The sequence below is a fragment of the Rhizobium sp. SEMIA4064 genome, assembly GCF_003025035.1.
Taxonomy (GTDB): domain Bacteria; phylum Pseudomonadota; class Alphaproteobacteria; order Rhizobiales; family Rhizobiaceae; genus Rhizobium; species Rhizobium paranaense.
In genome coordinates, this window is the sequence record NZ_PYJN01000016.1 from 398,412 (window position 1) to 453,359 (window position 54,948).

Below are 54,948 nucleotides of genomic sequence, written 5' to 3' on the forward strand. Positions count from 1 at the left end.
GCCAGGATGACCGCAACGATCCAGAAACGGACCACGACTTGGCTCTCCGTCCAGCCCTTCTTCTCGAAGTGATGGTGAATCGGCGCCATCAGAAAGACGCGGCGGCCGGTCATCTTGAAGAAGCCGACCTGGATGATGACCGAAAGCGCCTCCAGCACGAACAGGCCGCCGATGATCGCCATGACGATCTCATGCTTGGTGGCAACTGCCACCGAACCGATCATGCCGCCAAGTGCCAGAGAGCCGGTGTCACCCATGAAAATAGCCGCCGGAGGTGCATTGAACCAGAGGAAGCCGAGACCGGCACCGATGACAGCACCGAGCACCACAGCCAATTCACCGGTGCCGGGCACGAAGTTGATCGCCAGGTAATCGGCGAAGACAAAGTTGCCGGCGAGATAGGCGATGACGCCGAAAGAGGCGGCCGCAATCATGACCGGCACGATGGCAAGCCCATCAAGACCGTCGGTCAGGTTTACGGCATTACCCGCGGCGACGATAACGAAAGCGCCGAAGAGGACGAAAAACATGCCGAGATTGAGCATGAAACTCTTGAAGAAAGGGAACGCGATCGATGAACCGAAGGTCGACCCGGCGGTACCCGAGGAGAGCGCCGTGCTCATCATGAAGTAGACGGCAATGGCGGCGATGACGAATTCGATACCGAGGCGCGCGCGACCGGAAAAGCCTTTGTCGCTCTGCTTGGTGACCTTGAGATAGTCATCATAGAAGCCGATGGCGCCGAAGCCCAATGTAACCAGCAGCGTCGCGACCACGTAGACATTGGCAAGATCGGCCCACAGCATTGACGACACAACGATGCCGGCCAAAATCATCAGGCCGCCCATGGTCGGCGTGCCTGCCTTCTTGAAATGGGTCTGCGGACCATCGGCACGAATCGGCTGCCCCTTGCCCTGACGTACACGCAGGGAGGAGATGATTCGCGGCCCGAAGAGGAAGACGATCAACGCCGAAGTGAACAAAGCGCCGCCGGTGCGGAACGTGATGTATCTGAACAGATTGAGAAATCTGAAATGAGTACTGAAAAAATGAACGTGGTCCGACAGTTCGGCAAGCCAGATCAGCATAAGAGCCCTTTCTAAAGCCCCTGATGGGAGTGGGGCTCCGTGTCGGAAAATGCTGGAAACTTGTCAAGCAAAGCTGCCACGATCTTCCCGAATCCTATCCCCAACGACGATTTCACCATCAAAACGTCGCCAGGGGCGACCGAGTTGAGCACGAATTCCGAGAGCTCCTCCGTATTCTCACGGTATTCGACATGGACACTTTCCGGCAGCGCATCCCTCAACGCCGCCATCTCCGGACCTGCCAGCCAGACATGCTCGATGCCGGCGGCCAGTAGCGGACCAGCAAGATTGGCATGCACTCTCTGGGCATAATCCCCCATTTCCAACATGTCACCGAGAATGGCGACCCGCCTGCCCGCTCTCGCGCCGACATTGGCATCCGGCGAAGATGTCGCCAGCAGCGCAATGGCCGCGCGCATCGATGCGGGGTTGGCGTTGTAACTTTCGTCGATCAGCGTGAAGTAGCCATTAGCGATCGCGCGCTTGTGGCGCTGCCCCCTGCCCTTTTCCGCCTGCAGGGTCGCCAGCGCATCGACCGCCTTGTCGAGATCGGCCTCGACCAGCATCACCGCACCGAGGACCGCCAGCGCGTTTTCCGCGATATGCCGCCCGGGCGCACCAATCGCCACTTCCATCGTCTCGCCGCCGATCGTCAGCCAGAGCGTCGAATTCTCTTCCGACGCATTGAATTCCGCGAGCCGTACATCCGCCTTGGCATGCTGGCCGAAACTATGCACATGCTCGACGCCGGCGGCCAGTGCGGCGCGCTCCAGCAAATCGAACTGATCGTTGTCGCGGTTGAGGATGACATGACCGCCCGGCACGACGCCGTCGAAAATCTCCGCCTTGGCAGCGGCGATCTCGGTGATGTTCTTGAAATTGCCGAGATGCGCGGGCGCAATCGTGGTGATGATCGCCACATGCGGCTGCACCATCTTGGTCAGCGGACGGATCTCCTCCGGATGGTTCATGCCAATCTCGAAAACGCCGAAATCCGTATCCTGAGGCATGCGCGCCAAACTCAGCGGCACGCCCCAATGATTGTTGAACGAGGCGACGGAAGCATGCACCGTACCGGACGGCGAAAGCGTCCGGCGCAGCATCTCTTTTGTGGTGGTTTTGCCAACCGAACCTGTGACGGCGATGATGCGCGCCTGCGTGCGCTCGCGGGCGGCAACGCCGAGCCTGGCGAGCCCGGCCAAAACGTCATCGACGACGATCTTCGGCACGGTCAGCCGGCCCATAGCCGGCAGCCGCGCCTCGCTGATCACGATCAGCGCCGCACCGTTCGCCATCGCCAGGTTGGCATAATCATGGCCGTCGACGCGATCGCCCTTGATGGCGAAGAAAGCTTCGCCCGGCTTGATCGAACGGCTGTCGATAGAAATCCCCGTAACGCCCTCAGGCAGCGCTCCGAAGGAGCGGCCCGCAATGGCGGCGATCATGTCTTCAGTTGTCCATAGCCAGCTCAAGACTTTACCTCCTCCAGTGCTTTGCGCAGTTCAGCATGGTCGGAGAAGGGCAGCGTGACGCTGCCGATCGTCTGACCTTCCTCATGCCCCTTGCCCGCGACGATCAGCGTATCGCCGGATTTCAGCATGCCGACCGCCTCACAGATCGCCTTGGCACGATCGCCGATCTCGGTGGCGCAGGGTGCTGCGGCCATGATCTCGGCGCGGATCGCCGCCGGTTCTTCGGAGCGCGGATTGTCGTCGGTGACGACAACAACATCGGCCAGGCGGCAGGCGATTTCGCCCATGATCGGCCGCTTGCCGCGATCGCGGTCGCCGCCGCAACCGAAGACGACGATGACGCGGCCAGTGGTGAACGGCCGCACCGAATTCAGCACATTTTCCAAGGCATCCGGCTTATGCGCATAGTCCACATAGGCAAGTGCGCCGTCGTGGGTATGACCGACAAGCTCCAATCGCCCGGAAGCGCCAGCGAGCTTCTCTAACGCCGCCATGGCAACCGGCGCGGCAACGCCGGTAGAAATGGCAAGCCCTGCGGAAACGAGCGCATTGGCGACCTGAAAGTCGCCGGCGAGCGGAATATGGATTTCGAAAATATCGTCATCCACATGCACTTCCGCGATCTGCTTGTGACGGAAATGCTCGACACGCTTCAGCGCGAGGAAATCGCCCTTGCGGCCTACGGTGCGTATGTCATGACCGGCGTCGCGCGCAGCCGCGATCGCCTGTTCCGACCAAGGATCGTCGGCAAAGATCACCGCCGGCGAGCCTTTCGGCAGCAGGTCCCTGAACAGCCGCATCTTGGCGGCCATGTAATCCTCGACCGTCGGATGATAGTCCATATGGTCGCGGCCAAGATTGGTGAAGGCAGCAGCGGCAAGCCTGACACCATCGAGGCGGAATTGATCGAGGCCATGGCTGGAGGCTTCCATTGCCGCATGGGTGACGCCCTCGTCCGCAAGCTCGGCAAGCAACTGGTGCAGCGACACCGGATCGGGCGTCGTCAGCGAACCGTAGTCGTTGCGCGTCGGCGACATGACGCCGGTCGTTCCGATCATCGCCGCCGGATGGCCGGCATGCGCCCAAATCTGACGGGTAAAGGAAGCGACCGAGGTTTTGCCGGCGGTGCCGGTGACGGCGACCATCGTCTGAGGCTGCTTGCCATAAAAGCGCGAAGCAGCGACGGCGAGGAAACGGCGCGGCGCCGTTACGGTCAGCAGCGGCACGCCGGTTGCGACAGCGCCTTGGCCTGCGACAACGACAGACGCACCACGCGAAACGGCATCGGCAATGAAACTTGCGCCGTCAGCCTTGGTGCCGGCAACAGCTACGAAAGCCATACCGGGCGCAACCTTACGGCTATCAGCGGAAAGGCCTGTTATCTTAAGATCGCCAAGTGCCCCGCCGATTTGTTCGTTGAGTTCCGGAAACGCATTTCCGGCAATATCCCGCAAGTTCATCGAATATACTTTTCGTTCTTGATCAGTCCGCCCCTCGCGAATCGACCCGTGTATTCTTTCACGCTTAATAAGACACCAGCAAGGCGGAGTTACCGTTTCCGAAACTGGGTTGTATTCCAAGGATCGGCGCTGCCCGCGCGATGATATCGCGAGCGATCGGCGCCGCGGTGTATGCGGAGATCGTACCGCCATGTTCACCGGTCTTCGGCTCGTCGCAGAAGGTCATGATGACATATTGCGGATTGTCGATCGGGAAGGCAGCCAGGAAGGTGTTGAAGTTCAGCGTGTGCGAATAGTGACCATTGACGACCTTGTCGGCCGTGCCGGTTTTACTGCCGACGTCGTAGCCGGGGACGCGAGCGGCACGGCCCGATCCCTTGGAGCCGTTGAAATCGAGCAGGAAGCGGATATCGTCGCTGGTGCTCTTCTTGACGACAATCTTGGCGATCGCATCGGCCTGCTCGCGGGTGCGCGGCAGGAAGGTCGGCTCGATCAGCTTGCCGCCATTGACGAGAGCCGCGCCGGCGACTGCCGTCTGTAGCGGCGTGGTGGAGACACCGTGGCCGAAGGAGATGGTGATCGAATTGATCTTCTTCCACACACGCGGCTGCGTCGGCATCTTCACTTCCGGCAGCTCGGTGTTCAACTTGCTGAGCAGCCCCATCCGCGTCAGGAATTCCTTGTGCGCGTCGATACCGACTATGTCGGCGATCTTCGCCGTGCCGATGTTGGACGAATATTGGAAGATTTCCGGAACGGTCAGCACGCGATGCTGGCCGTGGAAGTCGTGAATGGTGAAGCCGCCGATGCGGATCGGATTGGTGGCGTCGAAGGCGTCGCGCAGCGTCACCTTGCCAGCATCGAGCGCCATCGCCATCGTGAAAGTCTTGAAGGTTGATCCCATTTCGAACGTGCCGTTCGTCATGCGGTTGAGCCAGCCTTCCGCAGCGCCTTCGTTCGGATAGTTCGGATCGAAGTCGGGTGCCGACGCCATGGCCAGCACTTCGCCGGTACGGGCGTCGAGCACAGCGGCACCTGCACCCTTTGCCTGGAAATTATTGACGGCATTGACGACCGCGTCATGAACGATGTCCTGCACGCGCAGATCGATCGACAGCTTCACCGGCTGCAGCGGCTGGTCCGTGGTCATGCCGGCAGCCGCGAGATCGGCGAGCCCCTGGTCGTCGATGTATTTCTCCATGCCGGTGACGCCGCGGTTGTCGATGTTGACGTAGCCGAGAATATGGGCGGCGGTCGAGCCGCCGGGATAGAAGCGGCGCTTTTCCGGACGGAAACCGATGCCGGGAATGCCGAGCGCCAGGATCTGGCTCTGCTGTTTCGGCGTCAACTGGCGGCGAAGCCAGGCGAAATGCGAGGTTTTGACGGCAAGCTTCTTATAAGTGCCCTTGGTGTCGAGATCGGGCAGCACAGTGCGCAATTGCTCGACCGCTTCATCGGGATCGATGATCTTGTTCGGCTCGGCGAACAGCGACACGGTGCGGATATCGGTTGCCAGCAGGGCGCCGTTGCGGTCGACGATATCGGGGCGCGATGCCATCAGCCGGTCCGGCGGCAGGATGCTCGACGTCGTATCCGGGGGCGTCATGGCGAACTGGGCAAGACGGCCACCGATGATGCAGTAGACGACGGTAAAGCTCGCGACCAACAGAACAACGCGGCTCTTGGCTTGATTGGACTTGCGCTTGCGGGCACCCTCGAAAGTCGAGCCGCCGAAACCGTCGTTCGGGCGGTTATTGCCGTCGGTGGAGAAATGCGCCTTGCTTTTCAAGACCATGATGCGCGAAAGAAAAGACATCACTCGTCCACCGATCCCGTTGCGATATTGTCGACTTCTTGTTTTTTGTGCTTCACCAGCGACGGCGCCTTGGCGACCGGACGCGGCGCAGGAGCGGCGGCGACATCGGCAATCGCCTTTCGGATTTGCGCGTCCGTCGTGTCGCCGCTCTTAGATGCCACGCTGGCGCTAGACTTCCCGCCGCCAGTCTTTGCGTTACCGGGCTTGGTGACATCCTTGGCATCGGCGACGGTTTCCGGAACCTGCGAGCGGAGCATCGGCAATTCGCTCGGCTGCACGATCGCAGTAGATAGCGTCGGCTGCAGCTTGAGTTCATTGCTGTAGTTGTTGACCAATCGCTCCAAGCGGTTTGGCTGCACCACCAGCGCCCAGTCCGCCTTCAGAAGTTCGATCGTGTCCGTTTCCAGCTTGATTTCCGATTCGAGGCGACGAACCTCCTCGAGCTTCAGCTCGGCCCGATGCTTGATCGTGTAGGTGACGGTGGCCATCGCTGTCATGACGCCAATCAGAATGATGTCAAAAGTCTTCAGCATATCAACCTCCGAGCTTTCCGAGACTGGCGAGATTGGGCAGATCGAAGATCGAGAGATCGGCAGCCTCGGCCGGCACTGCGGTACGAAGACCCGCACGCAGCTTGGCCGAACGCGCCCGCGGATTGGCTTCCGCCTCCGCATCGCCAGCGGAAATCATCGACTTACCAATCGGATCGAAGGTCGCCAGCCGCTCATGAACCATCGGCATATGGCGGGAACCGGCGGCGCGGCCGGAGCGATCGGCGAAGAACTTCTTGACGATCCGGTCTTCCAGCGAATGAAAGGTAACGACAACCAGGCGCCCGCCCGGCTTCAGCGCCCGCTCGGCAGCAAACAGCGCCTGCGCCAACTCGCCGAGCTCGTCGTTGACAAAGATGCGCAGCGCCTGGAAAACACGGGTCGCCGGATGGATCTTGTCCTTGGCCTTCCGCGGCGTGACGATTTCGATCAGTCCGGCGAGATCGCGGGTCGTGACGAATGGCGTTTCCGCCCGGCGCTTTTCGATCGCATGCGCAATGCGCGGCGCCTGCTTCTCCTCACCGAGGAAGGCGAAGATGCGAATGAGATCGGCCAGCTTGGCGCGATTGACGACATCGGCCGCAGACACGCCGCTTGCCGACATGCGCATGTCGAGCGGACCGTTCTTGTTGAACGAGAAGCCACGCTCGGCCTCATCGAGCTGCATGGACGAGACGCCAATATCGAGCACGACACCATCGAGCCCACCTTGCGGCGCGTGATCGGCAAGCTGCGAAAACTGCGAATGAATAAGAGAAAGATGACCCGTATGAGCGGCAACCATCGCTTGCCCTGCCGCGATCGCCGTCGGATCGCGGTCGAGCGCAATCACATCCGCGCCAGCAGCCAGAATAGCCGAAGTATAGCCGCCCGCACCGAACGTGCCATCCAGAATGAGTTTGCCGGGGGCCGGCGCCAATGCTTCGAGCACCTCCGCAAGAAGAACCGGAATGTGACGAACCGGTCCGCCACCGGCATCAGTCGAGCCTCCGCCAGGATTCGCCGCCATTCCGTTTCCCCGTTCTATTCCGAGCGCCGGCCCGCCAGCTTGCGCTCCTCTCGTGCCCGCGCCTGCAAGGCTTGAAAAGCCTCCGGCTGCCACAATTGAAAATGATCCGCTCGCCCGACGAAGGTCACCTCGTTGGCGATACCGGTGAAGCCGCGGATGAAATCCGTGACCATCAGCCGCCCTTCCGCATCGAGCTTCATGAAGACCCCGCCCCCGTGAATCAGGAGCGACATCTGGTTCGCCGCCGGCGAAAAAGGATCGTCCGCCGCAATCTGCCGCTCGAACCGATCGAGCAGATCGAGACCGCCGACGCTGATCGCCGGAAACACAAAATCCTGGAAACAATAAAGCTCCTGGATATTGCGCTCCGCGAGCACGGAACGAAACGCCGCCGGCACGGATACCCGGCCCTTGGCATCGATCCTGTTGGTCGCATTCGATAGGAAGCGGTTCATGACGCGAAACACCCGTTTCCCATGACATACGGGCGATCATTCGCCCGCAGACATAGCCAAAATCGGACACAGCTTCGCAAGCCGAAAGAGAGAATACTCTTCCGACACCCCTAGAAAAGGAGAGATCATGGCTTTGCGATGAACGGGCTCTGATTTGCCCTTGTGCAGTGTGCTTTTGGGATACCATGGGACCATATGGGCGTCAATGGGATGAGGCCACCGAGACGTGGCCACAGCCTGAATATTCATATCCCGTTAAGTTTAACGAAAGGTTATGATCACCGTGAACCGAGGCGCCAAAGCGGATTGTTTTCGCAGACGAAAACGCCTCTATCCGGCACGCTTGGAAGGCTGGAAACCAAGGCTTTTGACCGCCCGATAAATTGTTTCCACAGGGCCGAAAGAGGAGCACTGGGATTAGCGAGGGATAATTTGCCAGTTGGCCTGTAAGCCGGGTTCTGTATGGCTCCGGCCGAGGCCGGAACGTGGCAGCCATTCATCTGGGACGACGCTTGCGCGCCGCCTCGTGCAACCCACCCGGATGACAGGCCCGGAAACGGGCTGGACCGCTTTCGCGATCCGCGTCATCCCTATTCGGTTTTGCTCCCGGTGGGGTTTACCGTGCCGCCGCTGTTGCCAGAGGCGCGGTGGGCTCTTACCCCACCCTTTCACCCTTACCCGATCCGAAGACCCGGCGGTTTGCTTTCTGTGGCACTTTCCCTGAGGTTACCCCCGCCGGACGTTATCCGGCACCGTGTTTCCGTGGAGCCCGGACTTTCCTCACCCCACCGCCTTTCGGCATTGGTGAGGCGCGGCTGCCCGGCCAACTGGCAGGGCTCCATTAGCCGAGAGCGTCGGCAATTGCCATCGAAATATGCGGCTTTATTCCCGTTCGGGCCTAAGCACGGAAATGTGCAGAGAAATCCGTGCGGTAGCCGTCGTCCTTGATTCGGCCTTCGAGCAGCAGCTCAGCGCCGAGCCTGCCGATCTCGTCCGAACTCTTCGCCGCCGTGCCGCAGCCGCCAGTCAGCACCGCTACGCGCGGCGACGACGTGTAGCCGATCATGGGATATTTGGTCGGCGAGTAGGAAACAGCACAGGAATTGGTGAAGGCCGACGATCCTGTGACGCCCGGAACCAGTTCGTGGAAGACCCGAGTCAGATGATCGCGTGCCTTGTCGCGGCCGGCGGTTTGAAACCACCGACGCAGATCCGGCTCGCTTTCGAATTGGAGATCGTCCGGATCGCCGCCGATCTTGATGTAATATTTTCCGTCCGGATAGCGGATCGGCGGCAGCAGATAGATGCTGTCGGTATGATCAGGCCTCGAGGATATCAGCGACGGCATGGATGAAAGCACCTCGGCTTCCGCCTCGCCCACCTCGAAGAAAGTCACCGTGCGACCATAAACCTTCATCTCAACCGGCTGCGGCAAGAGACTCTCGGCAATGGAGAAACCGCCTGCGGCGAGCAGGACTTTCTCCGCCCGGAACGTCTCGCCTTCCGCCGTCTTGACGACCGCCAGACCACCCTCGTCTCGGATCGAGACAACCGTCTGTTTGATGATCCGAGCCCCGGCTTTCTCCGCCAGCAACGACTGCGCCTTCACCAGCCGCCGCGGGCTAATATGTCCGGCCCCATGCGGCTCGTAAACGCCCTCGCTGCCTTCGGCGAAAGAGAAGAAGGGAAATTTCGCCTTCAACCCAGCATCGTCCAGAAGCTCGGTCCGCACACCGAGCCGAGCTGCCGCATCGGCGACATCGCCGACATAGGCATCAGCGCCACCCCGTTTCGGCCCGACCACCAAGCAACCGACTGGAGCATAGAACTGAATGCCGCTGTCGCGCTCGATCTCGGCATAGCGGGCGATCGAGCGGTTGGCGAGCCGTGCCCAGTCAGCATCGGGATCGATGGTGCGGGTGATCCGGCCTTCGTCGTAATGACTGCCGAAAACGCCCTGATGCTTCGCACGATCCCCCGGCTCGTCCGGGCCAATGACGGCTATGCCGTCCACCTGTTTGGCGAGATGACGGGCGGCAGCCGCCCCCATCATTCCCCGACCGACGACGATGAACCGGAAATCCGCTGCCATGTTATGTCCCTCGCAAATGATCGCAAACTCGATAACATGGAAAGCGGCTCCGCCCTACCCGCAATCCTTATGAAGGCGGCGATTAATCAAGCAGGGCCAGCACCTTACCGCAATATTGCTGCGATACCGGATTCATGCGCGTCGCCGCATGACCGGCATTGTATTTGAGGATGGTGTTGCAGGTCGGCCCACCGCCAAGCTGCTGCGCCATGGCGAGGTACTTCATGCCGAACTTGATGTTCGTCTCGGGATCGTAAAGGCCCTTGGCACTGCCGGAATAGCCCATCAACTTCGCTGTCGTGGGCTTGATCTGCATCAGGCCGATCTCGCCGGCGCTACCGCGCCGTTTTGGATTGAAATTGCTTTCGATCTGAACGACCGCAGTCGCCAACTCGACCGGCACGCCGTTCTGCTTGGCATATTTTGCAATCAAGGCCGAATAGGGATTTTGTGTCGTGGAAGAATTTTCCGCATCATGCAATGCGGTAGGGACACCCGGCAGCGGATAGCCGGTCGTACGTGTGATGGTATGTAGAGGAATGGTCTGAGTTTTCCCGCCATGCGGGTCGGCAAAGGCGCAATCATATCCTGTCAGCAACACGCTCGCGCATGTTGCCGCCGCAACAATCAGATTTTTCATGTAGTCTTTTGTCTCCGGGCGCGGGATCGCGGACAGCACTAAGCCATCAGTCCGGCGGGAGGCAAAAAGAGCCGCCGGAGTGCACGGTCCCCGTTTAGTCTTTACGGCCGCGCGACACACAAACTAATTTGCGCGACCGCCGTTCAGCGAGCGTGGTTAGACCAGCGCAATGCGGAGATAATAGGGAAATGATGTGGCGTTGCAGCACGTTACGCATTTTGCGCGTAACGGTGTCTCGGCGGCCGCAAAATGAAGGTCCGCCTCCCCTTAGGAAAAGCGAGGCAGTGCGGAGAGCAAACGATGCAGCGTGTCGATGGTCGAAAAATCGGCGATTCCGTCCACCCGCTCCTGACGGAAATGACGCTGGAAAGCCTCGACGTCTCCCTCCAGTTTCGTGGAGAATTCACCTGTAATTTCCGTTCCATAACCGTAGAGCGACAGCATGGATTGCAAAGCCTCGATCGGCTGACCGACATCGCCCCTTTGAAAGAACCGCCCGCCGGTGATCGGTGCCGGTTCGACCCAGTGTCCGACGCCCGCAGCGGCCAGTCGTGCCCATGGGAATTTCTCGCCTGGATCGACCTTGCGAACAGGGGCGACATCGGAGTGTGCAAGCACACGCTCAGGTGAAACTGCCCAGCGTTGGCCGCAATCACGACACAGTTCGATGACCGCCTCGATCTGTGCATCGGGAAAATCCGGCAATCCGCCGGGATGGCCGGCATTGGCGATTTCGATGCCGATCGACTGCGAGTTGATGTCTGCCTCGTTGTGCCAGACGCTCTTGCCGGCATGCCAGGCACGACGTTCTTCCGGCACGAGCTGCATCACGCGCCCGTCCTCAAAGACGAAGTAATGGCTCGACACCTGGCTCTCGTCGCGACAGAGCCAATCAAGCGCGCCTTCGGCCGTGCCCATGCCAGTATAGTGCAGAAGGATCATGTCCGGCTTGCGCCCATCCCGCCGCTCGCCATGGTTCGGCGACGGCTGCACGATGGCGCCGGAAAAATCTGCCGCGAAGGAACTCATGCGGCGCGGCGTTCTTTCTCGATTTCGGCGTAGGCCGCGTTGAGCGCTGCCATGCGCTCATTGGCGATAAGATGGAATTCCTCCGGCACGCCGCGCGAAACGAGACGGTCGGGGTGATTCTCATAGACCAGGCCATGATAGCGCCGGCGGATGGTCGTGAAATCATCCTGAGGCGAGACGCCGAGCACCTTGTAAGGATCACGGCCGGCGCTGACATGCCGAGCCATGATCTGCTCGAACCGCTGCTCGCTCATATGGAATATCTGCGCAATGTGCTGCAGGAAGGCCATTTCCTTCTCGTGGATCAGGCCGTCTGCCTTGGCGATATGGAAGAGACCGTCAAGCACGTCTTCCAGCACCGGGCAATTCTTTGAACAAGTGACACAGAGCGACGACAGCTTCTCCGCATAGGCCTCGTAGCCGGCAACGTCCTGGCGTGCCAGATTATAAAGACGTGCAACGTTCTTTGCCTGATCCGGCGGAAATTCGAAGATCTCGCGGAAGGCATTGACCTCGTTCTCTGTCACGATGCCATCGGCCTTCGCCATCTTGGCGGAAAGCGCGATGATGGCGACGGAAAAGGCCACCTTGCGACGGGTCTCCGGATCGCCTTCGAAAAGCGTCCGGATGGCTTCGACCACCGCCGACAGGGCATTGCCAGCGGTGCCACCAACAGCATTCAGCAATTTTTCCCAAAACGACATGACGGTCTCAACTACCCCTTCTGAATAGGAAACACGTTGATCAAATAATGGTTGCGATTGCAAGGAGTCCATTGGTCGCACAGCCGAAAACACTTTTCACATTTTGGTAATGATGGCGTGTTTGAAACCGCCATTTGCGATGCCGCACAATCACGCCGCTCGCTGCCCGGATGAAAAGACAAGCGCGCATTTCTTAAATTCTTTACTTTACAGCCATGCCCGCCTGTCGCATCCATTCCGACGGCAATCACCGAAATGAAGCAGCCCTGCTGCAAGGAGGATCCCCATGGCCAAACAGAAAGTCGCAATGCTCACCGCCGGCGGATTGGCGCCCTGTCTCTCTTCTGCTGTCGGCGGCCTGATCCAGCGCTACAGCGACGTGGCGCCCGATCTCGACATTATAGCCTATCGTTCCGGCTATCAGGGCGTTCTATTGGCCGACCGCATCGAGGTGACCCCCAACATGCGTGAGCGCGCGCACCTATTGCACCGCTACGGCGGCTCACCGATCGGCAACAGCCGCGTCAAACTCACCAACGCCGCCGACTGCGTCAAGCGCGGCCTCGTCAAGGAAGGTGAAAATCCGCTGCGCGTCGCCGCCGAGCGCCTCGCCTCGGACGGCGTCACCATTCTCCACACGATCGGCGGCGACGACACCAACACGACAGCGGCCGATCTTGCCGCCTATCTCGGCGCCAACGGCTACAACCTGACCGTGGTCGGCCTGCCGAAGACCGTCGACAATGACGTCGTGCCGATCCGCCAGTCTCTCGGCGCCTGGACGGCCGCCGAAGTCGGCGCACATTTCTTCGACAATGTCAGTAACGAACAGACCGCCGCTCCGCGCACCCTCGTCATCCATGAAGTCATGGGCAGAAGCTGCGGCTGGCTGACGGCTGCGACGGCCCGCGCCTATATTCAGAAGACCAGTGCCAATGAATATGTCGACGGCTTCATGATGAATGCCGCCATGAAGAGCATCGACGGCCTCTATCTGCCGGAAATGGCGTTCGACATTGAAGCGGAAGCTGACCGCCTGAAGGCCATCATGGACAAGACCGGCCAGGTGACGCTGTTCGTTTCGGAAGGTGCTGCTCTCGAGGCCATCGTCGCCGAGCGCGAAGCTGCCGGCGAAACCATCAAGCGCGATGCCTTCGGTCATGTGAAGATCGACACTATCAATGTCGGCAACTGGTTCCAGAAGCAATTCGCGACCCTCCTCGGCGCTGAACGCTCGCTGGTGCAGAAGTCGGGCTACTTTGCCCGTTCGGCCGCCGCCAACGGCGATGACCTGCGCCTCATCCAAGGCATGGTCGATCTCGCGGTCGAAAGCGCCTTGAATAAGGTCTCCGGTGTCACCGGTCACGACGAAGGCCAGGGCGGCAAGCTGCGCACCATCGAATTCCCGCGCATCAAGGGCGGCAAGCCCTTCGATATGTCGTTGCCGTGGTTCGCCGAGGTCATGGATCACATCGGGCAAAAATACACGCAATCCTAATTGACGGATTGCAAATCCAATGTCTTTGCTGGCGGCGAATAGGAATAGAGGAGGATTCCATGTCCATCGAAACCTGGCTCGCTTTCGCCGCCGCATCCTGCATCATGCTGGCAATCCCCGGTCCGACCATTCTCCTTGTGATCTCATATGCACTTGGACATGGTCGTAAGACGGCGCTGGCGACGGTAACCGGCGTAACGCTTGGCGATTTCACGGCGATGACTGCCTCGCTCGCCGGTCTCGGCGCTCTTCTCGCCGCCTCGGCGACTCTATTCACGATTCTGAAGCTGATCGGCGCAGCCTACCTGATGTTTCTGGGAATCAAACTCTGGCGCGCTCCGATCGTGACCGGTCCGATGGGCGATAATGACAATCTTCCCGAGGAAAAACCGCTGAAGATTTTGCTGCACGCTTACGTTGTTACCGCCTTGAACCCGAAAAGCATCGTCTTCTTCATTGCCTTTGTGCCGCAGTTTCTCGACCTGTCGAAGCCCTTCCTTCAGCAAACCCTTATTCTGGAGGCGACTTTCCTCACTCTGGCGGCGCTGAACTCACTGCTCTACGTTTTCATTGCCGACATGGCGCGCGGCTTTATCCGCAAGGCAAGCGTGCAACGCGCTGTCAACCGGACGGGCGGAACCCTGTTGATAGCCGCCGGCGCCGTGACCGCCGGGTATCGCCGAATGGCCGCTTGATGCTGTCCAGGGTTGCGGGGCGATCACGGATAGGTTAATGGGGGATTCATAAATTTATCAACCCTGTGGCTGATTTGCGCCGCAGGGCGGTTTGGTTTTTTCGAAAGTGACAGAATGGTAGCGATCGGATTTCCCAGCCTAAAGCGCAGCGTTGCCTTTTCGGCAATGATGTGCGGCGTCCTTGCAGGGTGCGCAAGCACTCAGCAACAAACGTCCCAGGCAGAACTCCCGTCGGCACAAACCAACGTGCCGCATCCGAATACAAACCCGGCTACGGTCGGTGTTGCGTCGTCCGCAGGCGGCGTAGCTGTGGCTTCCACCACACCGGCAACAGGCCAGCAGGCTCAGCCGCAGCAGCAGGCAGTACTGATGAAATCGGACCGGGTTGTCGCCGGTTCGGTCGATCAGAATCAGATCCAGGCAGCCCAGAACCGTATGGGCGCTCCGGTGGCGACTGCGCCGAACGCGGCGAACCAGGGTACGGTCGCCATTGCGGCCGTGACCGGTGCGCCCGCGCCGAACACAACTGCGGCCGCCGCCTACGCAGCCTCCGACGAACCCGTGGTCCCCGCTGTCGTCGCCATCCCGATCCCGAACCCGGCCCGTCCGGGCGATACCGCGCTACTGCCGGTGTCAGGCTCCGTGGCCCAGGGTCAAGCGATCATTCCGATGACATCGGACGTGGCGGCCATTCAGTCCGTCGTTCCGACACCTCGTCCCGGCGAAGACGCGCCGATCATGGCGCCGGCCGAAGTCGCTTATGCTGCGCCCATGCCGATCGCCGGTATGACTTATGCGGACAACCGCATGCATTACGATTTCAACTTCGATTCCAGCGGCCCGACGGTCGTTTCGGCGGTGCTGACGCCTCAGAATTACGATTCCGATGTGCCGGCAGCCGAGAAGAGCTACGTTTCGAAGCTCATCGAGAAATATGCCAAGCTTTACCAAATTCCGGAATCTCTGATCCATCGCGTCGTTCATCGCGAAAGCCGTTACAATCCGAAGGCCTATAACCGGGCCGGTTATTTCGGGCTGATGCAGATCAGATATAACACGGCCAAGTCGATGGGTTACGACGGCCCGCCGACAGGCCTGCTCGATGCCGAGACCAACATCAAATATGCCGCAAAATATCTGCGCGGCGCCTGGATGGTGGCTGACAACAAGGCCGAGAACAAAGAAGTCAACGCCGTTCAGCTCTATGCGCGCGGCTATTATTATGATGCCAAGCGCAAGGGCCTGTCGGACGTCGCCCAAGGCAATTACTGATTATCCCAGATCAGTCCGCTAGCGCCGGTTGGGCCATCTCCTGACCGGTGCTGGTTATGTCCAGAATCTTCTTCAGCAGAATTTGCGGCTTGTAGTCCAGCCAACCTGGCGTCAGCCCCATGCGCACCAGCACGACATTGGCTGAGGGCACGATGGCAACGCTCTGGCCGTCGTGTCCAAGCATCCAGAATGTATCCGCCGGCAGGCCGAACTGCGCATTCGAGCCACCCGGACCGGCAAGCCAGGCTTGAACCTGCGTATAGATGCCTTCCGATGACTTCGTCGGGGTGCGCATTGCGCCGACAAAACCTTCCGGCAGCAGGCGCTGGCCCTTCCAGACACCATCCTGTAGCAGGAATTGCCCGAAGCGCGCCCAGTCGCGCGCCGTCGCATAAAGATAAGAGCTGCCGACAAAAGTGCCACGCTCATCGGCTTCCAATACGGCGCTGGACATGCCGAGCGGCCCGAACAGCGCTTCACGCGGATAGGAGATCGCGGTGGTCTCATTCGGAAGCTTGTTCATCCAAAGCCTTGAGAGCAGCGTCGCCGTGCCGCTGGAATAGTTGAATCTTTCGCCGACTGGAGCCTCTTGAGGTGCGTTGGCGGCAACCCTCGTCGAGTCAGGCTCGAGGTAGAGCATGCGCGTCACGTCGGAGACGGCACCATATCCTTCGTTGAAGGCCAGGCCGCTCTCCATGCCGAGGAGATCGCTGAGCTTGATGTTCTTGCGCGCATCATTGCTCCATTGCGGGAAAAGGTTCTGATCGTCGAAGGACATGCGGCCTGAAAGCATCAGACGGCCGATGATGGCCGCATTGACCGTTTTGGTCATCGACCAGCCGACCAATGGCGTGCCCTTGTCGAACCCGTCGCCATAGGCCTCCGCAACGATACGACCGTTCTTGACGACGACGATGGCGCGCATGGCGGGACCGGCAAAATCCTGATTGGCAAGGAGCTTCGAAAGCGCGAGCCCGGCTTCATCCTGGCCCTGCGCGACCTTATCGCCATCAGGCCAAAGAGAATCGTTTTTGGGCGCCCTCACCTTATTGAGGAATACCGCGCTGCGCGCCGCCGGCAGATCACCGTCCGGCACGGTCGTACAACCGAGCGCGCCACGGTAGAGCGCATAGTTTGGCGCAAACATGCCCAGGAAGCGGGCGGTGACCACGCCTTCCTCACGATTGACCGAAACCTGGACAAGCTTCAGCGCCGGATTACCGGGCGCCTGCACGTCATCCGTCATTATGCGTTCTGGATCGCGCTTGGCGATAAAGGTATTCGAGCAGACGATCTTGGCCGCGTAACCGTCGCCGACTCTAAGCAATTCCGGCGGCCAGACCCAAAGCCAAGCGGCACTGCCCGCGACAATGATCAGCAGCAAAAGAACAAGAGCCCCGATCACGCTCGATATCAAACGCATGTCACACACCCTCCGAAGGTTTGCGGAGACAATCAGGAAATGCAGCAATATGAAAGACCTATCGTCATCATAGCTTTGCAAATATCAGCGTGACGGTTCTATGGCCTGATCTGCCAACAGCCCACGTCATCAGACTGTAGCATTGCCGGGTTACACGCGCTGAACCTGACAAATCGGTGACAAGACTCAGATGACGGAATTTGCCCCGGAGGCCGGTCTCCACAAGAATCGGAAACTCAAAGACGCTCTGCTGCAACACAAGGCTCTGTCGAAAGCCGGCTTTTCCGAGCGTCTGTTCGGCATGCTGTTTTCCGGCCTCGTCTATCCGCAGATCTGGGAAGATCCGGATATCGACATGGAGGCGATGGAGCTTCAGCCGCACCACCGCATCGTCACCATCGGCTCGGGCGGCTGCAACATGCTCGCCTATCTTTCGCAGAACCCGGCTTCCATCGATGTCGTCGACCTCAATCGTCACCACATCGCGCTGAACAAGCTCAAGCTCGCCGCCTTCCGGCTGCTGCCAGGCCATACCGATCTGGTGCGCTTCTTCGGCACGCCCAACGTCGGCGCCAACAGCCAGGCATACGACCAGTTCATCGCGCCGCGCCTGGATCCGGCGACCGCCGCTTACTGGGATGGCCGCGACATGTATGGTCGCCGCCGCGTGACCGTCTTCAATCGCAACATCTACAAGACCGGCCTGCTCGGCCGCTTCATTGGCGCCGCCCATGTGCTGGCCCGCCTGCACGGCGTCCGCCTCGCCAAGATGACGGAAGCACGCACGGTTCGCGAACAGCGGCAGTTTTTCGACGACGAGATTGCGCCGATCTTCGACAAGCCGATGGTGCGCTGGCTGCTCGGCCGCAAGAGCTCGCTTTTCGGCCTCGGCATTCCGCCGCAGCAATATGATGAGCTTGCAAGCCTCGCCGGTGACGATTCCATATCGGGCGTCCTGAAGCATCGCCTGGAAAAGCTGGCATGCCACTTCCCGATGCGCGAGAACTATTTCGCCTGGCAGGCCTTCGCGCGGCGTTATGCTGGCCCGCATCAGGGTCCGCTGCCAACCTATCTGCGCCCCGAGCACTACGCCGCCATTCGCGCCAATGCCGACCGCGTCGACGTGCATCATGCCAACTTCACCGAACTTCTGGCCTCCAAGCCCGCCGCTTCGCGTGACCGCTATATCCTGCTCGATGCGCAGGATTGGATGACCGACGAACAGCTCAACGACCTCTGGGCGGAAATCACCCGCACGGCTCGCGAAGGCGCTCGCGTTATTTTCCGCACCGCTGCAGAAAAGAGCATCATCGAAGGCCGCCTCTCCCCCGCCATTCGCGAGCAGTGGGTCTACTTTGAAGAGCGCTCGCACGAGCTTAACGTCCGTGACCGCTCGGCGATCTACGGCGGCTTCCACATCTACGGGAAAAAAGCGTGAGCCAGGCGGATACAGGTCTCCAGACAAGCTCGAAGAACCATGCCGGACTGATGGACGGCATGTACCGCTACCAGCGGCACATCTACGACCTGACCCGCAAATATTATCTCTTCGGCCGCGACCGCACCATCATGCACCTCAACGTGCCTTTTGGCGGCTCGCTTCTCGAAGTCGGCTGTGGCACTGGCCGCAACATGTTGCTGGCCCATCGCCGCTTTCCGTCGGCCAAGCTCTATGGCCTCGACATCTCCCAGGAGATGCTGATCTCGGCTCGCAATAATTTTCGGGGCTTGAAACAGGTGCCGGACTTCCGCGTCGCCGATGCCACCGCCTTCTCGGCTGCGGATTTCGGTGCCGACGGTTTCGACCGCGTGATGATTTCCTACGCGCTGTCGATGATCCCGGACTGGAAGAGCGCGATCGATGCCTCGCTGGATGCGGTCATTCCCGGCGGCGAACTGCACATCGTCGATTTTGGCCAGCAAGAGCGCCTGCCAGGTTGGTTCCGCACCATGCTGAAGGGCTGGCTGAAAAAGTTCCACGTCACGCCGCGAGCCGACCTCCGCACAGCGATGGAAGAGCGGGTTCAGGCGCGTGGCGCGAAGCTGGTATTCGAAGAAATCGGGCGGGGTTACGCCTGGAGAGCCGTCGTTATTAAGCCGGCCGCCTAGCCAAAAGAGCGGAATTCGACATGAAATCCGTTCATACGGCATTCCAAGTATAAGAATTTACTTGAAGATAACGCATTTTTTACGTTGATATGGTTAAAAAGTGGCAAGGCCGGCTGACAACAGCTTGGTCCTTTGCCTCTTTTGGGATTTTTGGGGACCACATATCACGGAAGCCAAGTCTTGGGGCAGCAAGATTACTCGCGCCATAACAGGATATCCATGCGCAGGCTTCTGTCATGCTTACTGCCGCTCGCCCTTTTTCTGAATAGCTGCACCATGGGTTATGACAGCTTTCAGACCGCATCGATACCGAAGACACGTTTCAAGGATACCAAGCCGCAGGATTTCGGCCGCGACCATCCGGAGCGCCATCCCATCCATGGCATCGACATCTCGAAATGGCAGGGCGATATCAACTGGCAGTCGGTGAAGGGCTCAGGCATTGCCTTCGTCTTCATCAAGGCGACCGAAGGCAAGGATAGGATCGATGACCGCTTCAACGAATATTGGCGGGAAGCCAATACGGCCGGCATTCCCTACGCGCCCTATCACTTCTACTATTTCTGCTCGACGGCGGACGACCAGGCCGACTGGTTCATTCACAATGTCCCGAAGAATGCGATGATGCTGCCGCCGGTGCTCGACGTCGAATGGAACGCCGAATCCAAGACCTGCCGCACACGGCCCGATCCGCAGACGGTGCGCACCGAGATCAAGCGCTTCATGGACCGTCTGGAAGCCTATTACGGCAAGCGCCCGATCATCTACACGTCGGTCGACTTCCACCGCGATAATCTTGCCGGTTATTTCAAGGACTATCACTTCTGGGTCCGCTCGGTCGCCAAGCATCCGATGGTGACCTATGCCGACCGCCCCTGGGCCTTTTGGCAATACACCTCGACGGGTCTGATCCCGGGCATCAAGGGTCCAACGGACATCAATGTTTTTGCCGGTTCCGAACAGAATTGGCACAACTGGGTGGCGGCAGTAGAGAAGGAAGGAAATTCTTGAGATTGCCTGAACTTCTCTCTTGCTTCTGTCACAATCTTCTGTGAAAGCGACCCTATTCTATCAAAAAAGAGGATCGCCTATGGACCCCTACACCATTCGACGTAGCGCACTCGCGTTGGTCTTCGCTTCAGCCATGGCAAGTGTGGCAATGGCGCAGAACGCGACTCCAGCCGCGGCGCCGAATGCAGGTGGAACCAGCGCTCCACAGGCACCTTGCGGCGGGGACCTCTCGTCCTTTCTAGCCGGCGTCAAGGCCGAGGCGATCGCCGCTGGCGCCGACGCTGCGGCCGCGGACAAGACGCTCGCCGGTGCTCAGATCGACCAAAAGGTCCTCTCCATGGACCGCGGTCAGGGCGTTTTCCGCCAGACCTTCCTCGAATTCTCGCAGCGCACCGTCAGCCAGGCCCGCCTCGACATTGGCCGCCAGAAGATCAAGCAATATGCGGACGTCTTCGCCAAGGCCGAGCAGGACTACGGCGTGCCGCCCGGCGTCATCACTGCCTATTGGGCAATGGAAACTGATTTCGGCGCCGTCCAGGGCAATTTCAACACCCGCAATGCGCTTGTGACGCTCTCGCACGACTGCCGGCGCCCCGAGTTTTTCCGCCCGCGCCTGATCTCATACATTGAGATGGTACAGCACGGTGATGCCGACCCAGATACAACGACAGGCGCTTGGGCTGGCGAAATTGGCCAGACGCAGATGCTGCCGCCCTCGATCATCTCTTACGGTGTCGATGGCGATGGCGACGGCCACGTCAATTTGAAGACAAGCGCACCAGATGTCATTCTCACGACGGCACGATACATCCAAAGCCTGGGCTTCCAGCGAGGCCAGCCCTGGCTGCAGGAGGTCACACTGCCGGATAATCTGCCCTGGGAGAAATCCGGCATTGGGGGCACGCTCACGGCCGCCGACTGGTTCCAGCTCGGCGTCAAGCCGCGCGACGGTAATACAAATTTCGGTTCGCTGCCGGCCGCTCTCATCCTGCCGCAGGGTCGTAAAGGCCCGGCTTTCCTGACCTATCCGAACTACAACGCCTATCTCCAATGGAACCAGTCGTTTATTTACACGACGTCCGCGGCGTATTTCGCCACCCGTTTTGCTGGCGCCCCGACCTATAACAAGGGCACGCCGGAAGCGGGCCTGAACGATGTCGATATGAAAGCGCTTCAGACCAAGCTCACGGCACGCGGCTACGATGTCGGCAAGATCGACGGCATTCTCGGCTCAGGCACGCGCGTCGCTGTCCAAAAGGAACAGTTCCGCCTCGGCCTTCCTGCCGACGGTTGGGCGACGCAATCATTGCTGAACGCGCTTTAAGCGCTACTTGCCTGCTATAAAAGGCGGCCGTTGGCCGCCTTTTTCGTCTGTTCTTCCGGGCATCCGATCAAGGCTCGGCAAGAAACGGGTGGAAAGCGCCTCTCCTTTCGCCAAGATAGATCCCAAATGGCGGAGGCGCACCCGGTGAACACTACCAATCGCATGAACGCACTCACCTGGAGCCTGCTGCTGTTGCTCGGGTTGATCTGGGGCGGCTCCTTTTTCTTTGCGCGCATCGCCGTGCACTATGTACCACCATTTACGCTGGTCTTCCTACGCCTATCGCTGGCGGCGATAGCGCTGCATGTCTACATCGCCGGTCGCTTCAGGATCTATGATGTGCTGCGAGCACATTGGCGGCAGTTCCTGTTGCTGGGTCTGATCAACAACGCCGTGCCGCACGCGCTGATCTTCATCGGCCAAACCCAGATGGGTGCCGGGCTCGCCTCCATTCTGAACGCAACAACTCCGATCTGGACCGTGTTGATCGGCAACCACTTCACCACCGACGAGCGGCTGACATCCGCCAAACTTGCCGGCTGTCTGACGGGCCTTGTCGGCACGATCGTGCTGCTTGGCCCAAGCGTGACAAGCGGCGCTGAAGTTCCGCTCTGGGCGCTGCTGTTGCCGATCCTTGCTGCAGTCTCCTATGGCTTCGCTGCAATCTATGCCAAACGGTTCAAAGGCATGGCGTCGCCCGTTATTGCAGCGGGTCAATTGACCTGCTCCGCGGCCCTCATACTGCCGGTCGCCCTTTTGCTTGATCAACCCTGGACCCTAGCAACGCCGCCTATCAGCGCCCTCGTCGCCATTCTCGGCATGGCGCTGGTGTCGACCGCCTTCGCCTATATCCTCTATTTCCGCATCATGGCACTCGCCGGCGCCACCAACGCCTCGCTGGTCACCCTGCTCGTGCCGCCGAGCGCCATCCTGCTCGGCTTTCTCTTCCTCGGTGAACGACTGGGATTTACGGAAATTGCCGGCATGCTGCTGATCGGCACAGGCCTGCTTATTTTGGACGGACGTCTCTACGCACGCATGCGACCGAGTGCGGGAACGAGCGGTCTATAGCGACCCGATTCATGGCTCGGTAGAAGACATCCGCCTTAACCTTATTCACAGCTAAATTAACGATGCATTAAATTTCGTGAACGGCGCATCGTTTCATTTTAATTATCAAAAACAATAGCTTGCAGCGAGATTGCGATTCGAAACCTGCACAACCTACCGCGTCGCAGCATCGAATTTGCTTTCCAAACGACACATTTTTGACATAGGCTCTAACGGTTGACTAAGGAGGAAGACATGGGATTGACGCGATCCATCAACGTCCTAGTGGTCAGTGCAGCATTCCTATTCGTTGTGACGATGCTTTTCATCTGACGACATAGCGAACAGTGCAGGAAACCGAACTCCTGAAAGCTAACAAAACACTTAGTCCATTTAAAAAGCGCATGTCGCGACCGACATGCGCTTTTTCATGCCCGCTTCCCAGATATCACCCGGCCAAATCCCGTCAGGCAGCGGCGCCGGCGCGCGCATCCGTCTTGCGCGGAATGCCCAATCGGTCGAGAACGGCGCTGACGAGCGGAGAGCGGTTCATCGTATAGAGATGAAACTCATGGATGCCGCGACGAACCAGGTCTTCGATCTGCTCCGCGGCGACATCTGCAGCGACATCGGCGCGTTTATCGGCATCCTCGTCGAGGCCGTCGAAACGTTCGTCCAACCAGGAAGGGATGAGGGTGCCGCAGGCGCCGGCAAACCGCTTCAACTGCGTCAGATTCTGGATCGGCATGATACCCGGGACGACCGGAATCTTGATGCCGGCAGCACGCACACGGTCATGATAGCGTTCAAAGGCGTCATTATCGAAGAAGAACTGGGTGAGCGCCCTGTTAGCGCCATTGTCCGCTTTGCGCTTCAGCATATCGATATCGGCTGCGGTATCGCGGCTCTCCGGATGTTTTTCCGGATAGGCGGAAACGGAAATATCGAAATCGCCACGCTCGCGCAAAGCCGACACCAGTTCGGCCGCATTGGCATAGCCGCCGGGATGCGGCTGGTAAGCGGCGCCGACGCCGCCCGGCGGATCACCGCGCAGCGCTACGAAACGGCGGACGCCGGTCGAGAGCAAATCGTCGATAACCCGGTGCGTATCCTCGCGCGTTGCGCCTACGCATGTCAGATGCGAAGCGGTCGTGAACGGCGTCTCGTGGATCATCCGGCGCACGGCAGACAATGTCGGAGCTTTGGTCGAACCGCCGGCGCCATAGGTGACCGAGACGAAATCCGGCTCCCACTCGCTCAGGTCGGCCACCGTATTCCAAAGTTGCGTCTCGGCTTCCTCCGATTTCGGCGGGAAGAATTCGAAGGAAATACGGATGCCACGCTGGCCGTTTTCAGTCTTTGAAGACATATCAAGCTCTCCCGGCGAGAATGGGGGAGGATTGACGATCCTGCCCGGCGGCGATCAGCAGCCGCGGGTCGCGCGCCAGCCAGATCGTGACCGTGAGCGCTTGACCGCCTTCCCTCCCCGAATGAAGGTCCAGCACCTGCTCGACATCAAGTCCCGCCAATTTCAACCATTCCGATATGGCCTGATGCGAGAAACCGAGTCTCAGATGCGCATGTTCGTCGCGTAGATATTCCAGCCCGTGCGGGGCGAGATCGATGATCACCAGCCTGCCGCCGGGCCTCAGCATTCGCGCCGCCTCGTTGATGGCAATCTCCGGCTGATCCAGAAAATGCAGTACCTGATGGATGGTGATCAGATCGAAATCCTGCGCTTCGAGCGGCAGGTTGAAAATGTCGCCATGCCGCACCGAAGCGGCAGTAATGTTCGATCGATCGAGATTGGCGCGCGCGACGGCCAGCATGTCGCGGCTCGCATCGATGCCGACCGCGCGGCGATAGTGACCCGCCAGCAATTGCAGCATCCGGCCCGTACCAGTGCCGAGATCCAGGAAAGAGTCGATCTGCTGCGGACCGATCAACTCCATCAAGGCCTTGTCGACATCCTCATCGGCCACATGCAGGCGGCGCAGTTCATCCCACTCCGCGGCATTGCGGCTGAAATAGGCCTGTGCCCGTTCCGCGCGGATACGCTTGACGGCAGAAAGCCGCTCGCCATCACGCAGCAACACCGGATCGCTTTCAGCCGCATGCCGGAGAAGCGTGCGCACGAGAACGACCGCCTTGCCCTCCTGCTTCAAGCGGAAATAGGCCCAGGCGCCCTCCTGATAGCGGTCGATGAGGCCGGCCTCGCCGAGCAACTTCAGGTGGCGCGAAATACGCGGCTGCGATTGGCCGAGAATTTCGGTAAGATCGGTGACGGTGAGATCGCCAGCAGCAAGAAGCGCCAGCAGACGCAACCGCGTCGGCTCGCCTGCCGCCTTCAGCACGTCCACCAGATCATCCAAACCGAATTTTACGAAATCCGTCATTCGACACCCAATCAAGATATAAAGATATCTTTATGTGATTTGGATGCGCTCCGCAAGACCCAATTGCGGATTAAGCGAACTCGACGTCGGAAATCTGTTAGTTTTTGTCGGCTAGGGAATATGTGCCTCCTGCCCTACGGCAAAGAAAAACCCCGGACATGCCGGGGTTTTCCATGACGGAAAGACAGCAAACTTATCGTGTCAGGCGCTTGTGCGCCTGGCTGCCCGGATTGAGAGCATCGGGGCCGAGGCGGCGGATCTTGTCCTGCTCGTAATCTTCGAAATTGCCTTCGAACCATTCGACATGGCCTTCGCCTTCAAAGGCCAGGATATGCGTGGCCAGACGGTCGAGGAACATGCGATCATGGCTGATGATGATGGCGCAGCCGGCGAAGTTTTCGAGCGCGCTTTCCAGCGCCCCCAGCGTTTCCGTATCGAGGTCGTTGGTCGGTTCGTCGAGCAGAAGCACGTTGCCGCCAGCCTTCAGCATCTTGGCCAGGTGAACGCGGTTGCGCTGACCGCCGGAGAGATTGCCGACCTTCTGCTGCTGGTCGCCGCCCTTGAAGTTGAAGGCGCCGCAATAGGCGCGCGAGTTCATGTCGAACTTGCCGAGCTTGATGATTTCGGCGCCGCCGGAGATTTCCTCCCATACGGTCTTGTTGCCGTCAAGCGCGTCGCGGCTCTGGTCGACATAGCTGAGATGCACCGTCTCGCCGATGCGGATCGAGCCGGAATCCGGCTTTTCCCGCCCGGTGATCATCTTGAACAGGGTGGTCTTGCCGGCGCCGTTCGGGCCGATGATGCCGACGATGCCGCCCGGCGGCAGCTTGATCGACAGATCGTTGACCAGCGTGCGGCCTTCGAAGCCCTTGGTGATGCCCTCCATCTCGATCACCACCTGGCCAAGACGCTCGCTGACCGGAATGATGATCTGCGCATCACCGGGACGCTGATTTTCAGCAGCATCGACCAGTTGTTCGTAAGCGTTGATACGCGCCTTGGACTTGGCCTGACGGGCCTTGGGGCTGGAGGCAATCCATTCCTGTTCGCGGCTGATCGCCTTCTGGCGGCCGGCTTCTTCGCGGGCTTCCTGCAGCATGCGCTTGGCCTTGGCCTGCAGATAGGCGGAGTAGTTGCCTTCGTAAGGAATGCCACGGCCGCGGTCGAGTTCGAGAATCCAGCCGGTAACATTGTCGAGGAAGTAGCGGTCGTGGGTGATCATCATCACGGCACCCGGATAGTCGCGCAGGTGCTTTTCCAGCCAGGCGATGGTCTCGGCGTCGAGATGGTTGGTCGGTTCGTCGAGCAGCAGCAGGTCCGGCTGCGAGAGAAGCAGGCGGCAAAGCGCGATACGGCGGCGCTCACCGCCGGAAAGGCTGGTGACTTCGGCATCGCGCGGCGGGCAGCACAATGCTTCCATCGCCATCTCGACCTGGCTTTCCAGATCCCAGAGATTCTGGCTGTCGATGATGTCCTGGAGCCTGGCGCCCTCGTCCGCCGTCTCGTCGGAATAGTTCATCATCAATTCGTTGTAGCGATTGAGGATTTCGGTTTTCTTGGCAACGCCTTCCATGACGTTTTCGAACACCGTCTTGTTGGGATCGAGCTGAGGCTCCTGCGCCAGGTAGCCGATGGTGGCGCCTTCGGCCAACCAGGCTTCGCCGGTATATTCCTTGTCGAGGCCGGCCATGATGCGCAGCACGGTCGACTTACCGGCACCGTTCGGGCCGAGAATACCGATCTTGGCGTCGGGATAAAAAGAGAGATGAATATTTTCGAGAATCTTCTTGGCGCCATAGGCCTTATTCAGACCGGCCATATGATAGATGAACTGACGTGCCATAGCTTGGGTTACTCCACGGGCGGATAACATTGCGAATTGTGCCGCTATGTAGGCGAAACCCCGCCCTCGGGCAACGGCGAAACCTTGTCCGAGGGCATTTATCCGCGTCGAGCCACTTGCTGGATGTCAGAAACCTGCCGCGTCCACCACGCCTTGATCGCAGCCGAACGATGTTCTGCCGGCGCTCTGGATCAGTTGCTCAAGCCGCGGCTCGCCGTCTGGCGATGGCTGGATGGCGTCTTCCGAGAGGCCGATCGTCAGTTCCGAGATCACGCGCACCTTGCCGACCTGGCGGCAGCTCATCTTCACACGATCGCTGGCACCCGCGCCAAAGCTCTTGTCGAAAGCCGCCTTGATGGCGTCTGCACTGAGCGTCTTGCCGATATTCTGCGCGAAAAGATCGCGCACGGCGGAAGCATTGAGTTCGTTGATTAGGCCCACCGCAGTCCCGAAATAATCATCGGCGCTGAGCTTGGTGCAACTGCCGTGCTTGATCCACTCATGCCGCTCCAGACCGGATTGCGTGCCGGGCATGACTTTATCCAGCGATGCCTTGGTTTCTGCCGAAAGTTGAACAGCCGGCAGGTCTTTCCAATCGCTGCTGCGATCGGACTGCTTCAGATCATCGGAAACATCGCAATATTCCTGCCGCATCGGCCAGAGACCGTGGAGCGAAAAGTTCTTGGCGTCGAAATTATTCGATGATTGATTTCGGCATTCTGCCTTCTTTTGGTTCGTCGCACAGAACGCAGGTTCCCAACTTGCCGCCAGAATAAATCGCGTCCGCCCATGGCTATTTTCCTCGGCCACGGCACTCGTCGCCATCACCACCGCCGTCAGAACAGCAACTGCAAACCCTTGAAGCCAAGGCCTCATTTCATACCTCCAAAACAGAACAATATGAGAACAAATAAGCAGTTTGATCGGCGGCACGCAACCCTGAATCGCAAAGCCACGAAGATTTATTTCTGTGAGCTTCACTCGCCGCGCATTGCAATCGTGGTAGCTATGACCTTTCGTCCGCATGGGGAGGAAACGCGCATCATGTTTGCCGAAAAGAGGCGTCTGAATAGTCCGACGAGTGCGACGCTCGCCTATCATCATGTGCCGGCCGAGGGCAGCGCGCGTGGCGTGCTTCTCATCAGCCACGGCCTTGCCGAACATTCCCGTCGCTATGAACGCTTCGCTGGAGCAATGGCGGCGCACCGCTTTCACGTCTACGCTCACGATCATCGCGGACACGGCGAGACAACGGCTGCCGACGCGCCACTCGGCCGCTTCGCAAGGCGCAACGGCGTCGATGCAGTCATTGCCGATGTGCTGGCGATGCGCGAGCTTGCCGCCGCCGCCCATCCCGGCCTGCCAGTCATCCTCTTCGGCCACTCCATGGGTGGGTTGATCAGCCTCAACGCGGCGGTGACGCATCCCGATAAATTCGACGCCGTCACCGTTTGGAACTCGAATTTCAATGCCGGGCTTGCCGGGCGCGCGGCCCAGGTCATCCTGAAGGCGGAACGCATGCTAAAAGGTTCCGATGTCCCTAGTGGACTGTTGCCGAAGTTGACCTTCGGCGCCTGGGGCCAATCTGTCGCCAATCGCCGTACCGAATTCGACTGGCTGTCACGTATTCCGGAAGAGGTGGATAAGTACATTGCCGACCCGCTCTGCGGCTTCGATGCCTCGGTCTCGCTATGGCTGGATATTTTCGAACTGACCTTCCGTGCACCGCAAAAGGACCACCTCGATCGGCTTCGGCGCGACATGCCGATCCATCTCATCGGCGGCGGGCATGACCCCGCGACGAACAATGGAAAGGCGATTTCATGGCTGTCAAACCATTTGAAAAGAGCCGGATTCTCGCATATCACCACGACTATCTATCAGGACATGCGGCATGAGACTCTGAACGAAATCGGCGCAGCCGCCGCCATTTCGGATTTTGCGAACTGGTGTCAACAGGTGACCGCAAAAGCCTGATTCCCATAGGAATGTTCGAATGAGTGCCACCGACAGTTCCCCTGCCCCGTTTGCATCAATCGGAGCTGACATTCGGCCTGTTGATGATGTTCCTGTCGGTCGTCCTGTCACCGATCATCGACATCTTCTCGAAGCTTGCCGCAATCACCATTCCGCCAGCGGAGGTCCCGCCGCTTTTATATTCTCTGGCGCGAGCGCGCTTTGATTCCAAGCCCGTATCCGATACATCTGAGAGCACTTTCGCGCTCTAGCCGCCTATCTGGACCGACATGACCGATCATAGGACCAAGAAACCGCCCCTTTCCGGCATTCGCGTCATCGAGCTGGCCCGCGTTCTCGCCGGCCCCTGGGCGGGGCAGATGCTGGCCGATCTCGGCGCCGACGTCATCAAGGTCGAGAACCCGGAGGGAGGCGACGATACGCGCCAATGGGGTCCGCCTTTCGTCGAGGGCAAGGATGGGGAAAACCTTTCGGCCGCCTATTATCACTCCGCCAACCGCGGCAAACGGTCTGTTGTCGCCGATCTCAAGACGGAAGAGGGCCAGGCCCTTGTTCGGCGGCTGGTCATGACCGCCGATGTGCTGATCGAGAATTTCAAGCTGGGCGGCCTGGTCAAATATGGGCTCGACTACGAGAGCCTGAGGAAGATCAATCCCAAACTGGTTTATTGTTCGATCACCGGCTTCGGCCAGACCGGTCCCTATGCCGGCCTCGCAGGTTATGACTATATCGTCCAGGGGATGTCTGGCTTCATGTCGATCACCGGCGAGCCGGATGGCCAGCCGATGAAAGCAGGGGTCGCGATCGCGGATATCTTCACCGGCATCTACGCCGTCTCTGCGATAGAAGCGGCCCTGATCCACGCGCTGAAGACCGGCGAAGGCCAGCTTGTCGATATGGCGTTGCTCGACGTGCAATCCGCCGTGCTCGCCAATCAAAACATGAACTATCTGATTTCGGGCAAGGCTCCCACACGCCTCGGAAACGCTCATCCCAATATCTCGCCCTATGAGGTCGTCCCAACAGCGGACGGCTACCTGATCCTTGCCGTCGGCAATGACGGACAGTTTCGCCGTCTCTGCGCAATTCTCGGCATCGCGGCACATGCGGACGATGAGCGCTATGCTACCAACAAAGCCCGCGTTGCCCATCGCCATGACGTCCGCGCTTTCATCTCGGCGAAAACGCTTTCCTGGAAAAAGGCGGACCTGCTGAAGGCCTGCGAGGACAATGCCGTGCCGGCCGGCGCCATCAACACGATCGAAGACATGTTTGCCGACCCGCAGATCCAGGCTCGAGGCCTACGGATCGATCTCGAGGATGCCGCCGGCACCGTCATTCCGAGCGTGCGGACACCGGTCGTCCTGTCGGAAACGCCGCTGACGTATACGCGGCCTAGCCCGCGTCTTGGGGAGCATCAGGAGGAGGTTCTCGCCGAATTGGCGGAACTGGAGGAAGGAAAGGCAAAACCATGAAGCGCACCGGCGGCCAGCTTATCGTCGAAGCCCTGAAGGCAAACGGCGTTCAGCGCATCTCCTGCGTTCCCGGCGAAAGCTTTCTTGCCGTGCTCGATGCGCTGCATGACAGCGATATCGACGTGCTCGTCTGCCGCCAGGAGGGTGGTGCGGCGATGATGGCGGATGCCTGGGGCCGGCTGACGGGTGAGCCCGGCATCTGCATGGTCACCCGCGGTCCGGGTGCGACCAATGCCTCGGCCGGCCTGCATATTGCCCGGCAGGATTCAATCCCGATGATCCTCTTCATCGGCCAGGTGCAGCGCGACGCCCGCGAACGCGAAGCCTTCCAGGAGGTGGAATTCCGCCGCGCCTTCACCGAATTCGCCAAATGGGTCGGCGAGATCGACGATGCCGCCCGCATTCCGGAATTCGTCACCCGCGCCTTCACCGTGGCCACATCAGGCCGGCCCGGCCCAGTCGTGCTGACCCTGCCCGAAGACATGCTGCGCGATGAGGTGGAAGCTCCGCATGCCAAGCGCTACATGCCGGTGGCGGCCCATCCGAGCCGCAGCCAGATCGACGATCTCTATCTTCGTCTGATCGCCGCCGAACGACCAATGGTCATCCTCGGCGGCACACGCTGGGATGAGGATGCGGTCGCTGACATCAGACACTTCGCCGAAAGCTTCAAGCTCCCGGTCGGCTGCTCTTTCCGCCGGCAGATGCTGTTCGATCATCTGCACCCGAATTACGCCGGCGATGTCGGTATTGGCATCAATCCAGCATTGGCAAAAGAGGTCAAGGAAGCCGATCTGCTGATCCTGCTCGGCGGCCGCTTCTCGGAAATGCCGTCCTCCGGCTATACGCTGATGGACATCCCCTACCCGCAACAACAGCTCGTCCACATCCATCCCGATCCGTCCGAACTCGGCCGCGTCTATCGCCCCGATCTGGCAATCTGCGCCAGCCCCGCCGATTTCGTGGCGGCACTCGCCGATCTCGAAGCACCGGCAGAACCGCGTTGGGCCGAGCGGACGGCGCGCATGCATGCCGCTTATCTCGCCTGGTCGACGACGCCGGAGAAGAGCCCGGGCGCCCTGCATATGGGCCGGATCATGGACTGGATCGAGGCCAATACAGCACCTGATACGATCTTCACCAATGGTGCCGGCAATTATGCCACCTGGCTACATCGCTTCCATCGTTTTCGCCGCTTCAACACCCAGGCCGGCCCTGCCTCGGGTTCGATGGGCTATGGCTTGCCGGCGGCGGTTGCCGCCAAGCAGCTCTTTCCGGAGCGCGAGGTGATCTGCTTTGCCGGCGACGGTTGTTTCATGATGCACGGACAGGAATTCGCGACCGCCGTGCAATATCGCCTACCCTTGATCGCACTGGTCATCAACAACGGCATGTACGGCACTATCCGCATGCATCAGGAGCGAGAATATCCCGGCCGCGTCAGTGCAACGACGCTCAGCAATCCGGATTTCGCCGCCTTTGCCCGTGCCTATGGCGGCCATGGCGAGACGGTAAAGACGACGGAAGAATTCGGCCCTGCCTTTGAACGCGCACGCGCCAGCGGCAAGCCGGCGATCATCGAAATTGTGCTCGATCCCGAGGCGATTACGCCGTCCCGTACCTTGACCGAGATTTCGCAAACAAAAAGCCGGTGAGCCCTGAAGCATATTGGCCCTTCTCAAACTGGAGACGGACAATATGCTCCTGCTCACCGGCTTTTCAGAAACGCATCGAATTCAAATCAGTCGATCGCGGCGGTGACGATGAACTCGACCTTATACTTCGGGGCAGCGAGCTTGGCTTCGCTGGTGGCGCGGGCCGGCGTGTTGGCCGGATCGACCCAGGCTTCCCAGGCGGCGTTCATTTCAGCGAAATACGCGATGTCGGAGAGATAGATGATCGTCTGCAGGATCTTCGACTTGTTGCTGCCGGCTGCAGCGAGCAGACGATCAACTTCGGCCAGTGCCGACTTGCACTGATCGGTGACGCTTTCGCCTTCACCAACCTGGCCGGCGAGGTAGACGGTGTTGCCGTGGATGACAGCGCCGCTCATGCGGGCTCCGACGTCGATACGCTTGATGCTCATGCTTCTCTCCTGATGTTGTGCAGTGACGGGTAACAAACCGGGCGCTGCCCATCGGCAACGCCCTCAATCTCTCGCATATTTGGTCGCGGTCGCTCAGCCGCGAATATGGTGCGTCTTCTGATAGATCGCGGTCGAGCGTGCGCCGGAGCGGCAATAGCCGAGCATCGGCCGCGGGAATTCATCGAGCGCGTCGACCATGCCCTGCACGGCCTCTTCGGTCACGCCCATCGGCCCAACGGGCACATGCGCGATTTCGAGACCGAGCTCCTTGGCGCGGGCTTCGATGACGGAAAACGGCGTCTGATTCGGGCTCTCATTATCAGGGCGATGGCAGACGATCGAGTTGAAACCCATGGCCTTGATCTGATCGAGATCCTCCAGGGTGATCTGGCCGGAAACCGAGTATTCGTCATCGATCGGGCGGATATCCATGGTTCATTTCCTCTGTGAAACCGAGGGCCTTGGTCTACGCCGCGATAGAGCGAGCGTCAACCGATTCAAGCCTTTCAGACGAAGGCAAAGTTGAGTGCGAAACTCCTGGCTTCCCCGGGCTGAAGAATATTGAATTCACCGGCCTCCTCCAGCTCGCCGCGCGATGTCAAACGATGCGAAACGGGCTCGATGCCGAGGACATGTGCCGGCGCGCGTTGGTTGCGCCAGACCTGCATAAACGGCAGCGTATCCGTGCCGAACCGAACCCGCAGCGATTTACCGCCGATAGAAGCGATCGGCCCGAGACACACTTCGGACCAGTCCTCGCCCTTCGCCGTTGCCGGCGCGCAGAAAAGACCGCCCAATTCCTCGCCGAAGGTCCAGGGGAAACCGCCATTCTCGAGCATCTGGCCGGAGAGGCGAACGCCGTCATCGAACCATTTGCCGCCGACATTCATATGATACATCAGAAACACCGGCATCGCCTCAATGCTGGTATTGACGACACGGTCGTTAAGCGAAACCTCGCCTGTCGCGCCGTCGATACGCCAATGACGCTCCAGCCGCGCCGCGCGGCGTTCGGCGGTGATGATGTCGATATCGGCGCGGCACTCCGCATTGCCATTCTCGAACCGGGTCCACAGGACCTTCGCGGGATGTGAGGAGATCGAGCCGTGCAGCGGATAGCGCTTGCCCTCGAAAGCGCCTGACATGGGTTCCGGATGTCGGATATGATCCGGACCGCAGGTGAAGAGAAAGCCCTCCAGCGAATGATCGATGCGCGGGTCACCATCATCCGGAATGGCGCGTCCCGGCGCGAGATTGTTGCCGTCGACGATGCAGGCGCCGATGTCCAGCACAGAGCTTTCATCCAGCGTTAGTTTCGGTCCCTTGGCTGCGGCAAAATCCATCATCTCCTGCAATCCTCCCTTGTCGGCTTTCGATCGCCCGTCCCCCCTCAAAAATCGTTTCGAAATGAGACAGGACGAGAATTAGCGGTGGTTTGTCTTATTGAACGTTAATTTGACGCCTTGATCACACAAATTTTTATCTTTTATTCAGCATGATACATTCAAATTCCACACTGGCGTCAAATTTGCCATGTGTGTGTCGGCTCAGCCATCACCCGAGGATTCGACAGAAGTGAACCGGTTCCTGAAATTCAGCCTTACTCTGGCTCTGACAGCCGCGACATCTGCTCTCGCGTTGACCAATGCGCAGGCGCAATATTATCGCAGCGGGAACGATGTCGTCCTAGTGACCCCTGACGGGCGAATCCTCGATCAATATCCTGAACAAGGCGTCGTGACCGTCGCCCGCGACGGGCGCGGCCATCGCGTGTTGATCGACCGCTACGGCAACGTCGTCGCCACCGAGATGCGCGCCAGCACTTATTACCCCCGCGCGCCCCGTCGTGACGTCTCCAACGACGACGGCTCCGGCGACGGCAACCGCTATGGCGACACGAAGCTTCTTTCCAACAATGGCGGCTATCGCGACTATCGTCAGTATCGCAGCGACGATTACGGGAACAATGACGGCTATGTCGACAATGGCTATGGCCAGCAGCAGGATCGCGGCGTCATCACCAGCGGCATTCCGCGCGACGGCGAAATCCAGAGCCAGCCGCTAGACAACCAGCCGCTGCCGGACGCGAACGACCAATCCCAGAATCCGAGCGGCAACGACTACGCATCGATCGATCCACAGCAGCAGGCACCTGCCATCGAACGCAAGCCGCCGGCCGAGCCCGTCATCACACTGAAGGGCAAGTCGAAGATGGAGATCACGGCGCTTGAGGTCTTCCTCTCCCGCCAGGGCATTTCGCCGGGCGCGATCGATGGCCGCATGGGTGCCAATGTCACGAAGGCGATCTACGCCTACCAGCAGATGACCGGTCAGACGCTGAACCCGAACGACACGGATTCGATCCTCGAACAACTGCGTTTGTCGGGCGGCATGCCGATCATCAACTATACGATCACGCCCGCCGATGCCGCCGGTCCCTATGTCGCGTCGATCCCTGAAGACTATGCCGAAAAGGCGCTGATGCCCTCGCTCGGCTACACGTCGACCACGGAAATGCTGGCCGAACGCTTCCATATGGATGAGGGCTATCTGAAGGAGCTCAATCCCGGCGTCGACTTCACGGTCCCCGGCAGCACAATCAAAGTGGTCAACACCGGCTCAGGCAAGACCGGCGCCGTCGCCAAGATTCTGGCCGACAAAGGCCGTAAGCAGGTTTTCGCCTATGATGCCAGCGGCGCCCTGATTGCCGCCTATCCCGCCAGCATCGGTTCGACCGATACGCCGTCACCGTCCGGCACCGTCACTGTCGAGCGTGTCGCCTTCAATCCGGGCTATACGTACAATCCGAAGATTAACTTCAAGCAGGGTGCCAACGACAAGATCCTCGACATTCCGCCCGGCCCCAACGGTCCGGTTGGCGTTGTCTGGATGGCGCTCTCCAAGCCGACATACGGCATTCACGGCACCCCTGACCCGTCGAAGATCGGCAAGTCGCAGAGCCATGGCTGCGTGCGCCTGACCAACTGGGATGCCACCGAACTCGCCAAAATGGTCAAGCCCGGCGTGGTTGTTGAATTCGTCGATTAAAATCGCATTTGAGCAAATAAGAAAGGCCGCCGAATGGCTCATTCGGCGGCCTTTCTGTTGGGGAAGCGCTTAGGCCGCGTTGCGGATCGCTTCCAAGCCGGCGTTGCGGGCCGAAGCCGTCAGCCGCACCGGCAGGAGCCGTATCATTTCCTCGGCAAAGATGCGGGCATTTTCCTGGGCCTTGTCGAGATTGCTGACGCGGTTCGGATCCATAGTGTAGAGCGTGCCGCCGCAATCGAAGATATCACGGAAAGCCGAGCGTTCGATGATCGGCGTCTCGAGAACCGTGACACTCCGCTCGGACAGCAGCGCCTTCACCACCTGCAGCGCCCGGGTCGTCACCATCGAATTGACGCGTGTCAGCACGACGGAATGATTGATGCGAATGCCGGCTCTCTGTTCCAGATACTGCAGCAGCTCCAGCACCTGGGCCCCGCCCCGCGCATCCATCGCACAGCCCTGGATCGGAATGAGCACATGATCGGAGAGACCAAGCGCCGTTGCCAGCAGCGGCGTGCGAGCGCCGGGCAGATCGAGGATGAAATAGTCCGTCCCGCTGTTTTCGGAAAGATGCACGGGCAAGGATGCGCTGGTCACGAAATCGATGACCGAGATATTGGGAACACGGCTGCCGGAAATTTCGTACCAGTGCGAAATCCAATGTTGCGGATCAGCGTCGAGAATGGTGACGCGATAACCGCGTCGCGCCAGTTCGGTAGATAACAGCAAAACCGCCGTCGTCTTCCCCGCCCCACCCTTCGTATTTGCAAATGTGATAACTGGCATAGTCGGTCTCCGGCAAGATGGCGGTGAGCACGAACATCGCTCTTTTCAGCACCATCTGACTCATCGGTGCAGTTAACGTATTGTTTCGAGATATGGTTAACAAAGCCCTAACGGCGCTTGTCAGGCATTAAGATATCGCGTCGACGAAGCCCAACCGGCTGCGCCATTTGCCGGCGAAGATTGCGATCGCCAACCTGCGAGATCGGCATAAAAAAATCGTGCCGCAATCATCTCGCGGCACGATCGGAAGCTGAGGCAATATTCTTAGAAGCAGTCGCTGAACAGCGCCTTGGTGTTTTCCAGCGTCATCGCCACAGGATTGCCGCCGGCGCTCGGATCTTCGATCGCCATGGCCGAGAGCTCATCGATGCGATCGGGCGCAATGCCCATAGCCGAGAGGCTTTCGGGAACGCCGAGTTCGGCGCGCAGCTTCAGCACATAGTCATAGAAGCCGTCGAAACCGCCGGAGATGCCGAGATAGGCAGCGGCACGAGCGATCTTGTCTTCAATGGCCTTACGGTTGAAGCGCAGGACGGCCGGCATGACGACGGCATTGGTCATGCCGTGATGCGTGTTGTAAACGGCGCCGATCGGGTGCGACAGCGCATGAATGGCGCCCAAGCCCTTCTGGAAGGCGACGGCACCCATGGCGGCGGCGCTCATCATGTTGGCGCGGGCTTCGAGGTCGGTGCCTTCCCTATAGGCGCGCGGCAGGAATTCCTTGACGAGCCGCATGCCTTCCAGCGCGATACCGGCCGACATCGGGTGATAGAAGGGCGAGGAATAGGCTTCCAGGCAATGGGCGAAGGCATCCATGCCGGTGCCGGCGGTGATGATCTTCGGCATGCCGACGGTCAGCTCCGGATCGGCGATGACGACGCCCGGCAGGAACTTCGGGTGGAAGATGATCTTCTTCACATGCGTTGCGGAATTGGTGATGACGCTGGCGCGACCGACTTCGGAGCCCGTGCCGGCAGTCGTCGGCACGGCAACGATCGGAGCGATGCCCTCGACATTGGCACGGGTCCACCAGTCGCCGATATCCTCGAAATCCCAGACAGGCCGCGTCTGACCGGCCATGAAGGCAACGCATTTGCCAAGATCGAGGCCCGAGCCGCCGCCGAAGGCGACGACACCATCATGGCCACCATCCTTGAAGGCCTTCACGCCAGCTTCGAGGTTCTTCTCGTTCGGGTTTGGATCGACATCGGCGAAGATGGCGCGACCGAGGCCTGCATCTTCGAGAATATCCAGCGCCGTCTTGGTGATTGCCATCGAGGCAAGCCCGCGGTCGGTGATCAGAAGCGGCTTCTTGATCCCCAGGCTTTTGCAGGCATCCGCCAGTTCCGTGATCCGGCCGCGGCCGAGCTTGACGGCGGTGGGATAGCTCCAATTGGCTGAGATATTGCTCATGCTGTTACCTTCTTCAAATGGTAGGATTTGGGGCGCGTCAGGTTGTGAAAACCGATCACGGAGAGCGAGCCGCCACGGCCCGTTTCCTTGACACCGGTCCAGCACAATGCCGGATCGAGATAGTCGGCGCGGTTCATGAAGACGGTGCCGGTTTCGATGTCGCGGCCGATGCGCGAGGCACGCTCGACATCCTTGGTCCAGAGCGAGGCCGTCAGGCCATAAGGGCTGTCGTTCATCAGTTCCAATGCTTCCGCATCGCTCTTCACCTTCATGATACCGACGGCGGGGCCGAAGGTTTCTTCGCGCATGAAGGCCATGGAGTGATTGACGTCGACGAGGATCTGCGGCGCGAGATAGGCGCCGCCGTCATCGGCAGGGAAAAGCTTGGGATCGACCAGCGCCTTGGCGCCCTTGGCGACGGCATCGGCGATCTGCTCGCGCACCACCTTGGCAAAACGCTTGTTTGCCATCGGGCCAAGCGTGGTTTCCGGATCGAGCGGATTGCCGAGCTTGTAGTTCGACACCCAGGCAACCGACTTCTCGACGAAGGCATCATAGAGTGATTCATGCACATAGATGCGCTCGATGCCGCAGCAGCATTGGCCGGAATTGTAGGTGGCGCCGTCCATCAGCGTATCGACGGCAGCGTCGAGATCGGCATCTTCCATGACATAGCCCGGATCCTTGCCGCCAAGTTCGAGGCCAAGGTTGGTGAAGGTGCCTGCAGCAGCGCGTTCGATCGATCGCCCGCCTTGGACCGAGCCGGTGAAGTTGACGAAGTTGAAACTGCCGGCCGCGATCAGAGTCGACGTCGTATCATGATCGAGATAGACGTTCTGGAAGACGTCAGCGGGAACGCCGACCTCGACGAAGGCCTGAACCAGCCGCTCGCCGACCAGAAGCGTCTGGCTGGCATGTTTCAGAATGACAGTATTGCCGGCCATCAGCGCCGGAGCGACCGTGTTGATCGCGGTCATATAGGGATAGTTCCAGGGCGCGATGACGAACACGACGCCATGCGGTTCGCGCTCGATACGACGTGCGAAATTCGCGCTGTCTTCCACCACCATCGGCGACAGCGCATCTGCTGCGATCGAGGCCACATAATTTGAGCGCTCATTGAAGCCGCGATATTCGCCGCCGTATTTGATCGGGCGACCCATCTGCCATGCGAGTTCCGGCACGACGACATCAGCCATCTCGTTGAGACGCGCAGCCCCCTTCAATACGAGCTGAACGCGCTCTTCCAGCGGACGGCGCGCCCAATCCTTCTGCGCCTTGCGGGCGCGGGCCACCACGTCTTTGGCCGCATCCAGCGACAGCGCCGGACGCTCCGCATAAACCTCCCCGTTTACCGGGGACACGCATGTGATCATGGTCATGATCGAAATCCTGTTTCTATAGTCACGAATATAGTCTCGGCTGACGGCCGAGAGACTACCCCAAGAGCTTACGTCGCCGAAAGAAGCGATTTACCGCAGCCACCTTCCCTTGCCCGCGCCTGACGACGAAAATCAGGCAGGGAACAAAAAACACAGCAAGGCTTACGCTCTTTCGAATCCTCTCGCCACCTCCCAGTCGGTGATGCGGCGATCATATTCTTCCTGCTCCCATTCGGCAGCGCGGGTGTAGTGATCGATGACATCGTCGCCGAAGGCTGCGCGCAGCATCTCAGAGCGGTTCAGCGCCACCGCAGCGTCTCGCAGCGTGCGCGGAATTTCACGAACCTCGCGGGCACCATAGGCGTCTCCCACGAAAGGCGCCTCCAGTTCAAGCTTGTTCTCGATGCCGTCGAGACCGGCGGCGATCAGCGCCGCAAAGGCGAGATAGGGATTGAGGTCGGAGCCGCCGACGCGGCATTCGATGCGGATTCCCTTGGTTTCGGCACCGCAGAGACGATAGCCCGCCGTGCGGTTGTCGGTGCTCCAGATCGCCTTCGTCGGCGCGAAGGTGCCGGCCACGAAACGCTTGTAGGAATTGATGTAGGGCGCAAGGAAATAGGTGATCTCGCTGGCATGCGTCAAAAGGCCGGCGACATAATGCTTCATCAGCGGCGTCATGCCATGCTCTTGTTCCTTGTCGAAGAACAGCGGCGTCTTGCCGTCGGCGCTCCACAGCGACTGGTGGATATGCGACGAGCTGCCGGCGGCATTGTAGTTCCACTTCGCCAGGAAGGTGATGGCCTTGCCCTTCGACCAGGCGATCTCCTTGCAGCCGTTTTTGATGATCGTATGGCGGTCCGCCATGGTCAGCGCGTCTGCATAACGGACGTTGATTTCCTCCTGTCCCGCCGAAGCCTCGCCCTTGGAATTCTCGACCGGAATGTCGGCGCCCTGCAAGCCCTTGCGGATCGCCCGCATCACATCCTCTTCCTTGGTGGTCTGGAAGATGTGGTAGTCCTCATTGTAGCCACTGGCGAGATGCAGGTTGCGATAGCCGGACTCGCGGGCACTGTCATAGCTCTGGTCGAACAGGAAGAATTCCAGTTCGGAGGCCATGAAGGCCTTCATGCCCATCGCTTCAAGCCGCCTGATCTGCTTCTTGAGGATGGCACGCGGCGAATGCGCCACTTCTTCGTGAGTGTGATGATCGAGCACGTCGCAAAGCACCAGCGCCGTGCCCTCGAGCCAGGGAATGCGGCGAAGCGTGGCGAGATCGGGCTTCATCGTATAGTCGCCATAGCCCTTCTCCCAGCTCGTCGACTTGTAGCCGGAGACGGTCTCCATCTCGAGGTCGGTCGCCTGGAGATAGTTGCAGCTATGCGTTTCCTTCCAGGCACTTTCCACGAAGAATTCCGCCTGGAAGCGTTTGCCCATCAAGCGACCCTGCATGTCCACTTGACATGCCAGAACCGTATCGATGCGCCCTTCGGCCACATCTTTCTTGAGGTCGTCGAACGTATAGCTAGTGCTCATGAGTGATCCGCCTGAACAATGAATTGGGGTGTCGGAGAACAAACGGCGGCCTCATGGCTGCGAGCAACTCGACGCCGTGCCTTTCGCTTGTACCGGTGAAGGGGCCGCATGCAGGCGGCCCCGCCATGTGAGAAATGCAGCTCCGGTGCTTAGCCTTCGCCGACGGCCGCTTCTGCCGCTGCTATTTCAGCCTTGCGCTTGCTGATCGCATCGCCGATCGGCGGTCCCTTGAAGCGGCGCTTCTCGAAGCCGAACCAAACGATTGCGGTCAGGACAAGGAAGCCGACGGTGATGATGCCTGCCCAGTCATTCGGCGGCTGAATGCCGAGAACGAAAATCACGATCATCGAGATGATGCTCAGCACCGCAAAAAGCTTGAACAGACCCTCGCCGAGGTTCCACGGACCCATCTTGTCCCACTTCGACGTGCCCCAAGCGAAGAGGCCGAGCGTGATCGGGATCGCGAAGGAGAAGAAGAGGAAGATGACGGTGCACGACACGACGATGGTGTAAACCGGCGTATCGCCGATCGATACCAGCGACGACCCCCAGACGAACAGCACCGAAAGGATCGAGCCGGTCCAGATCGCGGAAACCGGCGTGCGGTGTTTCGGGCTGACCTTGGAGAGTGCCTTCGATGCCGGCAGACCGCCGTCACGCGAGAACGCAAAGATCATACGCGATACCGAGGTGACCGTTGCAAGGCCGCATAGCCACTGGCTGATGAAGATCAGGAAATAGAGGATGTCCTTGACGATGGGATTCACTTGAGCATCCATCGCCCAGAAGAACACGTTCCAGCCCTGCTTTGCTGCATCGTCCATGTTCGGAAGCATCAGAACGAATGCACACAGCATGATGTAGCCGAACAATGCCGACCAAAGCACGGAGGCTACCATGCCGCGCGGAACGGAATGTGCTGCCTTGACCGTTTCTTCGGAGGTGTGCGCCGATGCGTCATAGCCGGTGATCGTGTAGATCGGCAGCAGGAGGCCGAGGGCGAAGACCCAGAAGGTGGAAACCTGCGGCCAGACCGGCGCGCCGGTTGCCGATCCGTCGGCGGCAATCGTCGCTATGCCCGAATAGTTCGTGAAGGTGAACAGCCGCGCGAAATCATAGGACGGTGCGGCGATCAGGCATACGGCCGCAAGTGCGATCGAGGTTGCGAAGATCAGATAGCCCGAGAAGTCGGTCAGCTTCGCCGTCAACCCGATACCCATATGGTTCACCAGCGCCTGAAGGCCGGTGATGACCACGAGGAACACGATACGGATCAATGTCGTATCGACCATGCCGAAGTAGCCGCCGAAAGCGCCGATGAAAAAATAATAGGTGCCGACATTGATCGCGCCGAGAACGGTGACCAAGCCGAGCAGGTTGAACCAAGCGGTCAGCCAGCCCGTAAAACGGTTACCGAGGATCGATCCCCAGTGATAGAGCCCGCCCGCAGTCGGATAGGCCGAGCTGATCTGCGCCATCGCCACGGCAAAGACCAGAGAGATGAAGCACCCGACCGGCCAACCGATGCCGATCGCGGCACCGCCTGCGCCCGAAGTTGCCTGGGCGAGCGAATTAATGCCGCCCGAAAGAATGCAAATGATGGAAAAGGATACGGCAAAGTTCGAGAACGAACTCATGCGCCGTTCCAACTCCTGGGCATAGCCCATGGAGTGCAGAATATGCACGTCCTGTTTCTTGTCTAACTCTGAGTAATCAGACATGTATGTCATTCCCCCTAAAACCCGGTCGCCCACGGAATTGCGGGCCACCATGTGCCACTTGCGCCGCTGGCTTTTTGCCATACGGCCCGATTGCAGTTGAACTGCTCCCCGGGGTCTTTTCTTTCTATGCTCAGGCTTCCAGACTGCTCTGGATAAGCCCTGTCAGATAGTCGGCCACGACCCCTTGGCCGACGTCATCTCCGATGAGGTCGTTGCGGACCTCGATCATAACGTTATGCAAACCGTTGGCGAGCCCATGCAGCTTGAGCGTATGGGTCACGCCGTCTTCCGGTCCGTAAGGCTGATTGCGTTCAGTACGATAGAGCGGCGCCCCCGCCGCCCCATCAAGCATGCGATCCGCCAGCCAGCGGTCTTCATCGTGCAGAATGCCGAGCTCCACTGCCCGCTGCTTGCCGTTGTAAACAGGCGTAAAACTGTGAACCGTGACGATCACGGTTTTTTGCTCCCGCGCCGCCCGCTCTTTCAGGAGAGCGCGAATGCGGTCATGGAACGGCACATAAAGCGCTTCGGTGCGTGCCTGCCGATCAGCGGCTTGCAGATGCTGGTTGCCGGGGATCGTGTAGATCTCGCTGATTTCCGGCATCGCGCCCGCGCTTTCCGGCGGACGATTGCAATCGTAGACCAGGCGCGAGAAGCGTTGGTAAACCAGCGTCGCATCGAGGCTGACAGACATCTTCCTGGCGACTGCCAGTGCACCCGGATCCCAGGCGATATGGCTGGAAAGCGCTTCGGCCGAAAGGCCTAGATCGCCAAAATATTCGGGCAGCGTGCGCGAGGCATGTTCACAAATGATCAAAACCGCGCTTTTTCCATCCGGTCGCTCGACCGCGACGCAATCGCCATCAGCTTTTGTCAAAATGCCTTGCCCGGCAAGCATCAAATGCGCCCTACCCTCTTAATAAAATCTTTATAAGAAAAGAATTCTTCAGGTTTTGGCGGCTGTCAACTGGAAACTGAAATTATTTCTTCATTTGTGACATTGACTCGAAATGTGACAGCGTAGTTATATTCATTTCAGGAGCTTGGCATTAGACCAGCCCGGGGAGCAAAATCGAGTGAGCAATGCGTCGAAAACAGTTTCGGACGTAATCAATGACCAATTTGAAGCGCTGACACGCGCCGAGAAGCAGCTCGCCAAGAGCCTGCTCGACAACTATCCCGTTTCGGGGTTGGGCAGCATTACGACGGTAGCCGAAAATGCGCGGGTATCCACGCCGACCGTGGCGCGCATGGTGCAGAAACTTGGTTTCAAAGGCTATCCGGACTTTCAGTCGCGCCTCCATCAGGAGGTCGAGGCGACCATCTCGAATCCGCTTACGAAGCATGACCGCTGGGCGTCCAATGCTCCCGGTACGCATATTCTCAATCGCTTTGCAGACGCCATCATGGGCAATCTCCGTCAGACCCTGACGGACATCGACGCGGCAACTTTCGATAACGTGGCTACGCTGTTGTCGGAGCCCAAGCGCGGGCTTTATTTCGTTGGTGGACGCATCACCGGCGCGCTTGCCGAATATTTCTTCACCCACATGCAGGTCATCCGCCCGAACACGACCTTGCTGTCCTCCAATTCCAGTTCCTGGCCGCAATATGTTCTGAACATGAATCCCGGCGACCTGCTCGTGATCTTCGATATCAGACGCTACGAGCAGGAAATGGTCAGCCTTGCCGCCGCCGCGCGCCGTCGCGGGGCCGAGATCATCGTCTTCACCGACCAATGGGCGAGCCCCGCCGTCAAATACGCAAAACACACATTCCGCGTACAAATCGAGGCGCCTTCCGCCTGGGATTCCTCCGTCGTCACCCTCTTCATCATCGAAGCCCTGATCGAAGCCGTACAAAGCTCGACCTGGGACGAGACGAGTGAACGTATGAAAACGCTTGAAGGCCTGTTCGAACAAACAAGGCTGTTCCGCAAACTAGGTTAGGAGGAAAGGAAAGTATAAAAACACAACCTGGGGATCGGCCAGCAAGACAGAGCCTGTCATCATCGGCGGATAAAAGTAAATCCCCGGTGTTTTCAGGAGACGCAACCCACTGGAACCCGTCACACAACCTTCATGCAACGTCATTAACAGCAACGCCAGACACTGAAAACCCAAAAGGAGGAATACCAGTGATCTCGACAATTCATCGTCTTCTGACGCTCTCCACTGCAATGCTCGTAGCTTCGACTGCCATTGCTGCTGCTGAACCGAGCGCAGACCTTATCGCCGCCGCCAAGAAGGAAGGCACGCTTACCACCATCGCTCTGCCCCACAACTGGTGCGGTTACGGCGATCTGATCGCTGCCTTCAAGGCGAAATACGGCATCGATGTCAACGAACTGAACCCGGACGCTGGGTCGGGCGATGAAGTTGAAGCCATTCGCGCCAACAAGGGCAACACCGGCCCGCAGGCTCCCGACGTGATCGACGTTGGTCTCTCCTTCGGCCCGACCGCCAAGAAGGAAGGCCTGCTGCAGCCCTACAAGGTTTCCACCTGGGATTCCATTCCGGACAGCGCCAAGGATGCTGACGGTTTCTGGTACGGCGACTACTACGGCGTTCTCTCCTTCGTCACCAACAAGGACGTTGTGAAGAACCCGCCGAAGGACTGGGCTGACCTGCAGAAGTCGGACTACGCCAACACCGTTTCGCTCGCTGGCGACCCGCGCACGTCGAACCAGGCCGTTCAGGCCGTTTACGCCGCTGGCCTGGCTGCCGGTGAAAAGGATGCCACCAAGATCGGTGCCGCTGGCCTCGACTACTTCGCAAAGCTGAACAAGGCTGGCAACTTCGTTCCGGTCATCGGCAAGTCCGCTTCGCTCGCACAGGGCGCAACCCCGATCGTCGTCGCTTGGGACTATAACGGCCTCGCATGGCGCGACAGCCTGAACGGCAACCCGCCGATTGACGTTACGGTTCCGGCTTCGGGCGTCATCGCCGGCGTTTACGTTCAGGCGATCTCGGCTTTTGCTCCGCATCCGAACGCTGCCAAGCTCTGGATGGAGTTCCTCTATTCCGACGAAGGTCAGATTGGCTGGCTGAAGGGCTATTGCCACCCGATCCGCTTCAACGACCTGGCGAAGAACAAGAAAGTTCCGCAGGAACTTCTCGACAAGCTGCCGCCGGCTGCCGCCTATGAAAAGGCTGTCTTCCCGACGCTCGACGAACAGGCCGCTGGCAAGACCGCCATCACCACCAAGTGGGATTCGGTCGTCGGTTCGAACGTAAAGTAATCAGACCTGACATGGCCTCCCCGCCTCAGCGGGGAGGTTTTCCTTTTTTTGACGCCGCGGATCGGGCCAATCATGAGCATCGTCACGACATCAACGATCAATTCCACTCCCATGATCAATAAACGCATGGTTGTCGATTGGCTGGGCATAGCGCCCTTCCTGATCTTCGCGCTGCTGTTTCTAATTCTCCCCACGATCTATCTGATCGCAGGCGCCTTTCTGACGCCCGATGGCAGCTTGACGCTAAAGAACATCGGCGATCTGTTCACAGAGTCCATCTGGGACTCCTACTGGATCAGCATCAAGGTATCGCTGGCATCCTCTCTTGGCGGCGCCTTGATCGGCTTTTATCTGGCCTGGGCGCTCGTCATGGGCGGCCTGCCGGCTTGGCTGCGCCATACGTTTTTGACCTTTTCCGGTGTCGCCTCGAATTTCGCCGGCGTACCTCTGGCTTTTGCATTCATCGCCACGATCGGTCGCCTGGGCCTCGTCACGCTGCTGCTGAAAAACTGGCTTGGCTTCGACATTTTTCATGCAGGCTTCAATCTCTACAGCTTCGTCGGCTTGACCATCACCTATATGTACTTCCAGATTCCGCTGATGGTGCTGATCATCACGCCGGCACTGGACGGTATGAAAAAGGAATGGCGTGAAGCCGCATCCATCCTCGGAGCGACCACTGGACAATATTGGCTTATGGTGGCGCTCCCCATTCTCTGGCCGAGTCTGCTTGGCACGACGCTGCTGCTGTTTGCCAACGCCTTCGGCGCCATCGCAACGGCCATCGCACTGACGGGCAGCTCGCTGAACATCATACCGATCCAGCTCTATGCCCAGATCCGTGGCGACGTCCTGCACAACGCCAATCTCGGTTATGCGATGGCTCTCGGCATGATCGTCATCACTGGCATTTCCAACGTCATCTACATCATCATGCGCATGCGCGCGGAACGGTGGCAGAAATGAAGCTGCAAAAATTCTTTGCCTGGATCGCGGTCGTCATCGGCGCCATCTATTTCATCGTTCCGCTCATCGGTACGCTGGAATTCTCGCTGCGCATGCGACGCGACGCCTATAGTTTCGACGCCTATGCATCGGTCTTTTCGGACGCTCACTTCCTGTACGCGTTCGGCTATTCGATGCTCATGGCCTTGCTGACCATCATCTTCGGCATGCTGATCGTCGTGCCCACGGCTTATTGGGTGCGCCTCCGTTTGCCGCAGATACGCCCGATCGTCGAATTCATCACCTTGATGCCGCTGGTCATTCCCGCCATCGTCATCGTCTTCGGCTATCTGCGCCTCTATAATTCGTCGTCGATCCTACCTTTGACGGGCTTCGAGCAGTCGACGAACTTCCTTCTGGTCTGCTCCTATATTGTCCTCTCCCTCCCCTATATGTATCGTTCAGTCGATACGGCGATGCGCACGATCGATGTCGGCACCCTGACGGAAGCCGCCGAAAGTCTTGGCGCTAAGTGGACGACCATTATGTTCCGCTGCATTTTTCCCAATGTTATGAGCGGCGTCCTTTCCGGCGCCTTCATCACGCTGGCGATCGTCATGGGCGAATTCACGATGGCATCCCTGCTCAATCGTCCGGCTTTCGGCCCATACATGCAGCTTGTCGGCGCCAACCAGGCTTATCAGTCTTCGGCGCTGGCTATCATCGCGCTCGCTGTCACCTGGCTCAGCATGGGCTTGCTGCAGCTCGTTTCCCGCTTCTCAAAACTGGCTCCGGTTAAGGCGTAAGGCTTCGCACCATGGCTTTTCTCGAACTCACCCACATCAAGAAGTCCTTCGGCGACGTTCACGTCGTTCACGATTTCAATATGCAGATCGAGAAAGGAGAGTTCATCTCCTTCCTCGGACCCTCTGGCTGCGGCAAGACGACCGTGCTGCGCATGATCGCCGGTTTCGAAAACCCGACGGCCGGAACGCTGACGATCAATGGCAAAGACCAGCGAGCGCTGAAACCGAACCAGCGCAACATCGGCATGGTCTTTCAGGCTTACGCCCTGTTTCCGAACATGACGGTGCATGACAACGTCGCTTTCGGCCTCAAGGTCGCCGGCATGGCGAAATCCGACATCGACAAGCGCGTCAAGGAGATGCTGAGCCTCATCAAGCTCGATCATCTTGCCACCCGCTTCCCCTATCAGATGTCCGGCGGTCAGCAGCAGCGCGTGGCGCTCGCCCGCGCCATCGCCGTCAAGCCCCAAGTGCTCCTGCTCGATGAGCCGCTCTCGGCGCTGGACGCTAAGATCCGCATATCGCTGCGCGAAGAAATCCGTGCGATCCAGCAGCAGCTTGGCATCACCACTGTCTTCGTGACGCACGATCAGGAAGAGGCGCTGTCGATCTCCGACCGCATCGTCGTCATGAATGCCGGCCGCGCCGATCAGATCGGCACGCCCTTTGAAATCTACAATACGCCGGCCACCCGCTTCGTGGCCTCCTTCGTCGGCACGCTGAACCTCATTGAAGGCAAGGTCGTCGATCCCGACAACAGCCGCATCACGATCGGCGATCAGAACGTCACATTGAAGCAATCGGTCACCGCCTATAAGCCCGGCGACACCGTATCGCTTGCTTTACGTCCGGAAGCCGGCTCGCTGGCGGAATCGGCCAAGGGCGACACCGCACTGACGGGCGAAGTCTCCTCGGCGCACTTCCTGGGTTCGGTCATCCGCACCCGCATGAACGTGGCCGGCAACACCATTTCCTTCGACATGTTCAACAGCCCGGGCATGATGCCTCCGAGCGTCGGCGAGAAGGTCACGCTACGGTTTGCCTCCTCCGATCTGCTTGTCATCCAGGATTGATCGCCTCCCTGCGCGGCAGGGAAGTTTGGAAAATTATTCGCGAACGCCGGGCCAAAAGCCCGGCGTTTTTCTTTGATTTCTGTTGCACCGCATTTATAGTCCAGCCGTTCTCAGGGCGGGGTGCAATTCCCCACCGGCGGTATGGAGACTGGTCTCCGAGCCCGCGAGCGCCTTCCGGTTGCCGGAAGGGTCAGCAGATCCGGTGAGAGGCCGGAGCCGACGGTATAGTCCGGATGGAAGAGAGCAAGCTGGGTCGACAGCTCCTTCGCATAAGGGGCTTCTGCGACCTTGCGTGTTCGCCCAAGGGATATTGAGTTAAACCCTTGAAAGGCAAAGTTAATGACCATTTCCATTTCGACACAGCCGGGCCGCATAGCGTTGATCCGGGCTCGCTGGCATGCCGACATCGTCGATCAGTGCGTCGATTCCTTCGTTGCCGAATGGCAGAAGACCGAAGGCGCCTCCCCGATCGACATTTTTGATGTGCCGGGTGCCCTGGAAATCCCGCTGCATGCGCAGACGCTCGCGCGCAACGGCCGCTATAGCGCGATCATCGCAACCGCCTTCGTCGTCGACGGCGGCATCTACCGCCACGATTTCGTTGCCGATACCGTTCTCGATGCGATGATGCGTGTGCAACTGGATACCGGCGTTCCGATTCTTTCGACCGTGCTGACGCCCCACCATTTCCAGGAAACGGAAGCGCATATTCATTTCTTCAAGCAGCATTTCGTCATCAAGGGTCAGGAAGTGGCAAACGCTTGCCGCCAGATCCTGAGCGAACGCGCCAAACTGCTGCCATCGGTGACGGTCTGAGTTAAGATGATGGAGGCGCGGCAAAGGCCCGCCTCCATTTCTCGGGCAAGGAGCATCACATGACCGTCCTGCGAATTGTGCCCAATCTGCATGCCGCCGATCCCGCAAGCGCCCGTGTCTTCTATGGCGACCTGCTCGGCTTGGATATCGTCATGGACCACGGCTGGATCATGACCTTCGCCTCCAAAGCCCAGACTGTCCCACAGATCAGCATAGCCAGCGAAGGCGGCTCAGGCACGACCGTTCCAGATCTTTCGATCGAGGTCGACGATGTCGATCAGGTCTATCAGCGCGCCCGATCGATGCAGTTCGATATCGTCTACGAACTGAACGACGAACCCTGGGGCGTCCGGCGCTTTTATGTCCGCGACCCCTTGGGCAAGATCGTGAATATTCTGTCCCACCGATAGGCAGTTCATCCCAAATCGACGTTGAAGGTCACCCGTTCCGCCGACCATAGTGTCTCAGCATAGGCTATGGGTACGCCGTCGCTATCGACATCCACTTTGAGGATGACCAATACCGGTGTCGACTTCGGCTGCCGCAACAGCCGTGCCTCCTCGGCACTTGGCATGCGCGCCTCGATCTCGGTCGACAGGCGTACATAGTCGTGGACACCGTAGCTGGCGAGCGCCGCGCTGATGGTCTCGTATTGCAACCTCGCCTTATCGAAATCAGGAAAGCGGTCAGCCGGATAATAACTGTCGCCGAGTTCGACGGGAACACCGTCTGCCGTCATCACGCCGCGGCGATGGATGACGGGTGCGCCGGACGCCAGCTTCAGCCGTGCCGCTACACGCTCCGACGCTGCAACGACCTCGTGGATCAATAGCTCGCCGCCAGGCTCGAAACCCTGCTCGATCAGATTCTTGGAGAACCGTGTCTTCTTCGACAGCGTATAATCGAGAGCCCCTCGGTGCACGAAGGTTCCCCGTCCTTGCTCGGCGCGCACCAGTCCCCGCTGCTCCAGATGGCCGAGCGCCTGACGGACGGTGAAGCGGCTGACGCCGAAGCGTTCCATAAGCTCCGGTTCGGTCGGCAATTTGGCGCCCGGAGCAAAGGTCCCGGCGGCGATATCCGCCGCCAGGATTTCGCCGATCTGATGCCAGAGAGCGCTGCCGCTCTTGCGGTCGATCGTCTCCATGTCACACGCGCTTTTCAAGCCGGAACAACAGCTTGTATTCGGCGGGATAGGCGAGAGCATCGAGAATGCTCGGATAATATTTGCGATCCTTCGAGCCGCTGACGAAACCGTCATAGCCGAAACGCCTGACGGAGACATTGAAGCCTGCGGCAACGAAGGCGTCGATATAGTCCTGGGGAGAGCGATCCTGTACCGGCGCATTGCTGTTGCCGCCGATCAGCTCGCGCCATTTCGGCCAGAGGGGCATCTCGTTGTGGCAGCCGGTGACCGCATAATAGATGCCACCATTGCGCATGACCTCGAACATCTGCTCCGCGTGCCGCTTCAATTCCGGCAGCAGATAGACCACCTCATAGCTGAACGCGACATCGAAGCTGTCGACAAAAGGCGAAAGATCGGTGGTGACATGAAATTCCAACGGCATATTGCCCTTGGCCGCGACAGCCGCCGCAACCGATTCCGAGGCGATGTCGATGCCGACGCCGCGGCGAAACGGCCGCATCGCGTGAAGCAGCCGCAGGAAGCCGCCACGATTGCAGCCAAAATCCAGTACCGTCTTCGACGAAAAGTCCCGCTCCGGTACGGTCTCGATGAAATGCCGCCAAAGCGGACTATGCGACTCCGCCATCGCGATGTCGCCGTTCGGTTCGGTATGCCACGTTGCGTAGGTGGTTGCTGCGTTTGTCATCATGCGCTCGCTGTTGGAGTGGACTGAGCGAGCAATAACGCAGCCCTGTGACAGGCATGTGAATTCGTCCGGACGACTGGACTATTGGAAGCTATCGCTGGACAAATAAAAAAAGGCCCTGCCGAAGCAGAGCCCTCTTCAATTCGCTAAGAGCCAAGGCCTACGCGCGGATAGCCTGATCATTCTCGTCGAAGCGATGCATGTGTCCCGTGTCCGGTGTGGCATAGACCGTTTCGTCCGGCTCATATTTGTGTTCGCCGAAGAGGCGCGCGGTCAGAAGGCCGGTTTGATCGGATTCGAGATAGATGATCGTGTCGGCGCCGAGGTGTTCGACATGGATGACCTTGGCCGCCCATGTGCCTTGCTCGCGTGACAACGTGATATGCTCCGGACGGATGCCGACGGTTTTCGCGCCGCTCTGTTCGAGCTTTTCCGCAGGGATGAAATTCATCTGCGGCGAACCGATGAAGCCGGCAACGAAGACATTCGCAGGGCGGTTATAAAGCTCCATCGGCGAACCGATCTGCTCGATCGCACCGGCGTTCATCACGACGATCTTGTCAGCCAGCGTCATGGCCTCCACCTGATCGTGGGTGACATAAATCATCGTCGCCTTGAGGCTGCGATGCAGGCGGGCGATTTCGAGGCGGGTCTGGACGCGCAATGCCGCATCGAGGTTCGACAGCGGCTCGTCGAAGAGGAAGAGCTCCGGTTCGCGCACGATGGCGCGGCCGATGGCGACACGCTGACGCTGACCGCCGGAGAGCTCCGCCGGGCGGCGGGCGAGATAAGGCGCGAGGGAAAGCATGCTCGACGCCTTCTCCACACGGTTATCGATCTCATCCTTGGCGGTGCCGGCCTGCTTCAGGCCAAGGCCCATATTGTCCTTCACCGTCAGATGCGGATAGAGCGCATAGGACTGGAACACCATGGAAATGCCGCGCTTGGCGGGCGGCGTTACCGTCACGTCGGTGCCGTTGATCAGCACCGCGCCCGAGGTCACGTCCTCCAGGCCGGCGATGCTGCGCAGAAGGGTCGACTTGCCGCAGCCGGAAGGGCCGACGAAAATGACGAACTCGCCATCCTTCACCTCGAGGTCGATGCCCTTCAGCACATCATGCGTACCATAGGCCTTGCGAATGGATTTCAGTTGAAGCGATCCCACAGTCTCTTATCCCTTACAAATAAACGGGCTTGCCGGTACGCACGCTCTCGTCGGCGGCGAGGCAAATGCGCAGCGATTGAACGGCATCGGCCATATGGCGGCTGAGGTCGATATCCTCACGGATGGCCTTCAGCATGAAGGCTTGTTCGCGATCGCACAGCTCCTGATGACCCGGCTCGCCATCCATGCGCAGATCCTGGTCCGGACGGATGAACTTGCCGTTCGGGCCGGTCTCGGCGGTATGTAGCCGGATGACGGAGGTCTTGGTGTGCGTATCGATGTCGTCGGACTTGGCGTTGGGGTCCATGACGATCGATACCGCGCCATTCGGCGACATCACATCCTTCACAAAGAAGGCGGTTTCGGAAATCATCGGCCCCCAGCCGGCCTCATACCAGCCGACCGAACCGTCTTCGTAGATCACCTGCAGATGGCCGTAATTGTACATGTCCGGCGCGATCTCGTCCGATAGGCGCAGACCCATGCCGCGCACCTCGACGGGCTTGGCGTCCGTGATCTGGCACATGACGTCGACATAATGCACGCCGCAATCGACGATCGGCGGCGTCGTGCGCATCAGCGCCTTATGCGTCTCCCAGGTCGGCCCACTCGACTGCTGGTTCAGGTTCATTCGGAAGACATAAGGACCGCCGAACTTGCGTGCTTCCGCAATCAGCCGTGTCCAGGACGGATGATGACGCAGAATATAGCCGATCACCAGCTTGCGGCCGGCTTTCTTGGCTGCGGCCACAACACGCTCCGCATCCTCGACAGTCGTCGCCAGCGGCTTTTCCACGAAGACGTCGCAGCCCGCCTCGAAAGCCATGACCGCATAGTCCGCGTGGCTGTCGGAATAGGTGTTGATCGAGCAGAGATCGGGCTTCAACTCCTTTAGCGCCGTCTCGAAATCCGGATGGATCGTGTAACCCTGCAGCTCGTCGGCCAGCTTCGGCATCGAGCGATTGACCAGGCCAACGATCTCGAAACCGGGATTGTTGTGATAGGCGAGCGCATGGCTGCGGCCCATATTGCCAAGGCCGGCGACCAAGACGCGGATCGGCTTATGAGATGAGCTCACTTGACTGCTCCGGAGGTAATGCCGCGAATGAGTTGGCGTGAGAAGATGACATAGAGGATGAGGATGGGCAGGATGGCGAGCGTCAGCGCCGCCAGGACCGCATTCCAGTTGGTCACGAATTGGCCGATGAAGATCTGCGAGCCCAACGTCACCGTCTTTGTCGCCTCGCTCGGCGCCAGGATCAGCGGGAACCACAGGTCGTTCCAGATCGGGATCATGGTGAAGACGGCGACCGTTGCCATGGCCGGACGAATGAGCGGCACCACGAGACGGAAGAAAATCGCATATTCGCTAAGCCCGTCGATGCGGCCCGCATTCTTCAGGTCATCGGAGACGGTCCGCATGAATTCAGACAGTATGAAGATGGCGAGCGGCAGGCCCTGGGCCGTATAGACAAGGATCAGCGAGGTCAGCGTATTGACCAAGCCGGCGGCGACCATGCCCTGCAGGATCGCGACCGTACCGAGGCGGATCGGGATCATAATGCCGATTGCGAGATAAAGCCCCATGATCGTATTGCCGCGGAAACGGTATTCCGACAGTGCGAAGGCGGCCATGGCGCCGAACAGCAGCGTCAAGACGATCGAGACAATCGTCACGATGAAGCTGTTCTCGAAATAGGTCAGGAAATCCCCCTGCTTAAGAACGGTCTGATAACCGATCAGGCTGAAGCTGGAGGGCGTCGGGATGCTCAAGGGCGCACGGAAGATCGAGGCGCGGTCCTTGAAGGAATTGATGATGGTCAGGAACACCGGGAAAACGGCAAGCAACGTGTAGGCGATCAACGCCAGATGCACGAGGCTGGAGCGGGCAAGGGAAGTGCGTGCCTTGGACATGGTCGCCTCTCCTCAGAACTGGTAGCGGCGGATGCGCCGCTGGACGATGAAAAGATAGAACGAGACGCCGGCGAGAATGATCAGGAACATCACTGTCGCGATCGTCGCGCCCATGGAGCGGTCGCCGAGCTGTAGCTGGAAGCCGAAGAAGACGCGGTAGAGCAGCGTGCCGAGAATATCGGTGGAACCATCCGGCCCCGCCAGCGCGCCCTGCACAGTATAGACAAGATCGAATGCGTTGAAATTGCCAACGAAGGTCAGGATCGAGATGATGCCGATCGCCGGCAGCACCAACGGCAGCTTGATCTTCCAGAACTGGCTCCAGCCGGTAACACCATCGCACTCGGCCGCCTCGATGACTTCTTCAGGAATGTTCAGCAGCGCGGCATAGATCAGCATCATCGGGATGCCGACATATTGCCAGACCGAAATCAGCGCGACGGTGATCAGAGCCGTTCCCGGTTTGCCGAGCCAGGGGGCAAAGAACGACTTAAGGCCGACAAGGCCCATCAAATCGGGCGCCACACCCCAGAGCGGCGATAATATCAGCTTCCAGATGAAACCGACGATAACGAAGGAAAGCAGCGTCGGCAGAAACATGGCGGTGCGATAAAAGGCGACGAACCGCAGCTTCGGTAGCGACAGCAGCGCCGCGAGCGCAACACCAATCGGGTTCTGCACGCACATATGGATGACGAAGAAGATCAAATTGTTGCGCAGCGCATTCCAGAAGTCATGCGACCAGCGTTCATCCCCGAACAACACTTTGAAATTGTTGAGACCCACGAAGGTCGACTG

General features: G+C 59.3%; 50 protein-coding genes, 1 other RNA gene, 1 pseudogene and 1 riboswitch (1 of these 53 cut by a window edge). Of the genes and pseudogenes, 20 read left to right on the forward strand and 32 right to left on the reverse strand.

What is annotated here, in order from left to right:
* The 12 genes from mraY to C9E91_RS11980 form a co-directional block, all read right to left on the reverse strand.
* Positions 1 to 1,088 carry the 5' portion of a phospho-N-acetylmuramoyl-pentapeptide-transferase gene (gene mraY, locus C9E91_RS11925; RefSeq protein WP_107108471.1) on the reverse strand. Its footprint begins 34 nt before the window's first position, so 1,088 of the gene's 1,122 nt are visible here — the first part of the coding sequence; the start codon lies at positions 1,086 to 1,088; its stop codon lies beyond the left edge, outside the window.
* A gap of 11 nt (positions 1,089 to 1,099) precedes the next feature.
* Positions 1,100 to 2,560, reverse strand: a complete 1,461-nt coding sequence (locus C9E91_RS11930; protein ID WP_107108472.1) for a UDP-N-acetylmuramoylalanyl-D-glutamyl-2,6-diaminopimelate--D-alanyl-D-alanine ligase — start codon at positions 2,558 to 2,560, stop codon at positions 1,100 to 1,102.
* Positions 2,557 to 4,020, reverse strand: a complete 1,464-nt coding sequence (locus C9E91_RS11935) for a UDP-N-acetylmuramoyl-L-alanyl-D-glutamate--2,6-diaminopimelate ligase (protein WP_107108473.1) — start codon at positions 4,018 to 4,020, stop codon at positions 2,557 to 2,559. The genes C9E91_RS11930 and C9E91_RS11935 overlap by 4 nt, the downstream gene beginning before the upstream one ends.
* A 64-nt stretch (positions 4,021 to 4,084) precedes the next feature.
* Positions 4,085 to 5,836 carry a peptidoglycan D,D-transpeptidase FtsI family protein gene (locus tag C9E91_RS11940; protein WP_107108474.1) on the reverse strand — a complete coding sequence of 584 codons (1,752 nt, stop codon included), beginning with the start codon at positions 5,834 to 5,836 and terminating at the stop codon, positions 4,085 to 4,087.
* Positions 5,836 to 6,369 (reverse strand): cell division protein FtsL, encoded by a 534-nt coding sequence (gene ftsL, locus C9E91_RS11945; RefSeq protein ID WP_107108475.1) that lies wholly within the window; start codon positions 6,367 to 6,369, stop codon positions 5,836 to 5,838. Before ftsL ends, C9E91_RS11940 begins: the two co-directional genes overlap by 1 nt.
* 1 nt (position 6,370) lies before the next feature.
* Positions 6,371 to 7,396, reverse strand: a complete 1,026-nt coding sequence (gene rsmH, locus C9E91_RS11950; RefSeq protein ID WP_107108476.1) for a 16S rRNA (cytosine(1402)-N(4))-methyltransferase RsmH — start codon at positions 7,394 to 7,396, stop codon at positions 6,371 to 6,373.
* 14 nt (positions 7,397 to 7,410) lie between these two features.
* Positions 7,411 to 7,851: a division/cell wall cluster transcriptional repressor MraZ gene (gene mraZ / locus C9E91_RS11955; protein WP_107108477.1), complete on the reverse strand. Its 441-nt coding sequence runs from the start codon at positions 7,849 to 7,851 to the stop codon at positions 7,411 to 7,413.
* Positions 7,852 to 8,282: 431 nt separating this feature from the next.
* Positions 8,283 to 8,682: RNase P RNA component class A (gene rnpB / locus C9E91_RS11960), an RNA gene on the reverse strand.
* Positions 8,683 to 8,749: 67 nt separating this feature from the next.
* Complete coding sequence (locus C9E91_RS11965; RefSeq protein ID WP_107108478.1) at positions 8,750 to 9,943, reverse strand: NAD(P)/FAD-dependent oxidoreductase; 1,194 nt, start codon at positions 9,941 to 9,943, stop codon at positions 8,750 to 8,752.
* Between the two features lie 82 nt (positions 9,944 to 10,025).
* Positions 10,026 to 10,583, reverse strand: a complete 558-nt coding sequence (locus tag C9E91_RS11970; RefSeq protein ID WP_107108479.1) for a lytic transglycosylase domain-containing protein — start codon at positions 10,581 to 10,583, stop codon at positions 10,026 to 10,028.
* Between the two features lie 267 nt (positions 10,584 to 10,850).
* On the reverse strand, positions 10,851 to 11,612 hold the full coding sequence (locus tag C9E91_RS11975; protein ID WP_107108480.1) for an N-acetylmuramoyl-L-alanine amidase: 762 nt from the start codon (positions 11,610 to 11,612) through the stop codon (positions 10,851 to 10,853).
* Positions 11,609 to 12,316 (reverse strand): J domain-containing protein, encoded by a 708-nt coding sequence (locus tag C9E91_RS11980; RefSeq protein ID WP_107108481.1) that lies wholly within the window; start codon positions 12,314 to 12,316, stop codon positions 11,609 to 11,611. Before C9E91_RS11980 ends, C9E91_RS11975 begins: the two co-directional genes overlap by 4 nt.
* A gap of 286 nt (positions 12,317 to 12,602) precedes the next feature.
* Here C9E91_RS11980 and C9E91_RS11985 point away from each other — a divergent pair, with 286 nt between their 5' ends.
* The 3 genes from C9E91_RS11985 to C9E91_RS11995 all read left to right on the forward strand — a co-directional run bounded on the left by C9E91_RS11985 (position 12,603) and on the right by C9E91_RS11995 (position 15,781).
* Positions 12,603 to 13,814 carry a pyrophosphate--fructose-6-phosphate 1-phosphotransferase gene (locus C9E91_RS11985; RefSeq protein WP_107108482.1) on the forward strand — a complete coding sequence of 404 codons (1,212 nt, stop codon included), beginning with the start codon at positions 12,603 to 12,605 and terminating at the stop codon, positions 13,812 to 13,814.
* Between the two features lie 59 nt (positions 13,815 to 13,873).
* Positions 13,874 to 14,509 (forward strand): LysE family translocator, encoded by a 636-nt coding sequence (locus C9E91_RS11990; protein ID WP_107108483.1) that lies wholly within the window; start codon positions 13,874 to 13,876, stop codon positions 14,507 to 14,509.
* 309 nt (positions 14,510 to 14,818) lie between these two features.
* The gene (locus C9E91_RS11995) at positions 14,819 to 15,781 is read left to right on the forward strand and encodes a transglycosylase SLT domain-containing protein (protein WP_414124058.1); all 963 of its coding nucleotides are present in this window, start codon (positions 14,819 to 14,821) and stop codon (positions 15,779 to 15,781) included.
* A 10-nt stretch (positions 15,782 to 15,791) separates the two neighbouring features.
* On the opposite strand, the gene C9E91_RS12000 is transcribed toward C9E91_RS11995, so the two are convergent.
* On the reverse strand, positions 15,792 to 17,204 hold the full coding sequence (locus C9E91_RS12000; RefSeq protein ID WP_107108485.1) for a serine hydrolase domain-containing protein: 1,413 nt from the start codon (positions 17,202 to 17,204) through the stop codon (positions 15,792 to 15,794).
* 190 nt (positions 17,205 to 17,394) lie between these two features.
* Here C9E91_RS12000 and C9E91_RS12005 point away from each other — a divergent pair, with 190 nt between their 5' ends.
* The 5 genes from C9E91_RS12005 to C9E91_RS12025 all read left to right on the forward strand — a co-directional run bounded on the left by C9E91_RS12005 (position 17,395) and on the right by C9E91_RS12025 (position 22,719).
* Entirely contained in the window at positions 17,395 to 18,642 is a 1,248-nt protein-coding gene (locus tag C9E91_RS12005; RefSeq protein WP_107108486.1) for a BtaA family protein, read from the forward strand.
* Positions 18,639 to 19,313, forward strand: a complete 675-nt coding sequence (locus tag C9E91_RS12010; protein ID WP_107108487.1) for a class I SAM-dependent methyltransferase — start codon at positions 18,639 to 18,641, stop codon at positions 19,311 to 19,313. The genes C9E91_RS12005 and C9E91_RS12010 overlap by 4 nt, the downstream gene beginning before the upstream one ends.
* Before the next feature lie 219 nt (positions 19,314 to 19,532).
* Positions 19,533 to 20,324, forward strand: a complete 792-nt coding sequence (locus C9E91_RS12015) for a glycoside hydrolase family 25 protein (protein ID WP_107108488.1) — start codon at positions 19,533 to 19,535, stop codon at positions 20,322 to 20,324.
* 79 nt (positions 20,325 to 20,403) lie between these two features.
* Entirely contained in the window at positions 20,404 to 21,648 is a 1,245-nt protein-coding gene (locus tag C9E91_RS12020) for a lytic murein transglycosylase (RefSeq protein ID WP_107108489.1), read from the forward strand.
* 126 nt (positions 21,649 to 21,774) lie between these two features.
* The gene (locus C9E91_RS12025) at positions 21,775 to 22,719 is read left to right on the forward strand and encodes a DMT family transporter (protein WP_107108490.1); all 945 of its coding nucleotides are present in this window, start codon (positions 21,775 to 21,777) and stop codon (positions 22,717 to 22,719) included.
* Between the two features lie 445 nt (positions 22,720 to 23,164).
* On the opposite strand, the gene metF is transcribed toward C9E91_RS12025, so the two are convergent.
* From metF to C9E91_RS12045, 4 genes are all read right to left on the reverse strand, one after another.
* Positions 23,165 to 24,067, reverse strand: coding sequence for a methylenetetrahydrofolate reductase [NAD(P)H] (gene metF / locus C9E91_RS12030; RefSeq protein ID WP_107108491.1), 903 nt, complete (start codon positions 24,065 to 24,067; stop codon positions 23,165 to 23,167).
* 1 nt (position 24,068) lies between these two features.
* Entirely contained in the window at positions 24,069 to 25,094 is a 1,026-nt protein-coding gene (locus C9E91_RS12035; protein ID WP_107108492.1) for an ArsR/SmtB family transcription factor, read from the reverse strand.
* A gap of 193 nt (positions 25,095 to 25,287) precedes the next feature.
* Positions 25,288 to 26,937 carry an energy-dependent translational throttle protein EttA gene (ettA, locus tag C9E91_RS12040; RefSeq protein WP_107108493.1) on the reverse strand — a complete coding sequence of 550 codons (1,650 nt, stop codon included), beginning with the start codon at positions 26,935 to 26,937 and terminating at the stop codon, positions 25,288 to 25,290.
* Between the two features lie 126 nt (positions 26,938 to 27,063).
* Complete coding sequence (locus C9E91_RS12045) at positions 27,064 to 27,813, reverse strand: ribonuclease T2 family protein (protein WP_107108494.1); 750 nt, start codon at positions 27,811 to 27,813, stop codon at positions 27,064 to 27,066.
* Positions 27,814 to 27,981: 168 nt separating this feature from the next.
* Between C9E91_RS12045 and C9E91_RS12050 the strand changes: the two genes are divergently transcribed.
* From C9E91_RS12050 to C9E91_RS12060, 4 genes and pseudogenes are all read left to right on the forward strand, one after another.
* Positions 27,982 to 28,914, forward strand: a complete 933-nt coding sequence (locus C9E91_RS12050; RefSeq protein ID WP_107108495.1) for an alpha/beta fold hydrolase — start codon at positions 27,982 to 27,984, stop codon at positions 28,912 to 28,914.
* A gap of 19 nt (positions 28,915 to 28,933) precedes the next feature.
* Positions 28,934 to 29,081 (forward strand): annotated as a pseudogene (locus tag C9E91_RS20115) (EamA/RhaT family transporter); the annotation flags it as partial.
* A 102-nt stretch (positions 29,082 to 29,183) separates the two neighbouring features.
* Positions 29,184 to 30,389: a succinate--glutarate CoA-transferase gene (gene caiB / locus C9E91_RS12055; protein ID WP_107108496.1), complete on the forward strand. Its 1,206-nt coding sequence runs from the start codon at positions 29,184 to 29,186 to the stop codon at positions 30,387 to 30,389.
* Positions 30,386 to 32,044 (forward strand): thiamine pyrophosphate-binding protein, encoded by a 1,659-nt coding sequence (locus tag C9E91_RS12060; RefSeq protein ID WP_107108497.1) that lies wholly within the window; start codon positions 30,386 to 30,388, stop codon positions 32,042 to 32,044. The genes caiB and C9E91_RS12060 overlap by 4 nt, the downstream gene beginning before the upstream one ends.
* An 86-nt stretch (positions 32,045 to 32,130) precedes the next feature.
* Here C9E91_RS12060 and C9E91_RS12065 read toward each other — a convergent pair whose 3' ends face one another.
* From C9E91_RS12065 to C9E91_RS12075, 3 genes are all read right to left on the reverse strand, one after another.
* On the reverse strand, positions 32,131 to 32,475 hold the full coding sequence (locus tag C9E91_RS12065) for a RidA family protein (protein WP_107108498.1): 345 nt from the start codon (positions 32,473 to 32,475) through the stop codon (positions 32,131 to 32,133).
* Between the two features lie 93 nt (positions 32,476 to 32,568).
* Complete coding sequence (locus C9E91_RS12070; RefSeq protein ID WP_107108499.1) at positions 32,569 to 32,907, reverse strand: protein tyrosine phosphatase family protein; 339 nt, start codon at positions 32,905 to 32,907, stop codon at positions 32,569 to 32,571.
* 74 nt (positions 32,908 to 32,981) lie between these two features.
* A complete protein-coding gene (locus tag C9E91_RS12075) occupies positions 32,982 to 33,821 on the reverse strand; it encodes a DUF4432 family protein (protein ID WP_107108500.1) in 840 nt (279 codons plus the stop codon).
* Between the two features lie 229 nt (positions 33,822 to 34,050).
* Here C9E91_RS12075 and C9E91_RS12080 point away from each other — a divergent pair, with 229 nt between their 5' ends.
* Positions 34,051 to 35,523, forward strand: coding sequence for a L,D-transpeptidase (locus tag C9E91_RS12080; RefSeq protein ID WP_107108501.1), 1,473 nt, complete (start codon positions 34,051 to 34,053; stop codon positions 35,521 to 35,523).
* 69 nt (positions 35,524 to 35,592) lie between these two features.
* Here the strand turns inward: C9E91_RS12080 and C9E91_RS12085 are convergent, their stop codons facing one another.
* From C9E91_RS12085 to C9E91_RS12110, 6 genes are all read right to left on the reverse strand, one after another.
* Positions 35,593 to 36,309 carry a ParA family protein gene (locus tag C9E91_RS12085; protein WP_107108502.1) on the reverse strand — a complete coding sequence of 239 codons (717 nt, stop codon included), beginning with the start codon at positions 36,307 to 36,309 and terminating at the stop codon, positions 35,593 to 35,595.
* A gap of 264 nt (positions 36,310 to 36,573) precedes the next feature.
* A complete protein-coding gene (locus C9E91_RS12090; protein ID WP_107108503.1) occupies positions 36,574 to 37,722 on the reverse strand; it encodes an iron-containing alcohol dehydrogenase in 1,149 nt (382 codons plus the stop codon).
* Positions 37,719 to 39,104, reverse strand: a complete 1,386-nt coding sequence (locus C9E91_RS12095) for an aldehyde dehydrogenase family protein (RefSeq protein WP_107108504.1) — start codon at positions 39,102 to 39,104, stop codon at positions 37,719 to 37,721. The genes C9E91_RS12090 and C9E91_RS12095 overlap by 4 nt, the downstream gene beginning before the upstream one ends.
* A 162-nt stretch (positions 39,105 to 39,266) precedes the next feature.
* Complete coding sequence (locus C9E91_RS12100; RefSeq protein WP_107108505.1) at positions 39,267 to 40,637, reverse strand: glutamine synthetase family protein; 1,371 nt, start codon at positions 40,635 to 40,637, stop codon at positions 39,267 to 39,269.
* Positions 40,638 to 40,786: 149 nt separating this feature from the next.
* Positions 40,787 to 42,358 (reverse strand): amino acid permease, encoded by a 1,572-nt coding sequence (locus C9E91_RS12105; protein ID WP_107108506.1) that lies wholly within the window; start codon positions 42,356 to 42,358, stop codon positions 40,787 to 40,789.
* Positions 42,359 to 42,488: 130 nt separating this feature from the next.
* Positions 42,489 to 43,259, reverse strand: a complete 771-nt coding sequence (locus tag C9E91_RS12110) for an N-formylglutamate amidohydrolase (RefSeq protein WP_181316071.1) — start codon at positions 43,257 to 43,259, stop codon at positions 42,489 to 42,491.
* Between the two features lie 175 nt (positions 43,260 to 43,434).
* Between C9E91_RS12110 and C9E91_RS12115 the strand changes: the two genes are divergently transcribed.
* The 7 genes from C9E91_RS12115 to C9E91_RS12145 all read left to right on the forward strand — a co-directional run bounded on the left by C9E91_RS12115 (position 43,435) and on the right by C9E91_RS12145 (position 49,649).
* Positions 43,435 to 44,307, forward strand: coding sequence for a MurR/RpiR family transcriptional regulator (locus C9E91_RS12115; protein WP_107108508.1), 873 nt, complete (start codon positions 43,435 to 43,437; stop codon positions 44,305 to 44,307).
* A 188-nt stretch (positions 44,308 to 44,495) separates the two neighbouring features.
* A complete protein-coding gene (locus C9E91_RS12120; protein WP_107108509.1) occupies positions 44,496 to 45,599 on the forward strand; it encodes an ABC transporter substrate-binding protein in 1,104 nt (367 codons plus the stop codon).
* 72 nt (positions 45,600 to 45,671) lie between these two features.
* Positions 45,672 to 46,565 (forward strand): ABC transporter permease, encoded by an 894-nt coding sequence (locus C9E91_RS12125; RefSeq protein ID WP_107108510.1) that lies wholly within the window; start codon positions 45,672 to 45,674, stop codon positions 46,563 to 46,565.
* Complete coding sequence (locus tag C9E91_RS12130) at positions 46,562 to 47,350, forward strand: ABC transporter permease (protein WP_107108511.1); 789 nt, start codon at positions 46,562 to 46,564, stop codon at positions 47,348 to 47,350. The genes C9E91_RS12125 and C9E91_RS12130 overlap by 4 nt, the downstream gene beginning before the upstream one ends.
* Positions 47,351 to 47,361: 11 nt before the next feature.
* Entirely contained in the window at positions 47,362 to 48,423 is a 1,062-nt protein-coding gene (locus C9E91_RS12135; RefSeq protein ID WP_107108512.1) for an ABC transporter ATP-binding protein, read from the forward strand.
* 102 nt (positions 48,424 to 48,525) lie between these two features.
* A riboswitch (FMN riboswitch) is annotated at positions 48,526 to 48,672 on the forward strand.
* Positions 48,673 to 48,762: 90 nt separating this feature from the next.
* Positions 48,763 to 49,239, forward strand: a complete 477-nt coding sequence (locus C9E91_RS12140) for a 6,7-dimethyl-8-ribityllumazine synthase (RefSeq protein WP_107108513.1) — start codon at positions 48,763 to 48,765, stop codon at positions 49,237 to 49,239.
* 59 nt (positions 49,240 to 49,298) lie between these two features.
* Positions 49,299 to 49,649 (forward strand): VOC family protein, encoded by a 351-nt coding sequence (locus tag C9E91_RS12145; RefSeq protein ID WP_107108514.1) that lies wholly within the window; start codon positions 49,299 to 49,301, stop codon positions 49,647 to 49,649.
* Positions 49,650 to 49,654: 5 nt separating this feature from the next.
* On the opposite strand, the gene phnF is transcribed toward C9E91_RS12145, so the two are convergent.
* The 6 genes from phnF to C9E91_RS12175 all read right to left on the reverse strand — a co-directional run.
* Entirely contained in the window at positions 49,655 to 50,383 is a 729-nt protein-coding gene (gene phnF / locus C9E91_RS12150; RefSeq protein WP_107108515.1) for a phosphonate metabolism transcriptional regulator PhnF, read from the reverse strand.
* Position 50,384: 1 nt separating this feature from the next.
* Positions 50,385 to 51,071, reverse strand: a complete 687-nt coding sequence (locus C9E91_RS12155; protein WP_107108516.1) for a class I SAM-dependent methyltransferase — start codon at positions 51,069 to 51,071, stop codon at positions 50,385 to 50,387.
* Positions 51,072 to 51,231: 160 nt separating this feature from the next.
* Entirely contained in the window at positions 51,232 to 52,236 is a 1,005-nt protein-coding gene (locus C9E91_RS12160) for an ABC transporter ATP-binding protein (RefSeq protein ID WP_107108517.1), read from the reverse strand.
* A gap of 13 nt (positions 52,237 to 52,249) precedes the next feature.
* Positions 52,250 to 53,314 (reverse strand): Gfo/Idh/MocA family protein, encoded by a 1,065-nt coding sequence (locus C9E91_RS12165; protein WP_107108518.1) that lies wholly within the window; start codon positions 53,312 to 53,314, stop codon positions 52,250 to 52,252.
* Positions 53,311 to 54,150, reverse strand: a complete 840-nt coding sequence (locus tag C9E91_RS12170; protein ID WP_107108519.1) for a carbohydrate ABC transporter permease — start codon at positions 54,148 to 54,150, stop codon at positions 53,311 to 53,313. The genes C9E91_RS12165 and C9E91_RS12170 overlap by 4 nt, the downstream gene beginning before the upstream one ends.
* Positions 54,151 to 54,162: 12 nt before the next feature.
* The coding region (locus C9E91_RS12175) for a carbohydrate ABC transporter permease (RefSeq protein ID WP_107108565.1) at positions 54,163 to 54,948 on the reverse strand (786 nt) is incomplete at its 5' end.

Bases quoted from the DNA above. Each gene is read 5' to 3' on its own strand.
- C9E91_RS11935 (WP_107108473.1), bottom strand. From the start codon at position 4,020: ATGAACTTGCGGGATATTGCCGGAAATGCGTTTCCGGAACTCAACGAA.
- C9E91_RS11940 (WP_107108474.1), bottom strand. From the start codon at position 5,836: ATGTCTTTTCTTTCGCGCATCATGGTCTTGAAAAGCAAGGCGCATTTC.
- ftsL (WP_107108475.1), bottom strand. From the start codon at position 6,369: ATGCTGAAGACTTTTGACATCATTCTGATTGGCGTCATGACAGCGATG.
- rsmH (WP_107108476.1), bottom strand. From the start codon at position 7,396: ATGGCGGCGAATCCTGGCGGAGGCTCGACTGATGCCGGTGGCGGACCG.
- mraZ (WP_107108477.1), bottom strand. From the start codon at position 7,851: ATGAACCGCTTCCTATCGAATGCGACCAACAGGATCGATGCCAAGGGC.
- C9E91_RS11965 (WP_107108478.1), bottom strand. From the start codon at position 9,943: ATGGCAGCGGATTTCCGGTTCATCGTCGTCGGTCGGGGAATGATGGGG.
- C9E91_RS11970 (WP_107108479.1), bottom strand. From the start codon at position 10,583: ATGAAAAATCTGATTGTTGCGGCGGCAACATGCGCGAGCGTGTTGCTG.
- C9E91_RS11975 (WP_107108480.1), bottom strand. From the start codon at position 11,612: ATGAGTTCCTTCGCGGCAGATTTTTCCGGCGCCATCGTGCAGCCGTCG.
- C9E91_RS11980 (WP_107108481.1), bottom strand. From the start codon at position 12,316: ATGTCGTTTTGGGAAAAATTGCTGAATGCTGTTGGTGGCACCGCTGGC.
- C9E91_RS11985 (WP_107108482.1), top strand. From the start codon at position 12,603: ATGGCCAAACAGAAAGTCGCAATGCTCACCGCCGGCGGATTGGCGCCC.
- C9E91_RS11990 (WP_107108483.1), top strand. From the start codon at position 13,874: ATGTCCATCGAAACCTGGCTCGCTTTCGCCGCCGCATCCTGCATCATG.
- C9E91_RS12000 (WP_107108485.1), bottom strand. From the start codon at position 17,204: ATGCGTTTGATATCGAGCGTGATCGGGGCTCTTGTTCTTTTGCTGCTG.
- C9E91_RS12005 (WP_107108486.1), top strand. From the start codon at position 17,395: ATGACGGAATTTGCCCCGGAGGCCGGTCTCCACAAGAATCGGAAACTC.
- C9E91_RS12015 (WP_107108488.1), top strand. From the start codon at position 19,533: ATGCGCAGGCTTCTGTCATGCTTACTGCCGCTCGCCCTTTTTCTGAAT.
- C9E91_RS12020 (WP_107108489.1), top strand. From the start codon at position 20,404: ATGGACCCCTACACCATTCGACGTAGCGCACTCGCGTTGGTCTTCGCT.
- C9E91_RS12025 (WP_107108490.1), top strand. From the start codon at position 21,775: ATGGCGGAGGCGCACCCGGTGAACACTACCAATCGCATGAACGCACTC.
- metF (WP_107108491.1), bottom strand. From the start codon at position 24,067: ATGTCTTCAAAGACTGAAAACGGCCAGCGTGGCATCCGTATTTCCTTC.
- C9E91_RS12035 (WP_107108492.1), bottom strand. From the start codon at position 25,094: ATGACGGATTTCGTAAAATTCGGTTTGGATGATCTGGTGGACGTGCTG.
- ettA (WP_107108493.1), bottom strand. From the start codon at position 26,937: ATGGCACGTCAGTTCATCTATCATATGGCCGGTCTGAATAAGGCCTAT.
- C9E91_RS12045 (WP_107108494.1), bottom strand. From the start codon at position 27,813: ATGAGGCCTTGGCTTCAAGGGTTTGCAGTTGCTGTTCTGACGGCGGTG.
- C9E91_RS12050 (WP_107108495.1), top strand. From the start codon at position 27,982: ATGTTTGCCGAAAAGAGGCGTCTGAATAGTCCGACGAGTGCGACGCTC.
- caiB (WP_107108496.1), top strand. From the start codon at position 29,184: ATGACCGATCATAGGACCAAGAAACCGCCCCTTTCCGGCATTCGCGTC.
- C9E91_RS12060 (WP_107108497.1), top strand. From the start codon at position 30,386: ATGAAGCGCACCGGCGGCCAGCTTATCGTCGAAGCCCTGAAGGCAAAC.
- C9E91_RS12065 (WP_107108498.1), bottom strand. From the start codon at position 32,475: ATGAGCATCAAGCGTATCGACGTCGGAGCCCGCATGAGCGGCGCTGTC.
- C9E91_RS12070 (WP_107108499.1), bottom strand. From the start codon at position 32,907: ATGGATATCCGCCCGATCGATGACGAATACTCGGTTTCCGGCCAGATC.
- C9E91_RS12075 (WP_107108500.1), bottom strand. From the start codon at position 33,821: ATGATGGATTTTGCCGCAGCCAAGGGACCGAAACTAACGCTGGATGAA.
- C9E91_RS12085 (WP_107108502.1), bottom strand. From the start codon at position 36,309: ATGCCAGTTATCACATTTGCAAATACGAAGGGTGGGGCGGGGAAGACG.
- C9E91_RS12090 (WP_107108503.1), bottom strand. From the start codon at position 37,722: ATGAGCAATATCTCAGCCAATTGGAGCTATCCCACCGCCGTCAAGCTC.
- C9E91_RS12095 (WP_107108504.1), bottom strand. From the start codon at position 39,104: ATGACCATGATCACATGCGTGTCCCCGGTAAACGGGGAGGTTTATGCG.
- C9E91_RS12100 (WP_107108505.1), bottom strand. From the start codon at position 40,637: ATGAGCACTAGCTATACGTTCGACGACCTCAAGAAAGATGTGGCCGAA.
- C9E91_RS12105 (WP_107108506.1), bottom strand. From the start codon at position 42,358: ATGTCTGATTACTCAGAGTTAGACAAGAAACAGGACGTGCATATTCTG.
- C9E91_RS12125 (WP_107108510.1), top strand. From the start codon at position 45,672: ATGAGCATCGTCACGACATCAACGATCAATTCCACTCCCATGATCAAT.
- C9E91_RS12130 (WP_107108511.1), top strand. From the start codon at position 46,562: ATGAAGCTGCAAAAATTCTTTGCCTGGATCGCGGTCGTCATCGGCGCC.
- C9E91_RS12135 (WP_107108512.1), top strand. From the start codon at position 47,362: ATGGCTTTTCTCGAACTCACCCACATCAAGAAGTCCTTCGGCGACGTT.
- C9E91_RS12140 (WP_107108513.1), top strand. From the start codon at position 48,763: ATGACCATTTCCATTTCGACACAGCCGGGCCGCATAGCGTTGATCCGG.
- C9E91_RS12145 (WP_107108514.1), top strand. From the start codon at position 49,299: ATGACCGTCCTGCGAATTGTGCCCAATCTGCATGCCGCCGATCCCGCA.
- phnF (WP_107108515.1), bottom strand. From the start codon at position 50,383: ATGGAGACGATCGACCGCAAGAGCGGCAGCGCTCTCTGGCATCAGATC.
- C9E91_RS12155 (WP_107108516.1), bottom strand. From the start codon at position 51,071: ATGACAAACGCAGCAACCACCTACGCAACGTGGCATACCGAACCGAAC.
- C9E91_RS12170 (WP_107108519.1), bottom strand. From the start codon at position 54,150: ATGTCCAAGGCACGCACTTCCCTTGCCCGCTCCAGCCTCGTGCATCTG.